Source organism: Candidatus Methylobacter favarea, assembly GCF_902806695.1.
GTDB classification, from domain to species: Bacteria; Pseudomonadota; Gammaproteobacteria; order Methylococcales; family Methylomonadaceae; genus Methylobacter_B; species Methylobacter_B favarea.
In genome coordinates this window covers 1-42,626 of sequence record NZ_CADCXN010000060.1, presented here as the reverse complement: position 1 = coordinate 42,626, position 42,626 = coordinate 1, and the positions used below count along the sequence as shown (strand labels likewise).

Below are 42,626 nucleotides of genomic sequence, written 5' to 3'. Positions count from 1 at the left end.
GGAAAACGTTTTTTGAAATATCCAAACCAACTGCGTTATTATTCATGTCGGGCTCCTCTTTGCTCCGTTATATCATTGGGTGCATTTTATGACACCGTGTGGGTAAGGAGGAGTCCATATCATCATTCAATGAGGAGTTCAACTATGCGAGTTTTACTTCAGCAAGCCAATCCATAAACGTCTCGAAAATACCTTTCAGGAGTCGATAAAGTTGCTGACGCAGAATGAAGAATGGAAGCTCGCCAGTGAAGAAGGCTCGGGCAACGCCAAATATTGAACACAGAACACTGTACCCTATATTAGATGCCTGTCATTACAATCAAGAAAAAGATGAGCAACAGATTTAACTCACAACTGGATGCGTATGTAAGCAACTCAACCACTCGTTATTTTTTCAAAATATAACAAGAATGAATGGATCGATTAGAGCCCTTTGAAGCCTCGCTAAATTACGATTACATTAATTAAAAGCGCAATCAAGTTTGATATATTGCAATAACCAGCAACTAAAAGGGGTTTTAATTTATAGATTCACCCTGATTTAAAATGTCCATTATGGCGCTTTGATGACGAGCAAGAATTAAAACAGCTTGTTGTAATAACAGGAAATTCTGGTCAATTGCTTTATAGTTTTTGTTTATTAAACAGTTTTCCAGGGCATGGGCGGCATTTTGAATGTCCATGAAGCCGCAAAAGCTTGCTGATCCGTGCAGTTTATGAGTGGTTTGTTGGGCAAGTGCATAGTGCTTATTTTTCAGCGCCTTTTTGATAATGCTCACTTGCAAGGGAAGTTCTTCGAAAAGTTTTTTGAAAACAGTCAAAGTCAGGTTCCTGTTGTTTTTGGTTTTATTCAGGATTATCTGGATATAAGCCATTGCCTCTGCGGTTTTATTGGTCATTTGTTACAGACTGCTAAGTTCATTGAGCTTTATTGCCGATAGGGGCAGACTCTATATTTATCAACACAGGCTATACATTGATGAAAATTCTCTGCCGTATTACCTAAGGCAATAATAGTCGTTTTGTTGTTTATACACTCGAAGCTTGTTGTTAGCTTGATAAATTCAAGGCCGTTTACAGGGCAATTCAAGACTGATAAATTGAAGTAAATGGTTTTATCACCCTTGAAAACTCATTTTGCTCCTTCATCAAAATCAGATAATAATTTCTGTGCTCCAACTGATTGCCAGCGACACACTGTTAATTTTATTACAGCTGGCGATTAATATAACAAATTGTTTCTGCTGTTTTGGATTGAAAGGCATGATATTTTTAATAGCCGGTTTGCGCGGAAAGTGATCGCTTGCGAAGGGAGTGTCAAATAGTACAGGATTGCACGCAGCTTTAGGTAACATTTATAAGTTGGCAAACAAATGGTTGAAATGAACCGCGTTGAAGTGCCTATATGAACCCTAAATATTCATTACCGGGTGTTAAATTCCATTTGCTCAGTATCAATGCCTGATTTTGCTCTTGGTTACAGTAAAATTTTTTATGGCGTATAAATTGCTTAAATACCCGTTCATATAAGAAGCGTGGGTGTCCCCTTGGCATGTAGCGGATTCATAAAAGACTCATCAATTCCTGGTAGGATTTTAACAGGATTGCCGACGGTAAGATTTAAACTCCTTATAAAAAGATAAACCAGATATTGGTAATATAAACGAGTTCCAATATATTTTTTCGTTAATGATTAATTCTTATTTTAAGGCAGCTTTTATTTTTTTGCTGTTAAGCGGTTGCGCGACTCAGGAATATAAGCCGACGCCGTTATCTTTATACATGCAGGAATCCAGATTGCCGGCGATAAATTCTCTGCCGCCGGATTCATTATCTGATGAGGAAAATACTTCTATATCCCTTTCCGAAACGCTAGCAAAGCCAAAGAGATTAACCTTAAATCAAATCATTCAAACAGCTTTAAAGGCCGATCCGCGCATCGGGGCTGCCTTTGAGAATATTACCCAGGCGGAAGCCGATCTGCTCACGGCCGGCCTTGTCCCGAACCCGCAAGCCAACACCGATGTGCAGTTACTGCCTTTGGACCGGCCCTTTACCGTAAACCGGCAGGGAGGGCCGCCGCAGTTTGATTTTGATGTGGCCATGCCGATTGACTGGTTCCTGTTTGGCAAACGGGCAGCGGCAATTACATCCCGGCGGTATGGTGTCGACATTGCAGCCGCGGATTTTTCCAATATCGTACGGCTTCGGATAGCAGCGGCTATTTCCGCGTTTTACGATGTTCTTGAAGCGCAGGCCATGTTGGCGCTTGCGCATGAAAATCAAAACAACCTTAACAGGATGGAGCAGATTATTCTTAAGCGCGTGGCTCTGGGAGGAGTGGGCACGATTGAGGCCGATCGCATCCGGCTCTCTCTTTTCAGCAGTCGCCGCGAAGTGCGCACGCAAGAACTTAATTTGGCTGGGGCGCTTAATCGACTGCGGTCGCTGATAGGGATTGCAGGTAATATTCCCATTAATATTCAAGGCACGCTGGAAGTTATTAAGCCGGCTAAACCAATAGCGACTGAAACCGCATTTGATCTCGCGGAGGAAAACAGACCTGATCTGATTTCCCTGCACCGGCAACTGGATAAGGCCAATGCCGATATTAAGCTGGAACAAAGAAAAGCCTATCCTGAAGTTACGCCATCCGTTCTATACGCCCGGCAATTTCAGCAACAGGCTATTGGCTTCCCTGATGCAAATTCATGGGGAGTTGGCGTGAATGTCAGCGTTCCGATTTTTGATCGCAATCAGGGAAATATTGCCAAAGCAAAATCGCTGCATGTTCAGTCCCAGTTGAATATCCAGGCCCAGCTTGTGGATCTGCGCGCGGAAATCGATCAAGCCGTTAAGGCGTTTGCATCTTCGTATCAATTCCTGACAACTGATGATCCCGGACAGCTGGATGCAGCCAAAAATGTACGGGATAAAATCAGTCAGGCTTACGAACTGGGCGGTAAAAGCCTTTTGGAAGTACTGGATGCCCAGCGGACTTATCTGGAAACTTACCGGGTGCATATTAGCGGACGATCCAGCTACTGGCATTCTTTGCATCAACTCAACGCTGTAATCGGCAAAGAAGTAGTACGATGACTTATCTGCTTTCCTTCAGGGTTTTTTACCCGCAATGTCCCTTGTGGATGCGATTACTTGCCGTCATGTCAATTCCCGCTTTTTTGGCGGCCGGGCGACAAGTCGCAGCCGTTCCGCAGAAAGCCGATACAACAGCCGTGGTAGAACTGGTTGCTCCCCGTATTATTGCCGTCAAAACAGGCAGTCTTCTGGAACAAAAACTCAGCATATCGGCCGTACAAAAAGAACAAATCACCACGCCTTTACTCACTGTAGCGGGAGCTGTTGTCGCCCGCCTTCCTCAAGGTTCAGGGCCCATGGAAGATCGTTGGCAATTTAACAGCATCGAGCTTTCAGGCGTCTATGCGGATTGGCAAAGAGCACGCGCCGAAAAGGAATTTAATGCCAGGCGTCTGATAAAAATCCGCGAATTAACTGCCGCCCAGCTTAATTCGCAAAAACTGGCTGTTGACCGGCTCAGGAAACTGGTTGCCACCGGCACAGAAGCAATCCGGGATCTGACTGCAGCTGAGGCCAATTTGCTTCAGGTTCAACTGGAAGGTCAAAAAGCCGTATACGAAGCAGAAACGGCGTTAACTGTAGCTACGCGCAGCCGCGCGGCTTTGGAGCGAAAGCTGTTGCAGGAAGGAGTTGATCCTCTTCTTCTGGAAAGCTCGTCTTCGGGCATATCATTAATTATGGCTGATGTGCCTGAGCTAAGAATTAGCCTGGTAGCGATAGGGCAATCCTGTATAGCTCAATTTTACGGGATTCCGGATGAAAAATTCACGGGCAAGGTAAGAAGCCTGGCGCCTACCTTATCCGCTCAACGGCATACATTGCGGGTATTTTTTGAGTTAAATGATAAAGATGATCAGTTTAAACCGGGCATGTATGCGGAAATCGGCTTGGGCACGGATCCCCGGGCGGCCATACTGGTTCCGACCGATGGCGTTCTTCACAGTGAAAATACCGATTTTGTCCTGATTAGTGCCGGTCCGGGATTATGGCGTATTACCCAGGTTGAGGTTGGTGAGAATATTAATGACCGCGTTGAAATTCTCAAAGGTCTGCAAGGCAATGAACGCATTATTGGCAATGGCGCGATACTGCTAAAGCCGATGCTTGTCCAGGCCCTTCAAAAGGATACCGCCGGCGCCAAAAACCAGGCACCGGGTTTAAAACAATGATACCGCAACTGCTGAACAAATCGATGCATTACCGCCGGACTGTAGCAGGCGGCGCAGTCATTGTTATTATTCTGGGTCTGTGGTCGTTTTCGCGTATGCAGATTGACGCCTATCCGGATATTTCTTCGCAGATGGTTCAGATAATTACGATCTATCCCGGCCGCGCGCCTGAAGAAGTGGAACGCCAGGTAACAGTCCCGGTGGAAATTGTAATGCGCAATGTGCCCAAAGTGGAAAAGATTCGTTCCCGGACAATTTTCGGTTTATCTGTGGTGCAGCTTATCTTCGAAGAAGGCGTTGAAAAATATTGGGCCAGGCAGCGCGTAGAGGAAAAGCTTGCCAGTATTAATTTGCCTGCCGGCGCATCTGCCGAACTGGGTCCTCTGGCAACGGCCTATGGCGAGATATTGCGTTATGAATTGGTATCGGATGGCCGCTATGATCTGATAGAACTTCGATCTATCAATGACTGGGTGGCTATTCCCCGACTATTGCGCGCAGCCGGCGTCGCCGATGTGTCAAATTTCGGCGGCTACGAAAAGTTATATGCCGTTCTGATGAACCCATCCCAGCTGCAGCGTTTCGGACTGTCCCTGAACGATGTTGTCGATGCCATACAGTCTAATAATGAAACGGCGGGCGGCAGCGTTTTATCGCGCGGCAGCATGTCATTTGTCATTCGCGGGCGAGGTGCTTTGCAGGATGTAGCCGAAATCGGCAATATCTTTATTCGCTCCTTCGGGGGTACGCCCATTTATGTGCATGATGTCGCAGATGTCGAAATCGCATCCAAAGTGCCGGCCGGTATTTTGAGCAAAGATCGTAAAAACGAGACTATTGAAGGCATAGTTTTAATGCGCAGGGGAGAAAATCCCTCCGAGGTGTTGAATAATGTAAAAACAGTCATTGCTGAATTGAATCAGGTTGATTTGCCGCAGGGTGTCAAAATTATGCCTTTTTACGACCGCTCTTTACTGGTTGATGCTACCTTGCATACAGTTGGCCATAGTGTGCTTTTGGGAGTGTCACTGGTCACTGCGGTATTGCTGTTTTTTTTGGGACGTCCCTCTATGGCGTTATTGGTGGCATTGACCATTCCTTTTTCGCTATTGTTCGCGCTGGTAATGATGAATGCTTTCGGCATTCCGATTGGTCTGCTGTCAATCGGCGCTATCGATTTTGGCATCATCGTTGACGGCTCGGTTATCCTCGCCGAAAACATTGCCCATCGTCTGCATGACGCGACCCGTGAAAACGCTAACAACAATTTTACTAAAACAGTATTGGCTGCTTCTCTTGAAGTGGAGCGCTCCGTATTTTTTTCAATACTGATGATCGTAGGCGCTTTTTTGCCTTTGCTTACCCTCACGCATATTGAGGGCCTGCTGTTTCGGCCAATGGCTTTAACCATTCTGTTTGCATTAATCGGGGCGATGCTATTTGCGCTTTTTGTCGTGCCGGTTCTGTCAAGTCTGTTGTTCAGAAAAGGCTACCGCGACTGGGAAAACCCGGTATTGACCTGGCTATATCCTCATTACTCCGCTGCGCTGGAGTTTCTGCTGCGCTATCGCTGGCCTGCTCTGGCAGCAGCAATGGCAATGCTGATCGGCATTCTGGTATTAATCCTTCCTCGTCTGGGAACAGAATTCCTGCCCTATATGGACGAAGGCGTAATCTGGGTGCGGGCCAATTTTCCCGAAGGCACGGCATTGCAGCAGACTTCGAAATTCGGTCAGCGTCTGCGCGAAGTCGCCCTGGATTTCCCCGACGTGGACTTTATCGTTGTGCAGGCCGGACGCAGCGACAGCGGCACCGACCCTTTTCCGCCCAGCCGGCTGGAAATGTTAATCGGCCCCAAGCCGCGCGACCAATGGGTTCAGTTTAGCCGCAAGCAGGAATTAGTGGCCGCGTTAGGCGGGCGGTTTCGCGCTGAATTCCCGACTACCCGTTTCAATTTCACGCAGCCTATCATTGATAGTGTGACCGAAGATGCCAACGGTACTTCAGCCAATCTGGCAGTGGAATTTTCCGGCGCCGACTCTGGCGTTTTACTGACCTTAGCCCGGCAGACTTTGGTATTACTAGATAAGGTGCCCGGTGCTGTGGATGTCAGCATCGAACAGGAAGGGCCGCAGCCGCAGTTAGTGATTAAGCCGGATCGTTCCTTGTGCGCTCGCTACAATGTCAGTGTCGAAGAGGTGACTCAATTAATTGATATTGCTATCGGCGGCTCTCCTATCGGCAGTCTGTTTGAAGGCGAACGGCGCATCGATATTGCCGCGCGTTTCGCTCAGGAATATTTACGCTCGCCTGCCGCTATCGGCCGTTTGCCGGTCTATAATTCCGAGGGCATTCCTATTCCGCTGGCTCAGGTTGCTCATATTGAAATTATCGATGGACAGACCTTGATTGCCCGGGATGACGGCAGGCGCAGATTGACCGTAAGAACCGATATTGCGGGCCGCGATCAGGGAGGATTCGTGGCGGAAGCTCAAAAGCTTTTCAAACAGGAAATCAAAGTCCCCAGCGGCTATCGCGTAGCCTGGCTGGGAATGTTTGAAAATCTGGAGCGGGCCGGACAGCATTTTAAAATACTGGTGCCGGCGAGTATTGGCGTCATATTTCTGCTCCTGCTGGTCACTTTCGGGTCGCTGCGCGCTGCGCTTATTCTGCTGTTGGCCATACCTTTTGCCTTGGTTGGAGGCGCAACCGCGCTTTACTTGCGCGGCATGAATTTGAATGTTTCTTCGGGCGTAGGCTTTGCTGCGGTTTTCGGCGTATCCATCATGAATGGCGTGCTGATTGTCCGGACTATTACTGAATTGCGTCTTGCCGGAACCGCAATGGAACAGGCTATCGTGCAGGGAGCCGTGCGCTGCATCCGGCCCATTCTGGTCGCTTCGCTGGTGGCTATTCTCGGTCTGGTTCCGGCGTCGCTGGCTACAGGACTTGGCTCGGATGTGCAACGCCCGTTGGCTACGGTAATTGTATGGGGGCTTTTTAGCGCTACCGTTATGACAGTCCTGCTAATACCGGTGCTCTACCGTTTATTTAATCCTCCCATACGGATGCGGGATCTGGAAAAGCAGGAATTAAATGAAGTTGAGCCTATTAGTCCGGATTAAAGGGCGGCTCTAACGGCACGATGCCTGGCTATTATTAGCAATGGTGAGTTTCATCTGGGAGCCGTGAGTGTTTGCACTATACAGTGGGGATTTTATGAATCTAGATCTGGCGCTATTCGATCATTTTTGCCGTTTAAATCAGGCAATCGCTAAAATAAAATTTGACCGGCTGATTAGATGAATATATGCTTATCCATATATTAATAAATCAAGTAATCATGCTCACGCCTGCCCAATTTTTTAAATGCTTATCTGATGATACGCGTTTGCGCTGTATCACCTTGTTGCAAAAGGAAGGCAAGCTCTGCGTCTGCGAGTTAACGGCAGCGCTGGATCTATCCCAGCCTAAAATTTCGCGGCATCTGGCGCCCTTGCGTCAATGCGGCTTGTTGCAGGACAGTCGTGAAGGGCAATGGGTTTATTACCGGATCAACCCGAAACTGCCCGACTGGGCTTTTCCGATTCTGGAAAGTGCCTTACTGGCAGCCGATAAGAGCGGTCAGTTTAATAAAGACCTGGAACGCCTGCATAACAGGCAATGCAGTCCTGAAGCCGCAGCCTGCGGCTGACTTATTTTAACTTAAAACATACGGTTATCCGTATATCGATTTAAAGGTATTAGCATGAAAAGATTCCACATCCATCTGGCGGTAGAGAACCTCGAGAAGAACATTCAGTTTTACAGCAGCTTGTTCGGCTCTGAACCCACGGTACGGCATGAAGATTACGCGAAATGGCTGCTGGACGATCCGCGCATCAATTTCGCCATCTCCAACCGCAGCAGCAAATTCGGGCTTGATCACCTCGGCATCCAGGCCGAAGACGAGCAGGAACTGGAGGATATCAAACAGCATCTGGACGCTACGCAACGTCCTGTCGAAACCCAGGAACAGGCGGCTTGCTGCTATATGCGCTCTGATAAATACTGGATCACCGATCCGCAGGGCATTGCCTGGGAATCCTTCCATTCGTTAACCGGAATTCCCACATTTAATGATGAAAGTGCCCAGTCGGACGGTGAAAATCCCTTTGCCTGCTGTCCTCCCGAAAATACCACGGCCTGCTGTCCTACTGCCGAGAAAACAACTTCATCCTGTTGCAGCGGCTGATTAGACAGACCTCATAGTATTTAGGAAAAAACGAGCTACACGGCTCATGAGTCCTGCCCCGGCATCCCGCCGGGGCTATTTTACAGGCAATGATTCAATAATATTCTGGAAAACATCATGTTAAACATACTTGTTCTATGCAGCGGTAACTCGTGCCGCAGCATCCTAGGGGAAGCCTTGTTCAATCATTTGGGCAAAGGCCGCATTAAAGCCTATTCCGCCGGCAGTCATCCCAAAGGAAAGGTAAACCCGAATGCGCTAGCCACACTAAAACGTCACAGGATTCAAACCGGGGAATTTTCCAGCCGGTCCTGGGAGGAATTCGACGGTAAAGGCATCGATATTGCCATTACCGTTTGCGATCAGGCGGCAGGGGAGGTTTGTCCTGTTTATCTGAACAGTACAGTCAGAGGGCATTGGAGTTTACCTGACCCGGCTCATGTGACCGGCAGTCAGGATGTTACCGAAGCGGCTTTCGAGTCTATCTACGCGGCTCTGGAAAAACGGATAAACCAGTTGCTGGCCTTGCCTATTGAAACAATGTCCAGGGCGGAACTGGCAGAGGCCCTGGATAAGATAGGCACAGGCACTCGTTGGGGAAGGGGAGCTGCATGATGAGCACGCTACAAAGCATACAAGTCGACCACGCTCCGAAGTGATTGAGCTTCATGGCACGGTTTCTGACGCTATGGATTTTCATGACTATGGGAGGTGGAGTCGCGCTGGGCTATTTCGTTCCCAATTTCACGCAATGGCTGACCCGTTTCCAGGTAGGGACTACCTCAATTCCTATCGCCATTGGCCTCATCCTGATGATGTATCCGCCGCTGGCTAAGGTACGCTATGAGGAACTGCCTAAAGTATTCACGAACGCCAAAGTTCCAGTGCTGATCGGTCTGGTCAAAGTGGCGCTTTATTTCCGGCAAAAATACTTTACGGCTTTAAGCAGTCGATAAAGAAAAAGACGGATTGGTGCGGGCGGACTTTTCAATCCGGCATTAGAATCCCTTTAGGAAGAGTTACTAATTCCAGATTTAATCGCCGTTTGTCACTACTCAGACAGCTTGAGGGTGAAATTGCATGAAAAACTGCCCTGATTCGGGCGGCGAGTCTGCATCGTAATACATTGATTCGAGCATCAGGTTGCCTTCCTGGCCAAGCGGGGAACCGGTTAGTAAAGTACGGAAATCAGTGCCGCCTATCAGCTGGTGAGTAATGGTCAGATAGAGTCTTGATAACTGTTTTTCCCGGATAACGGTATCAAGCATTTGCGGGCCGGCTATGAGATAAATACTTTTGTAGCCAAGTTCTCCCAGTTTCTGAATCAGGGGCGCGCCGTGAACCCCTTGATCTTCGCCGGTGAAAAGAAGGGTGTGTCCCAGGTCTTGCCAGTAGCGAATGCGCTCCGGATCGGCATTTTTTCCCGTAGCAATATAAACGTCCTGCTGATGTTCCTCAAGGCTGGCATGGAGCGGAAAATTCAGGCTTGCGCTGGCAATGATCACGGCAGGCTGAGGTTTTAAGCCAGTGCGATGGCGCCATTCAACAAGATAGGGATCGTTAATCTGCAATATATTGCCGAGCCGTCCTTCACTTAATGCCCGCATATAGCCCCCATGAGTAATCAGGCAATCCGCCTGCGCATGCAGTTCCATAAATAGCTTGAAGTCGGAGGCTGTTGTTAAATGCTTGGGGATGTAGGTTGTGCCTTGGATACTGTCTTCCAGCGCAATACGTCCATCAAGACTGGACAGGAAGTTGGCGTAAACAAAGGGCAAATCCGTAGTACCCAGTGTATGGATTTGATGGGCAAGGTATAAGCCTTCAATAGAGGCTTGTTCGCAAGGCTGAGGATAAAGTCGCAGCAGGTTTGTATGCATGGCGGCAGGCATCGATTGCTAACTCCTGACTGTGTACAAGTTCCTGCCTATTGTGCCTAATTCAAGAATATTATACAAAGCGAAACATCAGAATCCAGTGTTAAAGGCTACCGCCTATCGGAGTAAGGGCGGTTGCACTCTCGGTGCTTTCAGATCACGAAGTTTGCTATTCAACCAGCAAAAAAACCGTTATAGTGAATCTTTACTCATTCTAACTGAGGAGGTTCTTATGGCTGATACCGGAATCGATAAAGACGCCGTAGTTAAGGTACTGAATAAAATTCTGGAAACCGAACTGGCTGGAGTTGTTCGTTATACGCACTATGCATTAATGATTGTTGGCTACGGCCGCATACCCATCGTTTCGTGGCTGCGCAGCCAGGCGACCGAGTCCCTGACCCATGCCAATGAAGCGGGTGAACTGATCACTTATCTGGGCACGCATCCCTCTTTGGGCATAGGCCCTTTGCTGGAAACCCATCGCCATGATGTCGGCGATATTCTGCGTGAATCCCTGGATCATGAAAGGCTGGCACTGTCCGCCTATAATAATTTACTGGAACTCGTTAATGGAAGTAATGTGTTGCTTGAGGAATATGCTCGCCGCCTGATAGCCCAGGAGGAAATGCATCTGGGAGATGTGCGGAAGATGCTGAAAAAGCCTGGCGAATAACGGTTGAAATTTCTGTATTGGCTGGATGGCGACTGGAATCAGAGCTGATACCAGGAAGATTCATGCGGCTGATTAATAGAAAGAGGGCAGAATATGAATAAACACTTGAATTCAGTTAGAGAGTTTCATGACGCCTGTTTATTGCCGCAGGCAGAACACGGAACACCCGGGCATTTATCCGATATGGATATCATCCTGCGTCAGGCATTGCTTATGGAAGCCGGCAGTGAAGTATTTAAAGCAATAAGAGCCGGAGAAATGGCGGAAATATTGGCAGGCCTGATTAATCTTTCCTATTCAGCACTAGGCGCCATCGCCCTGCGCGGCGAGGATGTGACAGAGCAGCCTGTATGCTGGCGGCATGATGGATTTGTGCTGTCTTTGATGAGGCTGCTGTCGGACAAGATCAATAATTGCACTACCGGCAATACGGCTGATTATTCAGAAATCTATTGCTTGTGTGTGCATTTATCGAAAAATTATCTTAATGCAGATTTCGATAAGGCTTTTCAAATAGTTCACGAACACAGAATGTCCACGTTAAAGGACACCCGTCAGTCTATCGATGAAGATGCAGACGAAACTCGAAAATCAAAACGCCTGAAAGTGCCTGATTTGACTGAGTATTTCTATGAGTAAACCGGTTTCTCAACATCGACCAAAACCTGCGGTTTTCCACCCTGAATCTGGAGGCAAAACCGCAGGTTTTTATCTGACAGAACTGGCTCTGCGCTTTTAAGCAGTCTTGAATTTAACCGCTTCTTCGGAGCCTTCGGTAGCATTGCCTTCGCTGTAGGAATGGGCGCCTACGCCGGCGAGTTTGCCGCTATCGACTACCAGATATTCATCGCGAATCGGGCGGCTTTCAAACCAGCATTCCAGCACTTCACGAACACCGGCTGCATAACGCGCCTGCGCCGATAAACTTGTTCCTGAGATATGCGGCGTCATGCCATGATGCGGCAGGGTCCGCCACGGATGATCCTTAGGCGCAGGCTGCGGGAACCAGACATCTCCGGCATAGCCGGCCAGCTGGCCGCTCTCAAGCGCGCGGGCAATCGCATCGCGGTCGCAAATCTTGGCGCGAGCCGTATTGATCAGATAGGCGCCGTGTTTCATCTTGCTGAGCAGGTTATCGTCGAACATGTGCTCGGTTTCAGGATGCAGCGGGCAGTTAATCGTGACCACATCGCAGACCCGAATCAGCGATTCAACATCAGGGTGATACGTGACATTCAGTTCTTTTTCAACTTCTGCAGGCAGTCTGTGGCGATCCGTATAATGCAGTTTGACATCAAACGGCTTTAATCGCCTGAGCACCGCCAGCCCGATGCGGCCGGCCGCAATCGTGCCGACTTCCATGCCTTCAAGATCGTAAGAGCGCGTCACGCAGTCAGCGATATTCCATCCACCTTTAACAACCCATTGATAAGATGGAATGTAATTGCGCACCTGGCTCAGGATCATCATGACGACATGCTCGGCTACGCTGATGCTGTTAGAGTAGGTAATTTCAGCAACGGTCATTCCGCGATCAATGGCGGCCTGCAGATCGACATGGTCGGAGCCGATGCCGGCAGTCAGGGCCAATTTCAGCTTGGGCGCCTTGGCGATTCTTTCGGCGGTCAAATAAGCGGGCCAGAAGGGTTGGGAAATGACGATTTCGGCATCGTGCAGTTCTTTTTCCAGGATACTGTCCGGACCATCCTTATCGGAAGTCACGATAAAGGTATGTCCCTGGTCTTCAAGAAATTTTCTCAAGCCCAGTTCGCCGGACACGCTGCCCAGCATTTCCCCCGGTTTAAAATCGATTGCCTTTGGCGTGGGAGCCGTCTGCCCCCCCGGATAAACAGTAATCTCCGGAACAGTATCGCGCGGATAGGATTTGGGGTAGCCATCGACCGGATCGTCATACAGTACACAAATAATTTTTGCCATGTTGTTCTCCTTCGGAATAATTATTAATCAAGCAACTGAGCCGTTATTGTCCAATATGAATGCCCGGTACCCGAGGCTAATCTTGTGCTTAACGGCCTCAATTCTGCTTCTTCATCAGATGCAGGATTCTTTTTTTCTCCTGGTAATTTGATAATCAAACAAGGTTAAAAATAACCGTTGTGTGCCAGGAAACCACAGCTTTGACACCACCTATGACTGAAGTTACCTGGAATCTATCCCTGAATAGATATAAATAGATTAAGTAAATTAATGGCTGCACTTGTGGTTCAGGTTATAGGGTCAGTTCTTATAAGCTTTTCTCAAGTAGAAGCGAATTCATTCATCAACGGCGCCTAAAATTGAGCTGCAGGCCTCAAGCAAATATTTCTTTTATCCTCTGCGTCTGCGCCATTATCTACAAAGAAGTTGTATAAAAATTCTAGCTTTCCTGAGTTATTTTTTCACTGGCTTCAACCCCTTTTTCCCTGACCAGATTAATCAGACTGCCTGTTCGCACCATTTCTACCTGATAGGCAGTCATCCGATGCAGGGTCTGATAACTCTCATTCTTGGTCAGATTGATTACAGTAATGTTATTTCCCCGAGAAATTGAATTAAGTACATCAGGAATAGACAGAATATCGCCTTGACTGATTTTTTCCCAATCCTCCGGATAGCTAAATATCAACGGCAGAATGCCGAAATTGCTTAGATTCTGTAGATGGATTCGGGCAAAACTTTTGGCAATAACGGCCTTAACGCCTAAATACCGCGGAGCCAGCGCCGCATGTTCGCGGCTTGACCCTTGACCATAGTTGCAGCCGCCGACAATGAACGAGCCCTGTTTTTGAAATTTCATGGCTCTTTCATAGTAGGTCAGGTCGACCTGGCTAAAGGTAAACCTGCTAATTTCGGGGATATTGCTGCGGAAAGGCAGAACCTTGGCTCCTGCCGGCATAATTTCATCTGTGGAAATATCATCGCCAACCTTTAATAAAACCGGCCCTTCAAGCTTATCCGGCAAAGGCTGTAAAGTCGGCAGCGGCTTAATATTGGGGCCTTTATCCAGTTCATAGTTTTCATCTTCACGGGCAGGCGGGATTAACATTTCTGTATTAAGGCGAACGGTTTCGGGTGTCTTAAAGCCGGAGTAATCTATATTCAGGGTGCGTGGATCAGTGATCCGGCCCGTTAAAGCAGAGGCCGCGGCAGTCTCCGGGCTGCACAGATAAACATGATCTTCCTTGGTGCCTGAGCGTCCGGGAAAATTGCGGGGCACCGTGCGCAGGCTGATGCGCCCGCTGGCCGGAGCTTGGCCCATGCCGATACAGCCGCCGCAGCCGGCCTGATGAAGACGGGCCCCGGCATGTATCAGTTTTGCCAGAATACCCGATTCGATCATGTTTTCCAGAATTTGCCGCGAGGTGGGGTTGATATCAAACGATACCCGATCGTGCACCTGTTTTCCGTCCACGATAAAAGCAGCCATAGCAAAATCACGCAATCCGGGATTCGCAGATGAGCCGATATAGGCCTGGTAAATTTCGCGGCCCGCCACTTCGCGCACCGGTACGACGTTGCCGGGGCTGCTGGGCAAGGCGATAAGCGGCTCAAGCTCTGAAAGATTGATTTCCTCATATTCATCATATTGAGCATTGTCATCGGCTTTAATTTCCCTATAGGCATTTTCCCGGCCCTGGCTTTTCAAAAACAGTCTGATGTTCTCGTCTGAAGGGAATACCGAGGTCGTAGCGCCCAGTTCAGCCCCCATATTGGCGATCACATGCCGGTCCATGGCGCTCAGAGTCTCCAGTCCGGGGCCGTAATATTCGATAATTTTCCCGAGTCCGCCATCCACGTCATGGCGGCGCAGCATTTCCAGAATCACATCCTTGGCGCTTACCCAGTCAGGCAGTTTTCCTATCAGTTTGACGCCCCATATTGTCGGCATTTTAAAGTAAAATGGCTCACCGGCCATCGCCATCGCCACTTCCAGGCCTCCCGCTCCAATAGCCAGCATGCCCAGGGAACCGGCGGCGCAGGTATGGCTGTCTGATCCGAGCAGGGTTTTGCCCGGCACGCCAAAACGCTCCATATGCAAAGGGTGACTAACGCCATTGCCGGGGCGGCTGTACCAAAGCCCGAATTTCTTGCAAGCGCTGCGTAAAAACAGATGGTCATCGGAATTTTTAAAGTCTTCCTGGAGCAGGTTATGATCCACATACTGCGCCGATAATTCGGTTTTAACGTGCTGCAGACCCAGTGCTTCAAATTCCAGCATCACCAGAGTGCCGGTGGCGTCCTGCGTGAGCGTCTGGTCGATTTTTAAGCCAATATCTTCACCAGGCGCCATATTACCTACGCTCAAGTGGCTCTCAATCAATTTCTGCGTTACATTTTTACCCATGGCTGTATACCTCTGCAGTGAAGTGGACTCAGATGTTTGATTATTTTTCTTAGAAAGAATACATTGCTCGCAGTTCATCATTGACTCCGAGAATGAACAATAATTTTTTTCCATAGTCCTCTGACATGACCCAAGAGATGGCGGAAAAAAGCGCGGCGCTGTATCTTGTCGATCAGGAGAATCAATCATGCATTATCAAATCCAGGTTCCGAATGCCCAGCCTGCCGGTATGGTCGAGGTTTTATCGCCCTATGACGGCAAGCGCGCCGGTTCGGTAGAAACCATAGATTCGGCGGGCGCCGGGCAGGCGTTGGAAAATATGACGGCGGTTTTCAATGACCGCAGGCAGTGGCTGCCGCCGTACGAACGCATGGCTATTCTCGAGCGCGCCGTGCGACTGGTGCAGGCGCGCTCTGAATCATTAATCGACATTGCCATTGCCGAAGGCGGCAAGCCTTGTCTTGATACTGAAATTGAGCTGAGCCGGGCCATCGACAGTATAAAATGCTGCATTGATTGTATCCGTACTGAACGCGGTTCGGAAATTCCCATGCAACTTACTCCGGCCTCAATGAACCGCCTGGCTTTCACCCACAGAGCACCCATCGGGCCGGTGGTAGCTATAAGCGCTTTCAATCATCCGTTGAATTTAATTGTCCATCAGGCGGGCCCTGCCATTGCCAGCGGCTGTCCGGTCATTATCAAGCCTGCCAGGGAAACGCCGCTGTCAGCCTTTGCGCTGGCTGACATATTTCATGAAGCCGGTTTGCCGAAAGCCTGGTGCCAGCCGGTTGTTGTCGAGGACTTGGCCGTTGCCGAACAATTGGTCACCGATAAGCGCGTCGCCTTTTTCAGCTTTATCGGCAGCGCCGCTGTCGGCTGGAGGCTGCGTTCAAAACTGGCGCCGGGTACCCGCTGTGCGCTGGAACACGGCGGTGTGGCCCCGGTAATTATCGCCGAGGATGCCAATCTGGATAAGCTATTGCCCTTGCTGGCGAAAGGCGGCTTTTATCATGCAGGGCAAGTCTGTGTTTCAGTGCAGCGGGTATATGCGCATCGCGCTATTGCCAGAACTGTCGCAGAGCGGTTGGCGATTCTGGCGGAAGCTATGATCACCGGTGATCCCGCCAGTGCTAAAACCGATATCGGCCCTTTGATTCGGCATAGTGAAGTTGACCGCATTGAAAGCTGGGTCAATGAAGCCTTGCAGGAAAAGGCCACGCTTATGACGGGAGGCAAGCGTTTGTCCGATTCTCTTTATTCACCTACCGTATTATTGAACCCCTCCGAACACAGCAAAGTCAGCCAGAAAGAAATTTTCGGACCGCTGATTTGCGTCTATGAGTATGAGGCTATTGATGACGCTATCAATCGGGCCAATGCATTGCCTTATGCGTTTCAGGCGGCAATTGCCACGCAAAATATTGATACCGCCTTGTATGCCTATACGCACTTGGCGGCATCGACGATTCTGGTTAATGACCACACTGCCTTCCGGGTTGACTGGATGCCGTTCGCAGGCTTACGCGAATCAGGTTACGGTACGGGCGGTATTCCTTATACATATCGCGATATGCAAATTGAGAAAATGGCCATTTTTCATTCCATGGCGCTTTAATTTCTCCTTTCCTAATCTAATCGGCAGGAGCGGCCATAAGCAGCGGATAGGGATTGATTGCCCCCTCAGGGTAGACATAAAGACCGTAATGCAAATGCGGCGGCGTTGCTTTGGCATTGCCGGTATTGCCGACATAGCCGAGCACATCGCCGCGCTGAACGAGCCCGAACTTTTTAATAGGCCCGAAGCGGTCCAGATGGGCGAAGTAGTGGATTTGAAGACCGGGACCCAACAGGCTGACAAAATTGCCGCCGAGGCGATTTTGACCTATGCCGAGAACCAGGCCTTGCACCGGCGCCAGGACCCGCGTGCCGCGTTTTGCGAAAATGTCTATGCCTTTATGCCGGCGGCCGCGGCCGCGCAGACTTCCCCAGGAGTCGACGATGGCATTGTGCGACCCGCCCTCAACGGGAATCGGCAATGCGGACGGCGCAGCGGCTGTCAGCAGCGAGAACACCGCAGGAGGATGCGGAATCACAATCAAGACGGCGGCCAGAAGAAGGCCGGCCAGCATCAGCAAAGCAAAAAGCGTTTTCATTGCTGCCTGATGTCCAATGTTAAAATGTGCAATGACAAAACTTGATATTTAATGCCAGGGCATGCCCTCTTTTTCAGGTGCACAACTTAAGCCATATAAACCTTAAAAATACAGAATTTTAATATTAGTAAAATGAAGCCCGGCTAAAATAGCTGCTGATGGAGATACGCCGCGGTTCTCCCAATTATCATGGCTATTTTCTTTACCCCTTCTATCTGCTATCTTTTTATTTAACTCAGCTGGTTTTCATAAGTTCACTGATCGCTGGCAGAATTAAAAGAGCTTGCACTTGTTGAATTCAAAAGAGCGCTAAAAAACATTTTAATTCTCATTGACTGGAGCAGTTATGACAGCCAAAAAAAAGCCGCTTTATATACTATTGATCAGCATCCATGGCCTGATTCGCGGCCATGATCTGGAGCTGGGCCGTGATGCCGATACCGGCGGTCAAACCAAATATGTCGTTGATCTTGCCCGGGCGCTGGCTCTTCAGGAGAATGTGGAACGCGTTGATCTGGCAACGCGACTGGTTATTGATGCGGATATAGATGAAGATTACCGCACTGAAGTTGAGCCTTTATCCGATCGTGCGCAAATTATTCGCATACTGGCCGGCCCTCAAGGTTATTTAAAAAAAGAAGATCTCTGGGATTATCTGGATATATTTGCGGATAATCTCCTGCAATGGCTGCGCCAGCAATCGCGGCTTCCCGATATTTTACACAGCCATTATGCCGATGCCGGTTATGTGGGAATGCGCTTGTCGCATTTGACCGGCATTCCGCTTGTGCATACTGGCCATTCTCTGGGGCGCGATAAACGCGGCCGGCTGCTGGCGATGGGATTACATGGCGATGTGATTGAACAGCGCTACCATCTTTCGCGGCGTATCAATGCCGAAGAAGATGTGTTGGCCAATGCGGAGCTGGTGATTACCAGCACTCATAACGAAATTACCGGACAGTACGAACTTTATGATTATTATCAACCGGAACGTATGGTTGTTATTCCGCCCGGCACCGATCTTGATCAGTTTTATCCGCCTGAAGGCGCAATGGATGAAATTGCTTTTAGCCGCGAACTTGAACGGTTTTTAATTAGCCCCGAAAAACCGATAATTCTGGCGCTTTCTCGCCCTGATGAACGCAAGAACATAAATACGCTGATTGAAGCGTACGGTGAATCCGACGAACTGCGAACACTGGCAAATCTGCTAATCGTCGCGGGCAATCGTACCGATATTAGGGAAATGGACGAAGGCGCACAGTCAGTATTAACTGAAATTATGGTATTGATTGATGTTTATGATCTGTATGGATTTATTGCTGTTCCCAAACAGCACAAACAAGGCGAGGTGCCGGATATTTACCGATTGGCGGCGCTTTCCAAAGGCGTCTTTGTCAATCCGGCCCTGACCGAACCGTTTGGCCTGACACTGCTGGAAGCGGCCGCTTGCGGTTTACCCCTGGTGGCCACTGAAAATGGAGGGCCGGTAGATATTATCGGCAATTGCCGCAATGGTATATTGATTGATCCCTTGAATAAACAGGCTATCACTGAGGCATTGCTAAGCCTGCTTAAAGCGCCCGGCCAGTGGCGGATGTTCTCTGATAGCGGCTTAAAGAATGTCCGGAAATTTTATTCCTGGCAGGCTCATGCCGAAAAATATCTGGACCGCATCAGGCCATTGCTGGAGCAGCAGGCGCCGGTGCCGAAAATTGTCCCTAACCGCAACGCATCGTTATATCGTAACCGCGCCATTTTTACCGATATTGATCAAAGCCTGCTTGGCCACCCGGAAGGACTTCTGGAATTTACCCGCTATATCCGTAAAAAGCGCAAACATGTGTTTTTTGGCATTGTTACCGGCCGCAGGCTTGATTCGGCCTTAGCGGTATTGAAAAAAAACAGCGTGCCGACGCCGGATGTATTAATTACCAGTCTGGGCACGGAAATTTATTATGCGCCGCATATTACCGCCGATGCCGCCTGGGCCAGGCATATTGACTATCACTGGAATCCGAGAGTTATGCGGCGGATTCTTGCCGAAGTGCCGGGTCTTGACTTGCAGCCTAAAAGTGAACAAAGCCGTTTTAAAATTTCCTATTATTATAATGCCGAGCTCGCGCCGCCCGTGGACGAAATTACTACACTGTTGCGCCAGAAAGAGCAGTCGGTCAACACCCATCAAGTGTTCGGACATTTTTTTGACGTGTTACCGGTACGCGCATCCAAAGGACTGGCGTTGCGTTATTTCGCCCAGCAGTGGAATATTCCTCTGGAACGTATTCTGGTTGCCGGCGGCTCGGCAGCGGATGAAGATATGATGCGGGGCAACACGCTTGCCGTGGTCGTCGCCAATCAATACCGCGCTGAACTGGCGCAACTTGATGAGCCGGAGCGGATTTATTTCGCAGAACAGCCTTATGCGTTGGGTATTATTGAGGCTATCGAACACTACAATTTTTTCAATAATGAATAATCCTGGCCTATGACTGACTCCATTCTTGTTTGTACTGATCTGGATGGCACCTTGCTGCCTAACGGGAACTGTCCTGAATCGGCTCAGGCTAGGACGATTTTTTCGGCACTGGCAAAGCACCCTGAAATAGTATTGACCTATGTAACGGGCAGGCATAAGGCCCTGGTGGAACAGGCGATTGCTGAATACAGTCTGCCGCAGCCGGATTTTGTCATAGGCGACGTAGGCACCAGCATTTATACATTAACGGCCGGGGTCTGGCAGGCCTGGCCGCAATGGGCAGAAGAAATTGCACCCGACTGGCAAGGCAGAGAGCATGCCGATATGCAGCAGCTGTTTGCTCATTTACCCGACTTGGTGCTACAGGAAAATGCTAAGCAGAACCGGTTCAAACTCAGCTATTATGTTTCGCTGGATACTGATATACCGCAATTACTGGAGGCGATGCGCGGACGACTGGCGCAGTACGCCATTCGTGCGGAATTGGTTTACAGTGTCGATGAAGCCGAAAAAAACGGCCTTTTGGATGTGTTGCCGGCCAGCGCCACTAAATTTCATGCCATCTGCTTTTTGATGCAGCACCTGGGGTTTACTGTCGAAAATACCGTTTTTGCCGGGGACAGCGGCAATGATTTACTTGTGTTGACCAGCGCCATCAAATCGGTAGTGGTCGCCAATGCCAGCCCTGATATTAAAAAGGAAGCGGTGCAATTGGCGCAACTGCAGTCAACCGGACCTGCCCTTTATCTGGCCAAGGGTGGTTTTATGGGAATGAACGGCAATTACAGCGCCGGTATTTTAGAAGGCCTTGCTCATTTTCTGCCCTGCACGCAACAATGGATGAAAACAGATGAATAATAGCCGTCTCAGTATTTTTGGCGAAGTGCTGTTTGATCAGTTTCCTGATGGCAGTCATATTATGGGCGGTGCGCCGTTTAATGTGGCCTGGCATTTGCAGGCTTTCGGCCAGACGCCGCGATTTATCAGCCGGATAGGACAGGATCAAAACGGCGAGGCCATACAAACGGCCATGCGGGCATGGCAGATGGATTTATCCGCTCTGCAGCGGGACAGCATGCATCCGACAGGAACAGTGCAGGTAATTATTGAACAGGGGGAACCCGGCTATCATATACTGCCTGAACAAGCCTATGACTATATTGCCGCGGGTGAGCTGGATGCAAAAGATAGCCAGGGGCTGCTTTATCATGGCAGTCTGGCCCTGCGTAATGAAGTTTCAAGACGGGCGCTGGACGTTTTAAAGCGGCGGCACCACGGCAAGATTTTCATGGATGTCAACCTGCGCGATCCCTGGTGGCAGAAAGCTGATGTTTTGCGGCTTTTAGACGCTGCCGACTGGGTTAAACTGAATCATCATGAACTACAGGCCCTGCAAGGGCCCTCCACCGATATTAAAACCGGCATGCAGACTTTTCAAAAGGCGCATGATCTTGAAGGACTGATCGTCACCTGTGGTGAACAAGGGGCTCTGGCCGTGACTGCGGACGGGGACTATTTTGCCGTAGCGCCCGTCCCGGCATTACAGGTAATCGATACGGTAGGCGCCGGTGACGCCTTTGCTTCAGTTCTCCTGCTCGGGCTTAATCTTGGCTGGCCCCTGCAGCTGACCCTGGAACGCGCGCAGGCGTTTGCGTCGGCCCTCGTGGGTCAGCGCGGGGCGAGTATCGATGATGCGGCTTTTTACCAGCCGTTTATACAGGCCTGGGCATTGGCTTAAACGCCCGTTATTGCAAAACCCATTTATTTAATAAGAGACCAGTATGTACGAACAGATTTCCCATTCATTGCTGAATGAAATTTTGGATGATTTGAAGCCAGAAATCAAACGTCAGGATCTTCGCCATTTTTATACCCGGCTCGGCGCAAACTTTTATGCGATTCATAACCTTTTTCAGCATCTTTATGGGCAAAGGGAAGATTTTAAATTACAAATGTTGCATCTTGTAGAAACGCTGGCAAGAAAATACATCAATCGCCTGGAATATCTGGAAAAGCTGGACATTGCCCGGGAAAATGATCATAACTGGTTTTTAAGCCAGAAATGGGTCGGCATGGCCTTATACAGCAGCGGTTTCGCGGGCAGCTTACAGGATGTGGCGATAAAAACGGCTTATCTTCAGGAGCTGGGCATTAATTTTGTCCATATCATGCCGATTCTGCAATGTCCGACCGGCAAAAGTGACGGCGGTTATGCGATCAGTAACTTTCGGGAAATCGACGATCGTATAGGGACGCTGGAAGATTTGCAGGCGGTCGCTGACGAATTCAGGAAACGCGACATTTTACTGGTGCTGGATGTGGTGGTTAACCACACCTCTGATGAACATGAATGGGCTCAGAAGGCGATGGCAGGCGATCCAAAATATCAGGATTATTATTATATCTTTGACAACCGTGAAATTCCGGACATGTTTGAGCAGAGCATGCCGGAGATTTTCCCGCAAACGGATCCTGGAAATTTTACCTGGAATGAGACCATGCAAAAATGGGTCATGACCATTTTCCATGATTATCAATGGGATCTGAATTACAGCAATCCTGCCGTGTTTATTGAAATGCTGGATGTTATTTTATTCTGGATTAATCAGGGCGCCGATGTCATACGGCTTGATGCCGTAGCGTTTTTATGGAAAAAAATGGGCACAAGCTGCCAGAATGAACGCGAAGCCCATCTGCTTTTGCAATTAATGAAGGACTGCTGCCAGGTTACTGCGCCGGGCGCGCTGTTTATTGCCGAAGCCATTGTCGCGCCGGTAGAAATTATTAAATACTTCGGCGAGGACGCCATAATCGCCAAGGAATGCGAGATTGCCTATAACGCCACTTTGATGGCGCTGTTATGGGATGCTCTTGCCACCAAAAACAGTAAACTGCTTTATCAGGGCTTGAAAAGTCTGCCCGATAAACTGGATCGGGCCACTTGGCTGAATTATGTGCGCTGTCATGATGATATCGGTTTGGGTTTTGATGACAAGGACATTCGCGAAGTGGGCTATGAGCCTTATGCGCATCGCCAGTTTTTAATTGATTTTTATACCGGTAATTATGAGGGTTCTTTTGCCAGCGGCGTGCCTTTTATGCGCAATGACAAAACCGGAGATGCCCGTATTTCAGGTTCGCTGGCTTCTCTTGCCGGACTCGAAAAAGCGTGCGCGTCAGGAGATGAAAAAGCCATTGCGGGGGCCATCGATAAAATCCTTTTGCTGCACAGCATTATTTTTTCTTTTGGCGGAATTCCGCTGCTTTACTATGGCGATGAAATCGGGACTTTCAATGACTATAACTATCTTGATGAAATCAATAAGTCAAGTGACAGCCGCTGGATTCATCGCCCGAAAATTAACTGGGACCGAGCAGAGCTGCGAAAAAAACCGGGAACCATAGAAAATACTCTGTTCAGCTCTCTAAAAAAAATGATTGCCATACGCAAGGAAATCACCGCCTTTGCCGATTTCAACAATCGTCAGCTGATTGATGCCGGCAATCAGCATTTATTTGCTTTTGTGCGTTTTGATTTCAACCGCCCTTCTGAACGCGTCCTGGTCATTTGCAATTTTAGCGCCGAGCCGCAGCATCTTAATTTGCAAACCATGAGCTATTCGGGCTTTAAAATTTATAGTCAGCTCACGGATTTATATTCCGGCAAAAAACCCACTATTTTTAGAGAGCACCTGGTTCTGCAGCCTTTCCATTTCTATTGGCTTAGTGAGTATTAATCTTGGGATAATTACTTGATAACCAATTGGCAGTTGTTTGCACCCTCAATGAAATCGCTTTTTAACTATATTCTCCCATAACAATGTGGGATTTCTTGCTGCACTTAAAATTTTTTATTCTTTTAGTTTAATTTCCAGAGTCGTATTTTTACAACGACCTTCTTCTATACTTCATTTTTATCCGGTTAATTATCTCGTGTCGGTTTATTGACACCGCAACTTATTTAATCATCCAACTTATTGTTTTATAAAAAAAATCAATAGTCGGTCTTTAAATTGCTTAATTTTTAAAAAACAAAGGATTTTAAATATGGCTCAAGTTGAACACGCGACTGGGAAGAAAAAGAAGTTCTCCAAAAAAATTGTTGTCATCGGAGGTATTGCCCTATTGGTTTTATTAATCGGCGGGGGCGCTGCTTTTTTCTTTTTAAAAGGCACTCCAGTCCCGGCCGCGGTGGAGAAAAGTGCAAGTCATGAAGAAGAAGAGGCGGGGGAAAAGCTTTATTACGACATGAGCAATCCTTTTATTGTTAATTTCCCAAAAGACTCATCAGCCAAACTGATGCGAATTTCCGTGGCTTTTCTGGTTGAAGGGCAGGAAACCATTGACGCCTTAAAAAAACATGAACCCATGGTGCGTAATAATTTACTGATGCTAATGAGCGCTCAACAAGCGGATGAGTTAAAAAACCGCGAAGGAAAAGAAAAATTGCGCAGCGCCATGCTTAGGGAAGTAACGGAGGTATTGATGAAAATGGCAGGGAAGAGCCATATTAAAGAAGTCTTTTTTACTTCCTTTGTCATGCAATAAATCATGAGCGACTTACTTTCTCAAGCAGAAATTGATGCGCTACTAAACGGCGTAGACGATGGCGATATAGAAACTGAAGCTGAGGCGGAAAGTGAGTTCGATGAACTTCAGGAGCTTGGGGGTATTAGGTTATATGACTTTACCAGTCAGGAAAGGATTGTTCGAGGGCGCATGCCGACCCTTGAAATGGTTAATGAAAGATTCTCCCGGCTTTTCCGTATTTCATTATTCAATTTTCTGCGCCGTTCTGCAGAAATTTTTATATCCGGCATTCAGGTTCAAAAGTTTTCCGAATATGTGCAAGGCCTTCTGGTGCCAACCAATTTGACGGTTGCCCGCTTTGCCCCCTTGCGTGGACGGGCATTAATAGTTATTGAGCCGCGTTTGGTATTTACTGTGGTGGATAACTTTTTTGGCGGGACAGGACAGCTTTATCAGGCCGAAGGGAAGGAGTTCACGCCCACTGAAATGCGGGTGGTTCGGTTAATTATTGAAATGGTTTTCAAAGACCTGAAAGAAGCGTGGAAACCGGTTATGGAACTGAATTTTGAATATATAAGCTCGGAAGTCAACCCGCGCTTTGCCAATATTGTCGGCCCTGCAGAAATTGTAGTGGTCTCTACTATTCATGTCGAGTTGGAAGGAGGCGGAGGCGACATCAGCATTACCATGCCGTACTCGATGGTTGAACCTATCAGGGACTTGCTGGACGCCATCAGTAGTGACAGCGGTGAGGTGGGGGATAGCTGGCAAGTGGCTTTCCGCAATGAAATTCTCAGAGCGGATGTAAGTGTAAATAGTCTTTTTGTAGAAAAAAATATGACTATAAGAGACGTGATGAATTTAAAAAAAGGCGATGTAATTCCAATAGATATGCCTGATACAGTGATGCTTAAGGCGGAGGGCATTCCTGTTTTTACAGGTAAAGTCGGCGTATCGGATGGAAATTACGCCGTGCAGATTATTGAAAAGGTAATGCCGTGAATCGGCTGAAAAAATTACGAGATTAAACTATAACGCTATCAGGCCAGGAAAAAAAGATGAGCGAAAATTTAAACGCCTCTGCTGATGCAGAAACTGATAATGATGTTGAGACCGCCGCCTTCCAGGAATTTTCCAGCCCAGGGGACACTAAAAAAACCTCACCAGCCCCGACAGATGAAGTTAATCTTGATGTTATCCTGGACGTTCCGGTGACCATGTCCATGGAAGTTGGCCGGACGCAGATTAATATCCGGAATCTTTTACAGCTGAATCAAGGCTCGGTTGTGGAACTGGACCGTTTTGCCGGAGAACCGCTGGATGTGTTGGTGAACGGCACCCTGATAGCTCATGCGGAAGTGGTTGTGGTAAACGATAAGTTCGGCATCCGCTTGACTGACGTGATAAGTCCGTCGGAACGCGTGAAAAGATTAGCCTGATGGCCGCAAAAGCAAATTTCTATTGGCTTTTGTTCGGGTGGTTTCCTGCTTGCTGGGCCGCGCCCGGCGTAGCTGTTGCCAAACCGTCAGCCAGGGCGGTTTCTTCCAGCGACTTGATCAGCTGGAGCATGGGGCTGCTGATTGTCCTGAGCATTTTTTTTCTCTGTATCTGGGGCCTGCGCAAACTCGCTGTGCTAACCGTCAACGGCGCGGAAAAACTGCGCATCGTGGGCGGATTATCATTAGGCATGCGGGAAAAAGTCATTTTGCTTCAGGCCGGAAAAAAGCAGCTTATTTTGGGAGTAACGCCGGGCCGCATACAAACCTTGCATATTCTGGAGGGCGATGACTGTCTGCTCAGGGATGACCCGCTGATTTTAGCCAGGGAAACCGGTTTTGCGCAAAAATTGAGGCAAGCATTGAAAGGCCGATCTGATGCATAAAAGCATTTTGCTTCAATGCCTTGGCGCTGGCGCTATGTTCCTGTTGATCGAAACGCCTGTTTTTGCAGCCCCGGGCATTGAAGCCTTGACTGTTACGCACACTCAGCAAGGCAGCCAGAGCTATAGCGTAACAATCCAGATTCTGGCGTTAATGACAATGCTGACGTTATTGCCTGCCTTGCTGCTGACAATGACGTCATTTACCCGCATCATGATTGTTTTAAGCTTGCTAAGACAGGCTTTAGGCACGGGTCAGGCTCCCAGTAACCAGGTATTATTGGGCTTATCCCTGTTTTTGACTATTTTCATTATGATGCCGGTTTTTGAAAAAGTGAATGCCGATGCTGTTCAGCCTTATCTTGAAGAAAAGATGGATGTTTCGACTGCGCTGACCAGGGCATCGGAACCGTTCAGGCAGTTTATGCTGAAACAGACCCGGGAGGCCGATCTGGAATTGTTCCTGCGGATTTCCGGCAAGACTGAATTGAATTCAGCTGAAGATGTGCCGTTCTCGTTATTGCTGCCTGCGTATGTGACCAGCGAATTGAAGACGGCTTTTCAGATAAGTTTTTTAATTTTTCTGCCGTTTCTGATTATCGATCTGGTGGTCGCCAGCGTGCTGATGTCCATGGGTATGATGATGCTGTCGCCGATGATTGTTTCACTGCCGTTTAAAATAATGCTGTTTGTCCTGGCCGATGGCTGGTCTTTAATAATGGAAATGCTGGCGGCGAGTTTTTATGCCGCTTGATTTCACCCGAGGTGAATGATGACGCCGGAAACTATTTACAGGGTGGGGCAGGAGGCGATGATGGTTGCGGTCAAACTGACGGCGCCGGTACTGCTGCCGTCTTTAGTGGTAGGCCTGATTATTGCGATGTTTCAGGCGGCTACCCAGATTAACGAAATGACCCTGACTTTTGTGCCCAAGTTAATAATAATCGGGCTGGTTCTGATGATTATGGGGCCCTGGATGCTGCAAATGTATCTCGATTATTTTCAGGAATTGATCAGGAATATTCCGCAGTTAATCGGTTAGACCGGTGCATTTTACCGAAGCTCAGGTTTTCGGGCAGGTAGCGTCATTTATATGGCCGTTGCTGCGCATTACGGCAATGTTTATCGCCGTGCCGGTGTTTAGTATTAGAGCTGTGCCGGCCCGCGTCCGACTGATTCTTGCCGTGGCAATAACCTTCGTTGTCATGCCTTTATTGCCGGCTTTGCCGGCTGTTGAAATGTTCAGTTATGAGGGCGGGATGGTCGCTATTGCGCAGGTTATGATCGGTTTGGTTAGCGGTTTTATCGTGCAATTGGTTTTTTCATCAGTCATTTTTGCAGGGCAGGGCATAGCTTTAAGTATGGGGCTTGGTTTTGCGTCCCTGATCGATCCCCAAAACGGCCAGCAGGTGCCTGTAGTGGCGCAATTCTATGTAATTATCAGCACGCTGATTTTTTTTAATTTAGACGGGCACCTGTTATTAATAAAAATGTTACTGGACAGTTTTACAACCTTGCCTATCGGGGTAGAGGGCGTGGCTAAAGCCGATATTTGGGTTATTATCGGCTGGAGCAGCCGCATGTTCGCCGTCGGATTATTACTGGCGATGCCGGTTATTGTCAGTCTGCTGCTGGTTAATGTCAGTTTCGGTGTAGCGACCCGAGCCGCGCCGCAGTTAAATATCTTTTCCGTGGGTTTCCCGGTAACCCTAATGCTGGGAATATTGCTGATGTGGCTGACACTGCCGGAAGTGTCGGAGCAAATTGCCGGACTTTTAACCAATGCCTATGAGCTGCTCGGCCAGTTGTTGAAATTGTAGCTATGGCAGAAGATTCCGGACAGGAAAAAACCGAGGAACCTACCGGCAAGCGTCTGGAGGACGCGCAAAAAAAAGGGCAGATTGCCCGTTCCAGGGAACTTAATTCCTTTGTCATGCTGATGACCAGCGCGGTGCTGCTGCTTATGCTCGGAGAACGCATGGGCGCTGGTCTGATCGGGATGATGCGGAGTCAGTTTCAAGTAAGCCGCGAAATCATTTTTGATCCGGCCAGCACGGTCATTTATTTCAAGCAGCTTATGATCGATGGCGCCATGCTGATTGCCCCGTTTTTGGCGGTTATGGTGATTGCCGCGATTGGCGCGCCCCTGGCCTTGGGCGGTTGGGCATTTAGCTGGGAAGCAATGGCGCCCAAGCTGGAAAAGCTGGACCCCATTAAAGGAATTCCCCGCTTGTTCGCTTTGCATGGCTTGATTGAACTGGTCAAGGCCTTGTTGAAGTTTCTATTGATCTTTATTGTTGCCGTCGTGCTGTTCAAGTATTTTTTTAACGCACTGCTGGGATTGGGCGCTGAGCCGTTAGAGCAGTCGATTATTCACGGGCTAAAGGTCATTGGCAGTTGTTTCCTGTTGCTCAGCGCCTCATTGATATTGGTCGTGATGTTTGATGTGCCTTATCAGCTGTGGGATCACAGTAAAAAATTAAAAATGACCTTACAGGAGATCCGGGAGGAAATGAAGGAATCAGAAGGCAGTCCCGAGGTGAAGGGGCGAATGCGCAGGATGCAAATGGAAATGGCGCAAAACCGCATGATGGCCGAGGTGCCGAAAGCGGATGTGATTGTCACCAATCCCAGCCATTACGCCGTGGCCTTAAGATATGATCAAAATGCAAACGGCGCGCCCAGGCTCGTTGCCAAAGGCGTGGATTTAATGGCCGCCCAAATCCGTAACGTAGCGATAGGCGCCCATATACCGCTGGTCGCATCGCCGCCATTGGCCAGGGCGTTGTATTTTTCAACTGACATGGGTAAAGAAATACCGCAAGGCCTTTACCTGGCCGTGGCTCAGGTGCTGGCTTATGTGTATCAGTTAAAAACAGCACGGCAAAATCACTGGGATGAGCCTTTGCCGCCGGGAGATATTAAAGTGCCTGATGACTTTAAACAGGAAAGATGATTTATGGATTTTAGCAGAGTAACAGCGGCGTTTAAGTTACTGGGAAAAGCCGAGTTAGGCGCGCCTTTGGCTATTGTAATGATTCTGGCCATGATTATGCTGCCTTTGCCGGCATTTGTACTGGATCTGCTGTTTACTTTCAATATAGCCTTTTCGTTGATCATATTGCTGGTTGTCGTTTATACCCTGAGACCGTTGGAGTTTGCCGCTTTTCCAACAGTTATTCTGTTGGCCACTTTATTGCGTCTGGCCTTGAATGTAGCTTCGACGCGCATCGTGCTGCTGGAGGGTCATAACGGCGGCGATGCGGCCGGCAAGGTGATTGAAGCGTTCGGCGCTTTCGTTATCGGCGGCAACTTTGCCGTGGGCCTGGTGGTTTTTATTATTCTCGTGATAATAAATTTCGTAGTCGTTACCAAAGGCGCAGGCCGGGTTGCGGAAGTGGGGGCGCGATTTACGCTGGACGCCATGCCGGGCAAACAAATGGCGATCGATGCCGACTTGAATGCGGGATTGATTAGCCAGGATGAAGCGCGCGCCCGGCGGGCTGAAGTTGCGGCCGAAGCGGATTTTTATGGCTCCATGGATGGCGCCAGTAAATTTGTCAGGGGCGATGCCATTTCCGGGATTATTATTTTATTCGTCAATATGAGTGGCGGTCTGGCTATCGGGGTTGGTCAGCATGGTCTGGCGTTTGCGGAGGCCGGGCAGATTTATGTTTTGCTGACCATCGGCGATGGCCTGGTCGCCCAAATCCCGTCTTTGTTATTATCGTCCGCGTCGGCGCTGGTTGTCACCAAAGTCGGCAGCAGCAATCAGAATATAGGTCAACAGGTCAGCGCGCAGCTGTTTGAAAATCCGAAGGCGTTATTCATTGCTGCTGGCGTAATCGGTTTGCTGGGAGTTATTCCGGGCATGCCCAATCTTGTTTTTATCCTGCTGGCTTCGGTTTTGGCGGGTTCCGCCTGGCTGATTGACAAGCGGCATAAAGAAGCCGAGCTGGTGAGCATCGGTCATCCGCTTGCGGTATCTCATGCCGTTCCCGAAATTAAAGAATTGGGCTGGGATGATGTAATGCCGGTTGATATTGTCGGATTGGAAGTAGGCTATCGTCTTATTCCCCTGGTTGACAAGAATCAGGGCGGGCAATTGATGACGCGCATCAAGGGCGTGCGAAAAAAACTGTCTCAGGAACTGGGCTTTTTGATTCCGTCCGTGCATATTCGGGATAATCTCGATTTAAGCCCGACCACTTACAGAATTTCATTAATGGGAGTGACGGCAGGTGAAGCCGATCTTATGCCGGAAATGGAGATGGCGATTAATCCGGGGCGCGTTTTCGGGACTTTGCAGGGCAAGGCCTGTAAAGATCCTGCCTTTGGCCTGGATGCGCTGTGGATAGAGCCGAATCAAAAAGATCATGCGCAAACTCTTGGCTACACGGTAGTAGATCCCGGAACCGTAGTAGCTACCCATCTCAGCCATCTTCTGCAATCTCATTCGCATGAATTGTTCGGTTATGAGGAGGCGCAGAAAATACTCGATAACCTGGCTAAATCCGCGCCAAAACTGGTTGAAGATTTAGTGCCGAAAACATTGCCGCTGGGCGTGGTGGTCAAGGTACTGCAAAATTTACTGCAGGAGCGCGTGCCTATCCGTGATATGCGCAGTATCGCCGAAACTTTGGCGGAATACGGGGTCAAGAGTCAAGATCCCGACATCCTGACCTCGGCGGTACGAGCTTCATTAAGCCGATTAATTATTCATGAAATCAGCGGCATACAGAATGAATTGCCGGTGATAACTCTGGATCATGAGTTGGAACAGTTGTTGCATAAGTCTTTGCAGACAGCGAATGAAAGCGGCGTTGGCATCGAACCCGGACTAGCAGAGCAAATGCATACCTCATTACAGGAAAGTACGCAAAAAATGGAAATGGCAGGACAGACTGCAGTATTGCTGGTGTCTTCTTATATTCGTCCGTGGCTGGCCCGGTTTGTCCGTCATTCAATTTCCGGTCTGCATGTCCTGGCCTACAATGAAATACCGGCTGATCGCCAGATCAAGGTAGTTTCAACGGTCGGACGGCGCGCATAATCAATGAGGCTTGACAGTGAAGATTAAACGTTTTTTTGCAGCGGACATACGCCAGGCCATGCGTATGGTTAAAGAAGAGCTTGGCCCGGATGCCGTCATCATGTCAAACCGCTCTGTCGAAGGCGGGGTTGAAATTGTGGCGGCAAAGGATTTTGACGAGCAGTTGATACATATCAAGCTACAAAAACAAGCCGCTGAACAGGCACAGGCACTGGCTAAACAACAACTCTCACCGGTGCGTGAAACTGAAAAACTTGAATTGCCGGTTTTTGAAACAGAAAAAAAGCCTGTGCATATAGTAAGCAGTCAGAGAAAACAGGGCGCCGAGGGTTTTCTGCCGGACCGGCCGGTGCGGCGAAATATCGATCAGTATGTTGGCTATGCAGAGAAAATCCAGCTGCGCGCAAGCCCGGGAACGACAGCTGCAAAAATCGCCAGACCTGATGCCTTTGCTGTAAAGGAAAAACTGACTCCGGAAATCAAGACCCCGGAAAAGCAGGATAATCTGTCGCACAAGCTGCTAATGGAAATGAGCCAGGAGCTGAAATCCTTAAGAACGGCGATGGATAGCAAATTATCAGCCATCAACTGGCCGCAAAGTTCGCAAACCGACAGGGTCAGAGCCGATCTGCTGCAACGTTTATCGGCTATGGCTATTTCAAAAAAACTGAGCATAAAGATAGCCAATCGTTTTTCTAACCCTGCGGATCCTGAAGTGGCTTATACAAAAGCCCAGGAAATGCTGGCTCAAATAATGCCTGTAGCAGAAGATGATTTATTGGACTATGGCGGTATTGCCGCTTTGGTCGGACCCACCGGCGTGGGAAAAACCACCACCATTGCCAAATTGGCCGCCAAATTTATTTTAAAACACGGGCCAAGACAAGTCGCCTTGATTACTACGGATAACTATCGCATCGGTGCTCATGAACAGCTTAATACGTATGGCCGCATTCTGGATGTGCCAGTACGCATTGCATCCAGTGCTGAAGAACTGCGCAATCTGATTGACGGTTTTGCCGACAAGCGCCTTATTCTTATCGATACGGCCGGCATGAGCCAGCGTGATATGAAACTGATGGAGCAAATCAATACGTTGCAGCATCAGGATTTGCAGATTAAATCGTATCTGGTGATGGCGGCTGCAACCGGCTACAAGGCCATGAATGAAATTATCGAAGCATTTCAGGTTTTTAAACCGCAGGCGAGTATTTTGACTAAATTTGATGAAGCAGCAACGACAGGTTCCGCGATTTCTTCAATAATAGAACAAAATCTGCCGTTGGCTTTTATTGCCGATGGTCAGCAGGTGCCTGAAGATATGCATAGCCCGTGCGCGGTCTCTTTAATTGAACGCTGCGTGGCTGAGGCAAAAGCAGAAAGCGATTATAGTGACTATAGTGATATAAATTATGGGGCTTGGGCGGCTACAGGCCATGCATAAGCAATTGGATCAAGCAGCCGGGATAAGACAAATGAAAAAAATTAAACCCGTTCGGGTAATTGCGGTAACCAGCGGCAAAGGCGGCGTGGGCAAAACAAATTTGTCTGTAAATATCGGCATTGCACTGGCGCAAATGGGCCGGCGCGTGGCTTTACTGGATGCTGATATGGGTTTGGCGAATGTGGATATTTTGTTAGGCCTATATCCCAAGTTTAATCTTTCTCATGTGCTGGCAGGGGAAAAAACATTGGATGAAATCATGCTGGCAGGGCCTTCAGGCTTGAAGGTGATTCCGGGAGCGTCCGGAATTCAGAAAATGTCTGAACTGTCGACGATTGAACAGGCCGCAGTGATTCGCGCCTTTAGCGAAATTGATAAAGATCTGGATGTATTGATTGTAGATACAGCGGCAGGAATATCCGCCAGTGTGGTAAATTTTGCCCGCGCCTGCAAGGAAATTATCGTGGTTGTCTGCGATGAACCGACTTCGCTAACGGATGCTTATGCATTTATTAAATTGCTTAACCGGGACTATGGGCTTGCCAGTTTCCATATCATCACCAATATGGTTCAAACACTGCAGCAAGGCCAGGCATTGTTTCAAAAATTAATTAAAGTGACCGATCATTATCTGGATGATGTCACCTTGCAGTTTGCCGGGGCAGTTCCCTATGATGAATATTTACGCAAATCAGTTCAGAAACAAACGCCTGTAGTTTCTGCATTTCCCCGAAGCAAGGCCGCTCTTGCAGTTACGGCCATAGCTGCAAAGATTGATAATTGGCCGCTGAAATCCCAGACTGGCGGTTATATTGAGTTTTTTATTGAAAGAATGATTCAATACGGCTCGCATGAGGATGTCGCATGAATGGCGTGGCAATGTACACTTCAGTAAAGGCAGGCAGAACCGATGAGCAGGTCATGCAGCATGTGCCTTTAGTCAAACGCATTGCCTGCCATTTAATGAACCGGCTGCCTGATTCAGTTCAGGTGGACGATTTAATTCAGGCCGGGATGCTGGGTTTACTGGAAGCTATCAGCAATTACGATGCTACCCAGGGAGCAAGTTTTGACACCTACGCCGGTATCCGCATCCGGGGCTCCATGCTGGATGAAGTCAGGCGTTCCGACTGGACCCCGCGTTCTGTACATAAAAAGTCCAGAATGATTAGCGACGCGATACGCAGCATTGAAAATAGCACCGGGCGGGAGGCCAGAGCTAGTGATGTGGCCGGGTATTTGGGCATGGATATCGACGAATATAACCATATTCTTCAGGATTCAATCAGTTGCCGTATATTCAGTGTGGAAGAATTGGCGCAAACCGGCGATCATTATCTTGATGAATCACAGAGCCTGGAAGAAGAGCCGCTTGACAGGTTAAGCCGAAACGATTTTCATCAGGCCCTGGCGAGCGCCATTATGGGATTGCCGGAACGCGAACAACTGGTTATTTCGCTTTATTATGATGAAGAACTCAACTTGCGTGAAATCGGCGAAGTTATGAATATAAGCGAATCCAGAGTCAGTCAAATCAGCTCCCAGGCCGTGCTGAGATTAAGGTCAAGGCTGGCTGAATGGCTGGAAGATATTCGACCTGCTTGAAATAGCTTTCAGGCAAGCCCGATGTGCCTGAACGATTTGATTTTGAATAGAATTCTTGAGGGAGGGTTTTAGCCCGCCTATGGCGAACCTGGAAACAAGTTGAGCAGCGGAAAATAATGGATATTTTAAGTATCACAGGCATTATGGTGGGCATTGGCGCTCTTTTGCTGGGGAATCTGCTGGATGGCGGCCAAATCAGCTCGTTAATAAACGGCCCGGCTTTCGTGATTGTCCTGGGAGGAACATTCGGGGCAACCCTTTTGCAATTTCCGCCGCTGATATTTTTCCGGAGCATTAGAATATCGGTATGGATTTTAAAGCCCGAAAAAAGGAATCTTAAAGTGCAAATTGACAAAATAGTTAACTGGAGCGCTCTTGCTCGCAAGGAAGGCTTGTTGGGTTTGGAAAATGAACTGGATAAGGAAAATGATCCGTTTATCCAAAAAGGATTGCAGCTTTTGGTAGACGGCAATGAACCTGATGTCATTCGCGATATATTGGAAGTAGAGCTGACTACTAAAGAAAATATCGACTTACAGGCAGCCAGAGTCTATGAAGCGATGGGCGGTTATGCGCCAACAATTGGCATTCTGGGCGCCGTTATGGGTTTAATACATGTCATGGAGAACCTCGCCAATCCCGAGCTTTTAGGGGCGGGAATAGCTACGGCTTTTGTCGCGACCATATATGGGGTGAGTTCGGCCAATTTAATTTTTTTGCCGGTGGCAAATAAATTGAAATCACATGTGATTGACGCCACCCAAAGCAAAGAATTGATGATTGAAGGCATTAGCTCTATTGCAGAGGGTGAGAACCCCAGAAATATCGAGTTGAAATTGGGCGGCTACTTGCATAACCCGCATAAAGACTAGACTATGATGCGGCGCAGAAGAAAAATCGAGGAAGTTAATAATCATGAGCGATGGATAGTATCTTATGCTGATTTTATAACGCTTCTATTTGCCTTCTTTGTGGTTATGTATTCGATCTCTTCAGTCAATGAAGGAAAATACAGAGCATTGTCAGATTCACTAGGCGATGCTTTTTCAAAGGAGAATTATTTAAATACCGGGCAGCAGGCGAGTTCTGTTAATCCCATTCAGATTGGAACTCCGCCAACGGCTATTCAGCCCATACCGCTGGAAAATCCTTTAACAGCAGAAATTGAAAAAAGGCGGGAATTGAGTGAGGAAATTTTAAGGGAAAGAATACGGTTGAAGCAGGTATCCGATCAGTTTGAAAAAGTTCTGGAGCCTTTTATTGATGACAAGCTGATTGCCGTCATACGCAATAATTACTGGGTAGAGCTGGAGATGAATAGCGAATTGTTGTTTTTAAGTGGAGAAGCAGAATTATCCCCAAAAGCATTGCCGGTATTAAAAAAGATTGCCGAAGTCCTGAAACCATTGCCAAATGCCATTAATATTGAAGGCCATACCGATAATATCCCCATAGATACAGTGGAGTTTCCTTCAAACTGGGATTTGTCATCAGCCCGGGCCAGCAGCGTTGTTCAGGAATTTGTTAAAGTGGGCATAAATCCGATCCGCTTGTCTGCTATAGGTTATGGAGAGTTTCATCCGGTTGGAGATAATAAGCGGGAAGAAGGCCGCTTCAAGAACAGGCGGGTTGTTCTGGTTTTAATGTCGCAAGCTTTTTCCCGTTATGGCGCTAATGATGAAGAACGCGCAAAATTATTAAATCTGGCCCCGCCCGGGTCCGTTACCGGCAAACCCTGAAGGTGGATTAATTAATGCTAAGGCCAGTGCAGCTGCCGGGGATTGGTTTGTTATAACTTATCTGCTCGTTTGGTAAAATCTCAGGAGATTGATATGCCAGAAATCCAGCCTGTAGCCCCCGCTTTTCCGCTGACAAAACTCAATAAAGTTAAAAAAGATGATAATTTTCCCGAGAAAGAACAGCCTAAAAACCAGCCTTTGGAAAAGTCGGAAGAGCCGGATGCTGAGACGTTACCCCATATTGACGAAATTGTTTAATGATTGATTTGCTTTTAATTGTCATTATCGTTGTTGCCGTAACGGGTATAGCCGTTTTTATAGTAATTATATTGTTAGCCCGGCTGCTACGCGATCAACTGAAGCTCAAACATGATTACCGGCTTCTTGCCACTATCGTTAATGGCAATAACAATGATATTGCCGGGCTGTGTTCTGCCGCTTTGACTGTCGATAGCCGCATTACCATTAACGAAAAACAAATCAAGGCCCTATGGACAAAAACGGCGGATGACAAAAAAACTGAGCAGTATGAGCATCCTTATAACAGAGTTCTGCAAAAAATTCGCAGCGGAGCGGGTGTTCATGAGCTAATGCAGGATGCCGGATTAAGTCATGATGAAGCCGCTTTATTGATTAGACTGCATGGCTCTGAAGCGAAACCATGAGGAGACATGTGTTAGACTCGAGCAACTTGCGCGTGTGGATAGGGTAAAGATGAGCTTTATTAAGGAGGTGTTAATTACTACTGCATCAATTAACCGATGATTCAGCCTGGCCCAATTCGGTAGTTCCAGTAACTTTAAAATATATTTTGAGTGCGATAAAGTTGTTTAAATTCATCGTCGCTCACTTTAATAGCTGTTGCACACACAGAGTCATCTAATCCCTGAACTCCTGGGCCAGTCTTTGCAATTGAACTTTCCGAACTCGCCCGTTCCTGGCATTATGGATGAATCAAATTGAAGTGTGGTAATGCGGTAACTTTAACTCCTTGCAAGATTTGAAGGATAAAATTTTGGCACTTATTGTTTATTTCAATAAAACCATGAGCAAGCCCTTTAAATGAACTTGCCAAGGTAAGGTTATGGTTATTTAACCGATTATTACGGGGAATTTATGGATTGATGGACTAGGACCGTTCGCAATTAACCCAAATCACAGTAGATTAGGGCTGAGCATCGCCTTGATAGTTTCTAGTGAGGACTGCCCAATCATCAACCGCGCCATGAATCCATGTCTTCAATCCGCCGCGTGAAGTGCTCATCGCTTGTTCCCACTGCTGCTGCTGTTGTTTTTGCCCCGTGTTGATGAACGCGGACGACGATGCTCTCATCCACCATCAAATAGCCGAGCCCCGATCGTTGGATACTGCTGCCATGATTCGGGTCCATGTCCCCTTATGCGACCAGCGATTGTAGCGTACATAAACTCGATGCCAGTGTCCAAAAAACTGAGGTAAGCTTTGTTAAAGCGAGTCGGTAGCCGGTGCCTGCAGTCTATAATACCACTTCGACAAATTTCCGTTTATTGACGGCTGTCATCGCGCAATCACTGGCTTTGCCAAATAGAAGATCTTTAATGCGATTTGCTGGGTCATCGTTAACAGGATATGTTGCATCACGGTTGGTCCAAATGCCGGCTAAAACGCCCCTAGTTAATGCAAATAATACAAGGTGATACAGTCTTTCGTGGCTGGGATTTTGTGCCATTTTTTAAGATTAGCGGAGCTTAGATAAAATTATTGCAGGATACTATCGCTTAGGCCAAATATAAACATACTGGAGCCTTTGTCTTAAATAAATAGGCCCGCACAGAATCTAAATTAAGCCTGCTCTTTAATAAACTGTTGACTGACTTCAAGGCGCCGTGATGTTGCCTGCTAACAACCGCCTCTACATGGGGGCTAAATAATGAAAAATGTTATTACAATTTTTTCAATATTTATTAAGCTACATAGCACCAAGATATTATTACTTATTACGAAAATATGTAACATTTTGATTTAATTGGTGGGGCTTCAGGGACTCGAACCCTGGACCGATGGATTAAGAGTCTGTAACCACGTCAGATATACTATTATAAATCAATAACTTGCAACGCTTGCCGGCCTGTAAAACAGCCTATTCCCGGCACAATCATGACACACTAAATTTGTTTATGCCACAGTTTTTAAATATGCCACGCAATGACCCAGATGTATGCCTTTTTTCAAAAACAAACTACGATAACAAATGAGCACCGGCCTTTTTAAGCTTTGGATTGTCTCGCAGTAAAAGAGCGATTCGCTCTTCAAAACCCCTGGATGATATCGGAACTGGAACTGGAGTTGGGGAATAAATAAGAGCGGGCGTAACAAAAATAAAAAATAGAAAAATTCCTCATATATTTTCTTCTTATTTTTCAATGAAATACAGTATCGAAAAAATCATAGATTTTACGAACAAAATATTTCATCATAAATTAATCATAACTATTTGATTTTTAATAACTGAATTATAATTAAATTGTTTTATTATGTTATTGCAACATCTATAATAGAACTCATATTTTTTAGCTTATTGGAGCAACTGGTGCAAACAATAAATCAATCCAAACAGGAAAATTCCATCAAAAAAAGCATCCCTGCCGAATTATTCCTAACTAATATTGCTAGTCCTACATTGGCAAGACTAATTGAGGAAGTAAAAAATGACAATCCATCAACACTTCATGCTTACGACAGGGTACACAACCGTCATAACCGCTAATCAATTTAGCCTTAATGATTGAAATTGATACGATCCTGCTTAAGGTTGCAAGTCAATGCAACATTAACTGTGGATACTGCTATGTATACAACATGGGAGACGACAGTTGGGTCGATATGCCTAATTTCATATCCCAAGATACAATAAAAGCCGTTTCAAAAGAGCTAGAAGAACTTCGAAAAAAACAACAACGTCCATTTGCAATAGTTCTTCATGGCGGCGAGCCTCTTTTACTGGGAACTCGTCGATTAGAAACTTTGCTTCACTCCCTTAGAACAGCGATAGCTGAAGAATACTGCATAAGCATTCAAACTAATGGAATACTTATTTCGGACAAAATCCTTGATCTTTATTCAAAATTTAAAACGTCAATATCCGTAAGTCTTGATGGACATGAGATCACTCATAATGCTAACCGTGTAGGGCATCAAGGCGAAGGTACTTTCCATCATGTTTTAAAAGGTATTGAAAAACTTAAATCACATCCCGATGCTGCATTGCTCTATTTGCCGGTCTACTTGCTGTTATCGATCCAAACTCAAATCCACATGACATCTACAATTTCTTTAAAGAAGTTGATACACAAAACGTAGATTTTCTTTACAGAGATGGTAATCATGATAAGTTTCCTTTCGGAAAAGTCTCGTTCCACAGCACCGAATACGGTAATTGGTTAGCCTCGCTCCTAGACATTTATCTAGCTGATCAGGCCCCTATCAAAATAAGGGTACTTGATGATGTTATCCGACTTACCCTTGGTGGATTTGGCATAAAAGAGGGAATTGGCATTACTGATTTCGGCATTGCTGTTATTGATACCGATGGCGCCGTAACAAAAAATGACACATTGAAAAGCTCATATAAACGCGTAGACCGCTTCCTGGAAAACTGGAATGTCCATACTCACAGTTTAATTGATATATTCTCTTCAAGCGAATTCGCTGACGCCCATAAACTGCAACGCCCGACTTCATTTACATGTCAAACATGTCCTGAAATGCGGATATGTGGCGGAGGAATGCCTTTATACAGATGGAAAACAGGAACGGAATATGCCAATCCGTCTGTTTATTGCAACGATCAGCTACACCTTATAAATAAAGTAAAGACCATGCTTTTCGGACTTGAAAAATGCGCATAGCCGACAAACAACTTCTGGAAATGGAGAATACCGAAGTATTTGCATTGCCTTTCCCTTACTGTGTTTGCAATCAAGCTCTTTCGCCTCAATTATGTTTAGAACTCTTAACTTGGCTTGAAAACGATGCACCTTGGAAACTTGTTGAAACTGACTTTTATGAACAATATGAATTTAGTTTTTTTGATGTTCAGTTACCGTCCGAAATTTCGTTTTTAACTTCTCCTGAATATCTATCTCAAGTGAAGAATCAGGTTGAGCGTTTATTCTCAGTTAAACTTGAAACTCGCATCGATTTTACTGCCCATAAACTAATTTCAGGTCAACGTATCCGTATTCATAATGACAACATTCCAGGCTGTGAAACCCATCGCTTGTTGATTCAATTAAACAGAGGATGGAAAGATGAAAATGGCGGAATGTTAATGTTTTTAATAGTAAAAGTCCCAGCGATATACATAAGATATTTCGTCCTGAGCATAATAGCTCAGTTGGTTTTGCAATTTCCCCTGACTCTCATCACGCAGTGTCTACGATGCATAAAAGTGAACGATTTACATTAGTCTATTCCTTTTATCAGCAAGCAGATGAGTAGTCTTCAGAATTTAATTTTTTCCGCCATTGAAAACCCTTTATCTCTGGTGTGGTTTCCAGAATTAACTGAACAATTAGTAACCTATAGTTGGAAAAATATTCACGAAAAATACGAGCTTCAAGAAGACAATTATTCGACCGAAGCAATTATTTCATGGCCGTATAGGCAATTCAATAAACACCACTATTCGTTTAAGTCCTATTATTCAGAATAGCGCTAGCCCATTGCGGTCAATTAACATTTGCTCGATGCCTGAAGAGATAATGGTTATGTACTCTGATTCTGGTGCAAAACCTTATTCATCCGAAATACTGCAAAACTTAACAGTTTTACAATGTTTGCAGGAATCTCTGGAAATTCTAGCCACAATACCAACCGTCTATGAAACAGTTTCCTGGCTTGTAGCCTGCTTGCATATTCTTCAACCCGAGGATGACTATTTTGACATCAGTTATAGCCTCCCTAATATACTGTTCTCTATATTTATCTCAGCTCATAGTAAGCGAATGGACAATGATGTATTACGAGTTGCAGAGGCCATTTTGCATGAAGCGATGCACTTGCAATTAACATTAATTGAACAATGTGTACCGATGATTATTAACACAGATGAAAAATATTTTTCACCGTGGAAAAATGAACAGCGACACCCAAGAGGAGTATTACACGCTATCTATGTATTTTGTGTGATTAAACAGTTTTTTGAACTGCTTATAAAAGAATATATTTCAACATCGTCCATTCGATACTTAAATAAACGATGTGATGTAATTTCTAGTCAATTAACAGAGATTAATGATTTTATGAATTGCCCATATCTTACTGAAGCCGGTCAAGCTTTAACAAATAGACTTTTCTTTGTTAAGCAATAACTTAAATTGCTTACGCAGTTTTTTGTATTCCTTCTATAGCATCCGATGCAGCGTCTCTTACTTCCGTGTACTCATCATCTTTCAGCTTCTGGATTGAAGGAATTGCATCCTTAGCTTTCGCCCCAATTTTTCCTAGAGCAATAGTAGCATTTTTACGAGTTTCCTGGTCTTGATCTGCCAACAGACTTATTAACTCTTTGACTGCTTTTTCCGCTTTATCACCGTAGTATGATAAAGCAAGTGCTATAGCTCCTTTTACACTTGATGCTGTAATTGAATTGTCCGAAAACTCTTTGTGATCAAGATCACTGTTCAAAATTGACAATAGTTTGTCAACAATGGATTCTAATTCTTTATCATTTATTTTGGTTTCACCAAGTTCACCAAGCTCACCCAATGCACCGATAATCGCGAATATATAGGGATTACTTATATCGTCCACTAAATCGAAAAGATAAGCTAAGGTGTTACCATCGACCCTTAGTTCCCCCAATCCACTTAGTAATAGTGACCCAAAAGTTATGTCTGGCTTATTCTTCAACCTTTCAACAAAAGCCTCAGTTATTTTATTTGAGTTAAGCTTAAACTGAGGCAGTAACTCTGCAGCAGTATATTTAGTTTCTTTGTCATTACTCTTCAAGTCTGCAATTAATTCATCTACAACCAGATCTTTAGCCCCCTCATCCTTATCAATTTTATCGATTATCCGTTCAAGAGCCTTAATTTTCTGTTCTAACCTAAATATTTCGTCCGTGGTTTTTGATTCGAAACCTTTAGTAATTGAATCTAGGTTATCGTTAATTGACTCAGCCTTGGCACGAAGCTCAACAAGCTCTTTTTCTTTGATATTAATTTCATCTGTCCGGCGTCAATTATCCTGGCCGGATTGACGACAATTACCTTGGCTGGTTTTAGTTAAAAAAAAGGGTTACTTTTTTACGCTCTGTTTTTTTCGATAGCTTTCTCCTTCTATTTCAATAATGGCG

Annotated in this window: 42 protein-coding genes; 34 read left to right on the top strand and 8 right to left on the bottom strand. The window is 46.9% G+C overall.

The window, feature by feature from the left end; all coding sequences use genetic code 11:
* Positions 1-518: 518 nt before the first annotated feature.
* Positions 519-899, bottom strand: a complete 381-nt coding sequence (locus HUX64_RS09070; RefSeq protein ID WP_246246971.1) for an Hpt domain-containing protein — start codon at positions 897-899, stop codon at positions 519-521.
* A gap of 790 nt (positions 900-1,689) precedes the next feature.
* Here HUX64_RS09070 and HUX64_RS09065 point away from each other — a divergent pair.
* From HUX64_RS09065 to HUX64_RS09035, 7 genes are all read left to right on the top strand, one after another.
* Positions 1,690-3,099, top strand: a complete 1,410-nt coding sequence (locus HUX64_RS09065; RefSeq protein ID WP_174625911.1) for a TolC family protein — start codon at positions 1,690-1,692, stop codon at positions 3,097-3,099.
* Positions 3,096-4,268: an efflux RND transporter periplasmic adaptor subunit gene (locus HUX64_RS09060; protein WP_174625910.1), complete on the top strand. Its 1,173-nt coding sequence runs from the start codon at positions 3,096-3,098 to the stop codon at positions 4,266-4,268. Before HUX64_RS09065 ends, HUX64_RS09060 begins: the two co-directional genes overlap by 4 nt.
* A complete protein-coding gene (locus HUX64_RS09055) occupies positions 4,265-7,393 on the top strand; it encodes an efflux RND transporter permease subunit (RefSeq protein WP_174625909.1) in 3,129 nt (1,042 codons plus the stop codon). Before HUX64_RS09060 ends, HUX64_RS09055 begins: the two co-directional genes overlap by 4 nt.
* 218 nt (positions 7,394-7,611) lie before the next feature.
* Positions 7,612-7,962, top strand: coding sequence for a metalloregulator ArsR/SmtB family transcription factor (locus HUX64_RS09050; RefSeq protein WP_174625908.1), 351 nt, complete (start codon positions 7,612-7,614; stop codon positions 7,960-7,962).
* 54 nt (positions 7,963-8,016) lie between these two features.
* The gene (locus HUX64_RS09045) at positions 8,017-8,502 is read left to right on the top strand and encodes an ArsI/CadI family heavy metal resistance metalloenzyme (protein WP_174625907.1); all 486 of its coding nucleotides are present in this window, start codon (positions 8,017-8,019) and stop codon (positions 8,500-8,502) included.
* A 117-nt stretch (positions 8,503-8,619) separates the two neighbouring features.
* The gene (locus HUX64_RS09040) at positions 8,620-9,117 is read left to right on the top strand and encodes an arsenate reductase ArsC (protein ID WP_174625906.1); all 498 of its coding nucleotides are present in this window, start codon (positions 8,620-8,622) and stop codon (positions 9,115-9,117) included.
* Between the two features lie 53 nt (positions 9,118-9,170).
* Positions 9,171-9,458 (top strand): arsenic resistance protein, encoded by a 288-nt coding sequence (locus HUX64_RS09035; protein WP_174625905.1) that lies wholly within the window; start codon positions 9,171-9,173, stop codon positions 9,456-9,458.
* Between the two features lie 99 nt (positions 9,459-9,557).
* On the opposite strand, the gene HUX64_RS09030 is transcribed toward HUX64_RS09035, so the two are convergent.
* The gene (locus HUX64_RS09030; protein WP_174625904.1) at positions 9,558-10,382 is read right to left on the bottom strand and encodes a RibD family protein; all 825 of its coding nucleotides are present in this window, start codon (positions 10,380-10,382) and stop codon (positions 9,558-9,560) included.
* A gap of 229 nt (positions 10,383-10,611) precedes the next feature.
* On the opposite strand from HUX64_RS09030, the gene HUX64_RS09025 reads away from it, so the two are divergent.
* Positions 10,612-11,055, top strand: coding sequence for a ferritin-like domain-containing protein (locus HUX64_RS09025; protein WP_174625903.1), 444 nt, complete (start codon positions 10,612-10,614; stop codon positions 11,053-11,055).
* 93 nt (positions 11,056-11,148) lie between these two features.
* Positions 11,149-11,694, top strand: a complete 546-nt coding sequence (locus tag HUX64_RS09020; protein WP_174625902.1) for a nucleoside triphosphate pyrophosphohydrolase family protein — start codon at positions 11,149-11,151, stop codon at positions 11,692-11,694.
* 96 nt (positions 11,695-11,790) lie between these two features.
* Here HUX64_RS09020 and HUX64_RS09015 read toward each other — a convergent pair whose 3' ends face one another.
* The gene (locus HUX64_RS09015; RefSeq protein WP_174625901.1) at positions 11,791-12,993 is read right to left on the bottom strand and encodes an NAD-dependent formate dehydrogenase; all 1,203 of its coding nucleotides are present in this window, start codon (positions 12,991-12,993) and stop codon (positions 11,791-11,793) included.
* 439 nt (positions 12,994-13,432) lie between these two features.
* Complete coding sequence (locus tag HUX64_RS09010) at positions 13,433-15,400, bottom strand: aconitate hydratase (protein ID WP_174625900.1); 1,968 nt, start codon at positions 15,398-15,400, stop codon at positions 13,433-13,435.
* Between the two features lie 187 nt (positions 15,401-15,587).
* Here HUX64_RS09010 and HUX64_RS09005 point away from each other — a divergent pair, with 187 nt between their 5' ends.
* Positions 15,588-17,018 carry an aldehyde dehydrogenase family protein gene (locus HUX64_RS09005; RefSeq protein ID WP_174625899.1) on the top strand — a complete coding sequence of 477 codons (1,431 nt, stop codon included), beginning with the start codon at positions 15,588-15,590 and terminating at the stop codon, positions 17,016-17,018.
* A gap of 16 nt (positions 17,019-17,034) precedes the next feature.
* Here the strand turns inward: HUX64_RS09005 and HUX64_RS09000 are convergent, their stop codons facing one another.
* Positions 17,035-17,556 (bottom strand): M23 family metallopeptidase, encoded by a 522-nt coding sequence (locus HUX64_RS09000; protein WP_174625898.1) that lies wholly within the window; start codon positions 17,554-17,556, stop codon positions 17,035-17,037.
* Positions 17,557-17,902: 346 nt separating this feature from the next.
* Here HUX64_RS09000 and HUX64_RS08995 point away from each other — a divergent pair, with 346 nt between their 5' ends.
* The 20 genes from HUX64_RS08995 to HUX64_RS08900 all read left to right on the top strand — a co-directional run bounded on the left by HUX64_RS08995 (position 17,903) and on the right by HUX64_RS08900 (position 36,953).
* Positions 17,903-20,038, top strand: coding sequence for an HAD-IIB family hydrolase (locus HUX64_RS08995; RefSeq protein WP_174625897.1), 2,136 nt, complete (start codon positions 17,903-17,905; stop codon positions 20,036-20,038).
* Positions 20,039-20,047: 9 nt separating this feature from the next.
* The gene (locus HUX64_RS08990) at positions 20,048-20,896 is read left to right on the top strand and encodes an HAD-IIB family hydrolase (RefSeq protein ID WP_174625896.1); all 849 of its coding nucleotides are present in this window, start codon (positions 20,048-20,050) and stop codon (positions 20,894-20,896) included.
* On the top strand, positions 20,889-21,776 hold the full coding sequence (locus HUX64_RS08985; protein ID WP_174625895.1) for a PfkB family carbohydrate kinase: 888 nt from the start codon (positions 20,889-20,891) through the stop codon (positions 21,774-21,776). The genes HUX64_RS08990 and HUX64_RS08985 overlap by 8 nt, the downstream gene beginning before the upstream one ends.
* 43 nt (positions 21,777-21,819) lie before the next feature.
* Positions 21,820-23,775 carry an alpha-amylase family glycosyl hydrolase gene (locus HUX64_RS08980; RefSeq protein ID WP_174625894.1) on the top strand — a complete coding sequence of 652 codons (1,956 nt, stop codon included), beginning with the start codon at positions 21,820-21,822 and terminating at the stop codon, positions 23,773-23,775.
* 310 nt (positions 23,776-24,085) lie between these two features.
* Positions 24,086-24,586 (top strand): flagellar basal body-associated FliL family protein, encoded by a 501-nt coding sequence (locus HUX64_RS08975; protein WP_174625893.1) that lies wholly within the window; start codon positions 24,086-24,088, stop codon positions 24,584-24,586.
* A gap of 3 nt (positions 24,587-24,589) precedes the next feature.
* Positions 24,590-25,570, top strand: a complete 981-nt coding sequence (gene fliM, locus HUX64_RS08970) for a flagellar motor switch protein FliM (protein WP_174625892.1) — start codon at positions 24,590-24,592, stop codon at positions 25,568-25,570.
* Positions 25,571-25,626: 56 nt separating this feature from the next.
* A complete protein-coding gene (gene fliN, locus HUX64_RS08965; RefSeq protein WP_174625891.1) occupies positions 25,627-26,007 on the top strand; it encodes a flagellar motor switch protein FliN in 381 nt (126 codons plus the stop codon).
* On the top strand, positions 26,007-26,450 hold the full coding sequence (locus HUX64_RS08960) for a FliO/MopB family protein (protein ID WP_174625890.1): 444 nt from the start codon (positions 26,007-26,009) through the stop codon (positions 26,448-26,450). Before fliN ends, HUX64_RS08960 begins: the two co-directional genes overlap by 1 nt.
* Positions 26,443-27,201 carry a flagellar type III secretion system pore protein FliP gene (fliP, locus tag HUX64_RS08955; RefSeq protein ID WP_246246970.1) on the top strand — a complete coding sequence of 253 codons (759 nt, stop codon included), beginning with the start codon at positions 26,443-26,445 and terminating at the stop codon, positions 27,199-27,201. Before HUX64_RS08960 ends, fliP begins: the two co-directional genes overlap by 8 nt.
* Positions 27,202-27,219: 18 nt before the next feature.
* Positions 27,220-27,489, top strand: a complete 270-nt coding sequence (gene fliQ, locus HUX64_RS08950; RefSeq protein ID WP_174625912.1) for a flagellar biosynthesis protein FliQ — start codon at positions 27,220-27,222, stop codon at positions 27,487-27,489.
* A gap of 4 nt (positions 27,490-27,493) precedes the next feature.
* On the top strand, positions 27,494-28,267 hold the full coding sequence (gene fliR / locus HUX64_RS08945; protein ID WP_174625889.1) for a flagellar biosynthetic protein FliR: 774 nt from the start codon (positions 27,494-27,496) through the stop codon (positions 28,265-28,267).
* Between the two features lie 2 nt (positions 28,268-28,269).
* Positions 28,270-29,403, top strand: coding sequence for a flagellar biosynthesis protein FlhB (gene flhB, locus HUX64_RS08940; RefSeq protein ID WP_174625888.1), 1,134 nt, complete (start codon positions 28,270-28,272; stop codon positions 29,401-29,403).
* Positions 29,404-29,406: 3 nt separating this feature from the next.
* On the top strand, positions 29,407-31,500 hold the full coding sequence (gene flhA / locus HUX64_RS08935) for a flagellar biosynthesis protein FlhA (protein WP_174625887.1): 2,094 nt from the start codon (positions 29,407-29,409) through the stop codon (positions 31,498-31,500).
* Positions 31,501-31,516: 16 nt separating this feature from the next.
* Positions 31,517-32,944: a flagellar biosynthesis GTPase FlhF gene (flhF, locus tag HUX64_RS08930; protein WP_174625886.1), complete on the top strand. Its 1,428-nt coding sequence runs from the start codon at positions 31,517-31,519 to the stop codon at positions 32,942-32,944.
* Positions 32,945-32,975: 31 nt separating this feature from the next.
* Positions 32,976-33,812: a MinD/ParA family protein gene (locus tag HUX64_RS08925; RefSeq protein WP_217426481.1), complete on the top strand. Its 837-nt coding sequence runs from the start codon at positions 32,976-32,978 to the stop codon at positions 33,810-33,812.
* A complete protein-coding gene (locus tag HUX64_RS08920) occupies positions 33,809-34,549 on the top strand; it encodes an RNA polymerase sigma factor FliA (protein WP_174625884.1) in 741 nt (246 codons plus the stop codon). Before HUX64_RS08925 ends, HUX64_RS08920 begins: the two co-directional genes overlap by 4 nt.
* A gap of 116 nt (positions 34,550-34,665) precedes the next feature.
* On the top strand, positions 34,666-35,421 hold the full coding sequence (locus HUX64_RS08915) for a flagellar motor protein (RefSeq protein ID WP_174625883.1): 756 nt from the start codon (positions 34,666-34,668) through the stop codon (positions 35,419-35,421).
* 3 nt (positions 35,422-35,424) lie between these two features.
* Positions 35,425-36,288, top strand: a complete 864-nt coding sequence (motD, locus tag HUX64_RS08910; protein WP_174625882.1) for a flagellar motor protein MotD — start codon at positions 35,425-35,427, stop codon at positions 36,286-36,288.
* Between the two features lie 93 nt (positions 36,289-36,381).
* Positions 36,382-36,546: a hypothetical protein gene (locus HUX64_RS08905; RefSeq protein WP_174625881.1), complete on the top strand. Its 165-nt coding sequence runs from the start codon at positions 36,382-36,384 to the stop codon at positions 36,544-36,546.
* Positions 36,546-36,953, top strand: a complete 408-nt coding sequence (locus HUX64_RS08900; RefSeq protein WP_174625880.1) for a DUF2802 domain-containing protein — start codon at positions 36,546-36,548, stop codon at positions 36,951-36,953. The genes HUX64_RS08905 and HUX64_RS08900 overlap by 1 nt, the downstream gene beginning before the upstream one ends.
* A 500-nt stretch (positions 36,954-37,453) precedes the next feature.
* Here HUX64_RS08900 and HUX64_RS08895 read toward each other — a convergent pair whose 3' ends face one another.
* Entirely contained in the window at positions 37,454-37,621 is a 168-nt protein-coding gene (locus tag HUX64_RS08895) for a hypothetical protein (RefSeq protein ID WP_174625879.1), read from the bottom strand.
* A 163-nt stretch (positions 37,622-37,784) separates the two neighbouring features.
* Positions 37,785-37,997: a hypothetical protein gene (locus HUX64_RS08890; RefSeq protein ID WP_174625878.1), complete on the bottom strand. Its 213-nt coding sequence runs from the start codon at positions 37,995-37,997 to the stop codon at positions 37,785-37,787.
* Between the two features lie 861 nt (positions 37,998-38,858).
* On the opposite strand from HUX64_RS08890, the gene yhhA reads away from it, so the two are divergent.
* From yhhA to HUX64_RS08870, 4 genes are all read left to right on the top strand, one after another.
* Positions 38,859-39,035: a YhhA family cyclophane-containing RiPP gene (gene yhhA, locus HUX64_RS08885; protein WP_174625877.1), complete on the top strand. Its 177-nt coding sequence runs from the start codon at positions 38,859-38,861 to the stop codon at positions 39,033-39,035.
* A gap of 14 nt (positions 39,036-39,049) precedes the next feature.
* Positions 39,050-39,628 (top strand): radical SAM protein, encoded by a 579-nt coding sequence (locus tag HUX64_RS08880; protein ID WP_174625876.1) that lies wholly within the window; start codon positions 39,050-39,052, stop codon positions 39,626-39,628.
* Between the two features lie 538 nt (positions 39,629-40,166).
* Positions 40,167-40,736 carry a cyclophane-containing peptide 2OG-Fe(II) oxygenase YhhC gene (gene yhhC / locus HUX64_RS08875; RefSeq protein WP_174625875.1) on the top strand — a complete coding sequence of 190 codons (570 nt, stop codon included), beginning with the start codon at positions 40,167-40,169 and terminating at the stop codon, positions 40,734-40,736.
* 280 nt (positions 40,737-41,016) lie between these two features.
* Positions 41,017-41,640, top strand: a complete 624-nt coding sequence (locus HUX64_RS08870; RefSeq protein ID WP_174625874.1) for an aKG-HExxH-type peptide beta-hydroxylase — start codon at positions 41,017-41,019, stop codon at positions 41,638-41,640.
* 10 nt (positions 41,641-41,650) lie between these two features.
* On the opposite strand, the gene HUX64_RS08865 is transcribed toward HUX64_RS08870, so the two are convergent.
* Complete coding sequence (locus HUX64_RS08865) at positions 41,651-42,280, bottom strand: HEAT repeat domain-containing protein (RefSeq protein ID WP_174625873.1); 630 nt, start codon at positions 42,278-42,280, stop codon at positions 41,651-41,653.
* Positions 42,281-42,626: the final 346 nt, after the last annotated feature.

Coding starts and splice junctions, on each gene's coding strand:
- HUX64_RS08920 (WP_174625884.1), top strand. CDS start 33,809: ATGAATGGCGTGGCAATGTACACTTCAGTAAAGGCAGGCAGAACCGAT.
- HUX64_RS09000 (WP_174625898.1), bottom strand. CDS start 17,556: ATGAAAACGCTTTTTGCTTTGCTGATGCTGGCCGGCCTTCTTCTGGCC.
- HUX64_RS09035 (WP_174625905.1), top strand. CDS start 9,171: ATGGCACGGTTTCTGACGCTATGGATTTTCATGACTATGGGAGGTGGA.
- motD (WP_174625882.1), top strand. CDS start 35,425: ATGATGCGGCGCAGAAGAAAAATCGAGGAAGTTAATAATCATGAGCGA.
- HUX64_RS08880 (WP_174625876.1), top strand. CDS start 39,050: ATGATTGAAATTGATACGATCCTGCTTAAGGTTGCAAGTCAATGCAAC.
- HUX64_RS08985 (WP_174625895.1), top strand. CDS start 20,889: ATGAATAATAGCCGTCTCAGTATTTTTGGCGAAGTGCTGTTTGATCAG.
- flhA (WP_174625887.1), top strand. CDS start 29,407: ATGGATTTTAGCAGAGTAACAGCGGCGTTTAAGTTACTGGGAAAAGCC.
- HUX64_RS09040 (WP_174625906.1), top strand. CDS start 8,620: ATGTTAAACATACTTGTTCTATGCAGCGGTAACTCGTGCCGCAGCATC.
- fliP (WP_246246970.1), top strand. CDS start 26,443: ATGCATAAAAGCATTTTGCTTCAATGCCTTGGCGCTGGCGCTATGTTC.
- HUX64_RS09055 (WP_174625909.1), top strand. CDS start 4,265: ATGATACCGCAACTGCTGAACAAATCGATGCATTACCGCCGGACTGTA.
- fliM (WP_174625892.1), top strand. CDS start 24,590: ATGAGCGACTTACTTTCTCAAGCAGAAATTGATGCGCTACTAAACGGC.
- HUX64_RS09060 (WP_174625910.1), top strand. CDS start 3,096: ATGACTTATCTGCTTTCCTTCAGGGTTTTTTACCCGCAATGTCCCTTG.
- HUX64_RS08990 (WP_174625896.1), top strand. CDS start 20,048: ATGACTGACTCCATTCTTGTTTGTACTGATCTGGATGGCACCTTGCTG.
- HUX64_RS09045 (WP_174625907.1), top strand. CDS start 8,017: ATGAAAAGATTCCACATCCATCTGGCGGTAGAGAACCTCGAGAAGAAC.
- HUX64_RS09025 (WP_174625903.1), top strand. CDS start 10,612: ATGGCTGATACCGGAATCGATAAAGACGCCGTAGTTAAGGTACTGAAT.
- HUX64_RS09015 (WP_174625901.1), bottom strand. CDS start 12,993: ATGGCAAAAATTATTTGTGTACTGTATGACGATCCGGTCGATGGCTAC.
- HUX64_RS08890 (WP_174625878.1), bottom strand. CDS start 37,997: ATGGCACAAAATCCCAGCCACGAAAGACTGTATCACCTTGTATTATTT.
- HUX64_RS08925 (WP_217426481.1), top strand. CDS start 32,976: ATGAAAAAAATTAAACCCGTTCGGGTAATTGCGGTAACCAGCGGCAAA.
- HUX64_RS08980 (WP_174625894.1), top strand. CDS start 21,820: ATGTACGAACAGATTTCCCATTCATTGCTGAATGAAATTTTGGATGAT.
- HUX64_RS08870 (WP_174625874.1), top strand. CDS start 41,017: ATGCCTGAAGAGATAATGGTTATGTACTCTGATTCTGGTGCAAAACCT.
- yhhC (WP_174625875.1), top strand. CDS start 40,167: ATGCGCATAGCCGACAAACAACTTCTGGAAATGGAGAATACCGAAGTA.
- HUX64_RS08915 (WP_174625883.1), top strand. CDS start 34,666: ATGGATATTTTAAGTATCACAGGCATTATGGTGGGCATTGGCGCTCTT.
- HUX64_RS08900 (WP_174625880.1), top strand. CDS start 36,546: ATGATTGATTTGCTTTTAATTGTCATTATCGTTGTTGCCGTAACGGGT.
- HUX64_RS09010 (WP_174625900.1), bottom strand. CDS start 15,400: ATGGGTAAAAATGTAACGCAGAAATTGATTGAGAGCCACTTGAGCGTA.
- HUX64_RS08975 (WP_174625893.1), top strand. CDS start 24,086: ATGGCTCAAGTTGAACACGCGACTGGGAAGAAAAAGAAGTTCTCCAAA.
- HUX64_RS09065 (WP_174625911.1), top strand. CDS start 1,690: ATGATTAATTCTTATTTTAAGGCAGCTTTTATTTTTTTGCTGTTAAGC.
- HUX64_RS08905 (WP_174625881.1), top strand. CDS start 36,382: ATGCCAGAAATCCAGCCTGTAGCCCCCGCTTTTCCGCTGACAAAACTC.
- HUX64_RS09050 (WP_174625908.1), top strand. CDS start 7,612: ATGCTCACGCCTGCCCAATTTTTTAAATGCTTATCTGATGATACGCGT.
- HUX64_RS09030 (WP_174625904.1), bottom strand. CDS start 10,382: ATGCATACAAACCTGCTGCGACTTTATCCTCAGCCTTGCGAACAAGCC.
- HUX64_RS08995 (WP_174625897.1), top strand. CDS start 17,903: ATGACAGCCAAAAAAAAGCCGCTTTATATACTATTGATCAGCATCCAT.
- fliN (WP_174625891.1), top strand. CDS start 25,627: ATGAGCGAAAATTTAAACGCCTCTGCTGATGCAGAAACTGATAATGAT.
- HUX64_RS08895 (WP_174625879.1), bottom strand. CDS start 37,621: ATGAGAGCATCGTCGTCCGCGTTCATCAACACGGGGCAAAAACAACAG.
- HUX64_RS08960 (WP_174625890.1), top strand. CDS start 26,007: ATGGCCGCAAAAGCAAATTTCTATTGGCTTTTGTTCGGGTGGTTTCCT.
- HUX64_RS09070 (WP_246246971.1), bottom strand. CDS start 899: ATGACCAATAAAACCGCAGAGGCAATGGCTTATATCCAGATAATCCTG.
- flhB (WP_174625888.1), top strand. CDS start 28,270: ATGGCAGAAGATTCCGGACAGGAAAAAACCGAGGAACCTACCGGCAAG.
- fliQ (WP_174625912.1), top strand. CDS start 27,220: ATGACGCCGGAAACTATTTACAGGGTGGGGCAGGAGGCGATGATGGTT.
- HUX64_RS09005 (WP_174625899.1), top strand. CDS start 15,588: ATGCATTATCAAATCCAGGTTCCGAATGCCCAGCCTGCCGGTATGGTC.
- HUX64_RS09020 (WP_174625902.1), top strand. CDS start 11,149: ATGAATAAACACTTGAATTCAGTTAGAGAGTTTCATGACGCCTGTTTA.